Source organism: Streptomyces sp. S063 (assembly GCF_002832675.1).
Classification (GTDB): Bacteria; Actinomycetota; Actinomycetes; order Streptomycetales; family Streptomycetaceae; genus Streptomyces; species Streptomyces sindenensis.
The window spans coordinates 3411672-3469342 of record NZ_CP021707.1; the positions used below are offsets into that span (position 1 = coordinate 3411672).

The window sequence follows — 57671 nt, forward strand, 5'->3', positions numbered from 1 at the left end:
GCAGTCGTCCTGTTCGCCGGCCGTGCAGTCGCCGACCCCACCCCAACACCCTCCCCTTCGCCCAGCAACGACGCGTGCGACCTGATCCGCGGCCCCGCCAAGGACTACTGCGAAGGCGGCGAAGGCGCAGGTTCCCGTACCCAGGACGTCCCCTCCACCGACGCCCTCGACCCCCTCTCCTCCCTGGCCCGAGGCTGCGCCGACGCCGCCTCCTGGATCGTCGGCAAGCTCAGCGAGGCCGTCGACTCCACGGCCAACGTCGACTTCACCAACCCCAAGTTCCTCCAGCAGTACGCCGTCATCTTCGCGGCCTCCACCATCCTCACCCTCGTCCTCTGGCTCCTCGCCGTCGCCAAGCGCGCCATCCGCGGCGTCCCCCTCACCACCGCGATCTCCGAGGCCGTCGGCTACCTCTGGCTCACCGTCCTCGCCTCGGCCTTCACCCCGCTGATCCTCTACACGATCGTCTCCGCCACCGACGGCGTCACCGAGATCATCGCCTCCGCCACCGGCGGCCAGACCGACGTCTTCTTCGGCTCGTTCGCCGAAGCCCTCAAGAAGGGCGAGGACATCGGCGGCGGCCCCATCATGCTGATCGTCGTCTCGCTCGTCTCGATCCTCGCCGCCGGGATCCTCTGGCTGGAGCTCGTCATCCGCGCCGCCCTGCTCTACGTCGGCGCGCTCCTCGGGATCGTCGTCTACGCCGGCCTCGTCGACAAGAACATGTGGGGCCACGTCCGCCGCTGGGCCGGCATCATGATCGCGGTGATCATGGTCAAGCCGGTCATCGTCATCGTCCTCGGCCTCGCCGGCGCACTCTCCTCGGGCGACGGACCCGACGCCTTCTCCGCCGTCGTCTCCGGCCTCTCCATCATCCTGCTGGCCATCTTCGCCTCCGCCATGATCTACCGCTTCGTCCCCGGCTTCGGCGACGAGATCCAGGGCGCCCGCACCAACCGCAAGCAGGCCACCGACGGCTCCCAGGCCGCCGCCCTCATCAGCTCCCCGGCCGCTCTCGTCTCCCAGGGCATCAAGACCCACAGCGGCCGCAACGACCAGAACAGCGGCGGAGGCGGCGCCCGCCCCGCCAACCCGGCCAGCGGCGGCGTCGCCGCCCACAGCTCCCGCACCTCCGGCGGAAGCGGAGGCGGCGGCGGGGCCGGCGGCGGATCTGTCCCCTCCGCCGCACCCTCGCCCCGCAGCGGCTCCGCGCCCACCTCCGCCACCCCCCACAGCAGCCGCTCCTCGCGAGGCGGAGGCGGCTTCGGCACCACAGGTAACTCGAGCACAGGAGGTGGAGGGCGTTGACGACCCAGTCCCACACGATGACGCCCCGCCGCACGTATCTCATCGGCCGTGCCCGGCCGAACGCGATCGTCGGCAAGAACCGCGAGACCGGCGAGATCGCCCTGATCATCGTCGGCGCGTTCCTGGGCATGATGAGCGGACTCCTCGTCCCCGTCCTCTCTCTCCGCATCGTCTGCCTCGTCGGCTTCCCGATGCTGGCACTCGCCGTCGTCTACGTCCCCTACAAGGGCCGCACCTACTACAAGTGGTTCGAGATCAACCGCACCTTCAAGCGCTCCCTGCGCCGCGGCACCACCTACCGCTCCGGGGCCATGGAGGCCGGCGTCAGCGTCGACGGCCGCGAGGTCGAGATCGGCCCGCCCCCCGGCATCGGCCGGATCAGCTGGCTCGCCGCCCCCTTCGGCCCCGACGAGATCGCCGTACTCCTCCACGCCGACCGGCGCACCGTCACCGCCGCCATCGAGATCGAAGGCCCCGGCGTCGGCCTCCGCGACAGCGAGGACCAGGAAGCCCTCGTCGACCGCTTCGGCACCCTCCTCAAGCACGTGGCCAACGGCGACGGCTTCGTCACCCGCCTCCAGATGCTCGCCCGCACCCTCCCCGCCGACCCCGACGCCCACGCCAAGGACGTCGCCCAGCGCGGCGACAAGGCGTCCCCGGCCTGGCTCCAGGACTCCTACGACCAGCTCCAGTCCATGGTCTCCACCTCCAGCGAGCAGCACCGCGCCTACCTCGTCGCCTGCATGCACTACAGCCGTGAACTGGCTGCCGAGGCCAACGCCGTGGCCCGCGCCGCCCGCCCCCACGGCGGCCGCAAGCTCGACCGCGACGCCGGCCTCGCCGCCGTCATGGCCCGCGAGCTCACCGACATCTGCGCCCGCCTCGCCGAGGCCGACATCCGCGTCCGCCAACCGCTCGGCCAGAGCCGCGTCGCCTCCCTCGTGCACTCCATGTACGACCCCGACCACCCCATCGACCACATCCAGGCCATGACCAAGCGCAACGCCTGGCCCGCCGAACTGGACGCGGTCGAGCCCACGTTCCTCCAGGCCAAGACCCGCGAGTCCACCACCCGCGCCCCTTGGTGCCACGCCACGGCCTGGGTGAAGGAGTGGCCGATGACCCCCGTCGGCGTCAACTTCCTCGCCCCGCTCCTCGTCCACACCCCCGACGTCATCCGCACCGTCGCCGTCTGCATGGACCTCGAACCCACCGAGGTCGCCATCGAGCGCATGCTGACCGAGAAGACCAACGACGACGCCGAGGCCAGCCGCCAGGCCAAGATGAACCGCACCGTCGACCCCCGCGACATCGCCGCCCACGGCCGGCTCGACCAGCGGGGTGAAGATCTCGCCAGCGGTGCGGCCGGAGTGAACCTGGTGGGGTACATCACGGTGTCGTCCCGCTCACCCGAAGCGCTCGCCCGCGACAAGCGCACGATCCGCGCCTCGGCCGGCAAGTCGTACCTCAAGCTGGAGTGGTGCGACCGCGAGCACCACCGCGCCTTCGTGAACACGCTCCCGTTCGCCACCGGCATCCGCCGCTGACCCGAGCACCCGCACAGAACACCGAACCCACCCAGCCCCACCCACCCACCCCGCCCAACCCACCGGAAGAGAGGGCACCCACGCCATGCGAGACCCCCTGTCCGCATTGTCGGATGCCTTCACCTCCTTCCTCTTCGGCAAGGTGGAGACGACCCGCCTCCCCGTCCGTACGTCCACGGGCCAGGCCCAGGCCGTCTACCTCCCCACCGCCGCCCCCGGCCTCGGCGACTCCGGCGTGATCATCGGCCGCGAGGTCTACAGCGGCAAGGGCTACATCTACGACCCCTTCCAGCTGTACGGGCAGCAGCTCCCCGCCCCCCACTGGCTGGTCCTCGGCGAGTCCGGCAACGGCAAGTCGGCACTGGAGAAGACCTACGTCCTGCGCCAGCTCCGCTTCCGCGACCGCCAGGTCGTCGTCCTCGACGCCCAGGGCGAGGACGGCGTCGGCGAATGGAACCTCATCGCCCAGGAGCTGGGCATAACCCCCATCCGCCTGGACCCGACCGCAGCCCTCAACGGCGGCATCCGCCTCAACCCCCTCGACCCGTCCATCACCACCACCGGCCAGCTCGCCCTGCTCCGTACGATCATCGAGGTCGCGATGGGCCACGGCCTCGACGAGCGCTCCGGCTTCGCGCTCAAGGTCGCCCACGCCTACGTCACCGCGACCGTCACCGACCGCCAGCCGGTTTTGATGGACATCGTGGAGCAACTGCGCCACCCCGAGCCCGAGTCCGCCGAGGCGATGAACGTCGACATAGACGATGTACGGGCCTGGGGCCTGGACGTCGCCCTCGTCCTGGACCGCCTCGTCGACGGTGACCTGCGCGGCATGTTCGACGGCCCGACCACCGTCGGCATCGACCTCGACGCGCCGCTCATCGTCTTCGACCTCTCGCACATCGACCGCAACTCGATCGCGATGCCGATCCTGATGGCGATCGTCGGCGTCTGGCTGGAACACACCTGGATCAGGCCCGACCGCAAGAAGCGCATCTTCCTGGTTGAGGAGGCGTGGCACATCATCAACTCGCCCTTCGTCGCCCAGCTCTTCCAGCGCCTGCTGAAGTTCGGGCGCCGCCTCGGCCTCTCGTTCGTCGCCGTCGTCCACCACCTCAGCGACGTGGTGGACGGAGCAGCGGCGAAGGAAGCGGCGGCCATCCTCAAGATGGCCTCCACCCGCACGATCTACGCCCAGAAGACCGACGAGGCCAGAGCCACCGGCCGGGTCATCGGCCTGCCCCGCTGGGCCGTCGAGATCATCCCGACGCTCACCCCCGGCATCGCGGTCTGGGACGTCAACGGCAACGTACAGGTCGTCAAGCACCTCATCACCGAGGCCGAACGCCCCCTGGTCTTCACCGACCGTGCCATGACCGAGGGCTCGGCCGCGGACCCGGACGACCTGCTCCCCGACGACATCCGCGCCGCCGAACTGGAGGCGGAGCAACGGGCGGCCCGGATCGAGCACCAGCAACGGATGAACGAGTCGTCAGAGTCAACGGTGGCCTGACATGGCACGCCAGGCACCGCGCGGCCGGAGCAACGGACCCGCCCATCAGGACAGTTACGAAGGACGCTCCCAGGGCGGCGGAGGCATCCCGGACGGCCTGCTGATCGGCCTCCTGGCCCTCCTCCTCGCGGCCACCATGGTCACCTGGACGGCCACCGGCCTGGCCTGCCTCCTCGCCCACGGGGCCTGGCCGGACGGCGTGACGTTCATCCGCGCCCCGCTCGCCCTGCGCGAACTGGTCACCGCGCCCCAGGACCTCCCCGCGGCCTGGCCGGAGACACCTCCGGCCCAGCTCTCCGGATACGGCCTGTTCTGGGGCCTGTTCATCGGCGAACTGATGGTGCTGCTGGTCCTCACGGTGTTCGCGCTCGGGGTCGTGTCCCGGGGCCGTGCCGTACGGGAACGACGCCGCGAGGAACGGTCCCTCAAGGCACACGGGTCACAGCTGCCCCCGGGCTGGCCGGCACCGACCCCGCCTCAAGAGCAAGAACAGGTACACCCCCAGCCCCAGCCCCAGCCCCAGGCGCCAACCCACACGCCGGCCAGAACCCCACCACCAGCACCAGCACCTCCAGCATCAACACCACCTCCGACCGAGAAGACGCCCCCTCCCCCGGAAACGGGCACGGCGCTTCTCCCGTCCCCCGCACCCCCCTCCTCGTCTACGCCCCCGCCTCCGCCCGTCGGCCCACCGTCGTCCAGGCGATCCACGAGGCCGAGGGCCCCGCCCTGGTCGTCACATCGGACCCGACGGTCTGGGCCGAGACGAAGAACGCCCGGGCCAAGCTCGGCCCCGTCCTCGTCCACGACCCGGGCCACCTCTGCGACACCCCCGCCCGCCTCCACTGGTCGCCCACCGCGGGCTGCGAGCTGCCCGACACGGCCGCCGCCCGGGCGGCCGCCCTCCTCGCCCCGGTCCGCCCGCAGGCCAGGATCGACGCGGCGGTGGCCGACACCGCCCAGACGCTCCTCCAGTGCTGGCTGCACGCCGCGGCGGTGGACGGCCGCCCGTTCCGCCAGGTCGCCCGCTGGGCCTCGGGGTCCGCCGCCCACGAACCGGTACGCCTTCTCCGCACGCACCCCAAGGCCGCGTCAGGTCTCGCCGGGCTCCTGGAGTCGGTGCTCACGGCCTACCCGGAACGGCGGGAGGTGGCCCAGGAGTTGACCGTACGGGCCTTCTCGGCGCTCTCCTCGGTGCACATCCGCCAGGCCTGCACGGCCAACCGATCGGATACGGCCGCGCTGGAATCTTTTGCCCGCGAGGGGGGAACGCTCTACCTGGTGGGCGAACCGATCGAGGATCCCCGCTCACACCCCGGCGCGATGCCCCTCCTCACCGCGCTGGCCGCAGACGTGGTCGAGCACGGCCGCCGCATGGCCGCACGGTCAACCGACGGTCGGCTCGACCCACCAATGACCCTCGTCCTGGACGACGTCGCGGCCGTGGCACCGTTCCCCCAACTCCCGGAACTGCTGGCGACCGGCGGAACCCGTGGCATGCCCGCCCTGGTCCTGCTCCGATCCCAGGAACAGGGCCGGGCCCGCTGGCGAGAACCCCTGCACGCCCCTGCCCCGGGCATCGGCTAGCCAAGGCGAGCAACCGGACAGCAAGCAAGCCGTCCACCCGGCTACCCGGCCAGAATCGTTCAGCCAACCGGCTGCCCGGCCTGGAGCGCCCCCTACCCCTCCCGCCCCAGGACGTACTCCACCTCCCGCTCGCCCCGGTCGCCCGGGGCAAGAACCCACCGGCCCGAGGGGACGAAGCCGAACTTCCGGTAGAACGCGGCGGCCCGCGGGTTCTTCTCGTGCACGTAGAGGCGCACCCGCTCCATCCGCGGCGCGGACAGCGACCACGCCCACGCGACGGCCTCCCGGAACAACGCGTCGGTCACGCCGGTCCCCCGCACCTCGGGCCGGACGAACACACCGACCAGGTGAGCCTGGTGCACCGGTGCGGCCTCCCCGAAGCGCACCTCGTCATCCGGGCTCTCGACGAGTACGGTGACCGACCCCACCCACTCCCCCTCGGGCGACTCCGCGACGAACTGGTGGACACGGCCGGGTCCGTCCTCAGCGGCATCGGCAGCACGCTGCTGCCAGAACACATCCGGCTTCGCCGCAGCGTCCTCGTACGACTCCAGGAACGCAACCGGGGCCGCCGGATCCTGCAGAGCCTCCAACCGCAACCGTCTGACCTGCGGCCATTCGTCGGCCCGCACCACCCGCAGCACATAGTCCATACCGCGATCCTCACCCGCGCCCGCCACACGTTCAACCGAGTAGTCCGCCGCACCGGCACCCGTCGTACCCCGGTACTACACCTGCCCCCACGTCCAGCCCTCGGTCGGACGACCGGCCGTCACCGGCTCCGTAGCGTCGACCGCATGATCACGGCACACGGACTCACCAAGCGGTACGGCGACCGAACCGTCGTCCACGACCTCGGCTTCACTGTCCGCCCCGGTACGGTCACCGGCTTCCTCGGCCCCAACGGCGCCGGAAAATCGACGACGATGCGCATGCTCCTCGGCCTCGACGCCCCCACACGGGGCCGTTCCACCGTCAACGGGCGCTCCTACGCCACCCATCCCGCACCCCTCACCCAGGTCGGGGCCCTGTTGGAGGCCCGGTCCGTCCACCCCGGCCGGTCCGCCTTCAACCACCTGATGGCCCTCGCCCTGACCCACGGCATCCCACGCCGCCGCGTCGAGGAGGTCATCGACCTCGCCGGGCTGACCGACGCCGCCCACCGCAGGGTGAAGGGCTTCTCCCTCGGCATGGGGCAACGGCTGGGCATCGCCGCCGCCCTCCTGGGCGATCCCGCGACCGTCATCCTGGACGAACCGGTCAACGGCCTGGACCCCGAAGGCGTCCTGTGGGTCCGTACGCTCCTGACCTCCCTCGCCGCCGAAGGCCGTACGGTCCTCGTCTCCTCCCACCTGATGAGCGAGATGGCCCTCACCGCCGACCACCTGATCGTCATCGGCCGCGGCAGACTCCTCGCCGACACCACGGTGGCCGAACTGATCCGGTCGGCCGGCGGGGCATCCGTCAGGGTCGTCACCCCGCAACCGGAAGACCTGAGAGCCCGGCTCACCGCCCCGAACATCACCGTCACCGCAGCCCCCGCCCCCGGCCCCGCATCGGAAGCACACGAACTCCGGATCCGAGGAGTGGACGCAGTACACATCGGACACGTGGCCGCCACGCACGGGATCACCCTGCACGAGCTCACTCCGCAGACCGTGTCGCTGGAGCAGGCGTTCATGGACCTCACCCAGGAATCGGTCGACCACCGCCCGCAAGGCCGGCATCGGCCGACACCCGCCACCGGAGCAGCAGCATGACCACGACGCACCCCACCGCCTCGCCGCAGTACCGCATCACCCCGCCCCGCATCCTGCACGCGGAATGGCACAAACTCCGTTCTCTGCGCTCCACCTGGATCGCCCTCACCTCGGCGGTCGTCATGGTGCTCGGCGTCGGCCTGATCATGGGCGCGACCTACACCTCGGGCGGCGGGGACTCCGATGTCGACACCGTCGTCCTGTCGCTGTACGGCAGCATGCTCGCCCAGATCTTCCTGGTCGTCCTGGGCATCCTCATGACCGCCGGCGAGTACGCGACCGGCATGATCCGCTCCTCGCTCACCGCCGTACCCGCCCGGCTCCCCGTCCTGGCGGCCAAAGCCGTGGTCTTCGCCGCCACCGTCTTCACGGTCATGCTCACGACGTCGGTGGTGACGTTCGCGGCGGCCCAGGCCTTCCTCCACGACACCGATCAGGCTGCCTCGTTCACCGACCCGGGCGTTCTGCGCGCCCTGGTGGGCAACGCCGGAGCGCTGACCCTGATGGGCCTGCTCGCCCTCGGCCTCGGCGCGCTGCTGCGCTCGGTGCCGGGCGCGATCGGCGCGTTCATCGGCGGGGTCATGATCCTGCCGGAGATCCTCGGAATGCTCCCGTACGACGTCGTCGAGCGCGCCATCATGTACTTTCCCACCCAGGCCGCCGGCGCCCTCGGTTCTGCGACCCCCATCCCGGGCACGATCTCCCCCGGCCCCGCCCTGCTCGCACTGTCCCTGTGGGCGGGGACGACACTGGCCGCGGCAGCGCTGACGCTCAAGCGCCGCGACGTCTGACCCACGAGGAGCGACCAGGTGAGCACCCCACCAAGGGACCGCGACCAGAACCGCGACCGCGGCCGTGACCGGAACGCCGAGGCCACGGTCCCTCCCCTCACCCGGATCATCCGCGACGCCCTGGACCGGCTCCGCGCCTTCGACCGGCGCCGGCCGCGGGTCTGGGACGCGGCGCTCACCGGGTTCTGGACCGTGGCCGCGGTCCTCGACTACACCTCCGGCGGCTGGCGGACCACCGCACACGACAACGTGACAGCCCCCGACCTCCTCGTGCTGCTGATGAGCCTCGGGTTCTCGCTGCCACTGCTGTGGCGCCGCACGCACCCCTTGCCCGTACTTCTCCTGATGGCGCCTATATCCGTCGTCAACATCTGGACGGGGGCCGTGGTGCAGGCCTCTCTCCTCCAGCTGATCCCGGTCTTCCAGATCGTCCTGCGCTGCTCGTTCCGTACGGTCGGGGCAGCGGCCCTCGTGTTCGTGGTCCCGGTCCTGTCGGGCGGCGTCCGCATCCCGGACACCTGGGGTCAGGAAGTGGTCTCGTACGTCTGGGGTCTGGTCTTCGTCATCCTGCTGGGGATCGCGGTACGCACGCGGCGCGAGTACACCGAGGCCCTGGTCGAACGCGCCCACCGGCTGGAACGCGAACGCGACCAGCAGGCCCGGCTCGCGGCCGCCGACGAACGCACCCGTATCGCACGGGAGATGCACGACATCATCGGCCACAACCTGTCCGTCATCACGGGCCTCGCGGACGGCGGAGCGTACGCGGCCGGGAAGAACCCGGAACGCGCGGCCAGGCCCTGGAAGCCATCGGCACGACCAGCAGGCAGGCCCTGTCCGAACTCCGCCGTCTCCTCGGTGTCCTGCGCGACGACCACCCCGACGCCGAACGCACCCCTCAGCCGACGCTCGACGAACTGGCCCCGCTGATCGAACGCGTACGCAGCGCGGGCCTGCCCGTCCACCTGGAACTGACCGGCGGCCCCACCCCGCACGCCCTCACCCCCGGCCGCCAACTCACCGTGTACCGGGTGGTCCAGGAGGCCCTGACCAACACCCTCAAACACGCGACCGCCCCCACGTCCGCGACGGTCACTCTCACCTACTCACGCACGCACCTGGAGGCCCGCATCACCGACACGGGCACCGGAGTCGGCAGGGCCGCGGAAACGGAGGAACCACCGCCGGCAGCCCAGGGCATCATGGGCATGCGCGAACGCGCAGCACTGTACGACGGCTCCCTCGAAGCGGGGCCGCTTCCGGACCACACCGGATGGCAGGTACAGCTCCGCCTTCCCCTGGAGGAATCGCACTCGTGACGACGGTTCTCATCGCCGACGACCAGCCGATGCAGCGCTTCGGGTTTCGCATGCTGCTGGAGAGCCAGGACGACATGACCGTGGTCGGCGAGGCGAGCAACGGCACCGAGGCCGTCCACATGGTCGCCCGCCACCACCCGGACGTCGTGCTGATGGACATCCGCATGCCGGGCCTGGACGGCATCGAGGCGACCCGGCGCATCATCGCGTCGGGAGCCCGCACTCGCATCCTGATCGTCACGACGTTCGACCTCGACGAGTACGCGTACGACGGCCTGCGCGCCGGCGCCAGCGGCTTCCTGGTCAAGGACGCCCTCCCGGAGGAACTCCTCGCCGGAATACGCGCCGTGGCCGCCGGGGACGCGGTGGTCGCCCCGACCCTGACCCGCCGGCTCCTCGACGCGTACGTCCACCATCTCCCGGTCGTCCCCGGCACCCGCGTCACCTCGGATCCACGCATCACCGCGCTGACGGAACGAGAACGCGAGATCCTCACCGTCATAGGGCAGGGCTGGTCCAACACCGAGATCGCCGCCCGCCTCCACCTCGCCGAATCCACCGTGAAGACGCATGTGACCCGCATCCTCGCCAAGACCGGTGCAAGGGACCGCGTCCAGGCAGTCATCCTGGCCTACGACACCCGCCTGGTCACCCCCCTGTGACAGTACGTAAGCGCCCGAAAACGCAGAAAAGCCCCGCACCAGAAGGTGCGGGGCTTTCCCATAATAATTGTTCGGCGGCGTCCTACTCTCCCACAGGGTCCCCCCTGCAGTACCATCGGCGCTGAAAGGCTTAGCTTCCGGGTTCGGAATGTAACCGGGCGTTTCCCTAACGCAATGACCACCGAAACACTATGAAACTATGAACACCGGGCAACAACACAGCTGTTCGTTATTTCAGAACTAACACAGTGGACGCGAGCAACTGAGGACAAGCCCTCGGCCTATTAGTACCAGTCAGCTCCACCCGTTACCGGGCTTCCACATCTGGCCTATCAACCCAGTCGTCTACTGGGAGCCTTAACCCCTCAAGAGGGTGGGAATACTCATCTCGAAGCAGGCTTCCCGCTTAGATGCTTTCAGCGGTTATCCTTTCCGAACGTAGCCAACCAGCCATGCCCTTGGCAGGACAACTGGCACACCAGAGGTTCGTCCGTCCCGGTCCTCTCGTACTAGGGACAGCCCTTCTCAATATTCCTACGCGCACAGCGGATAGGGACCGAACTGTCTCACGACGTTCTAAACCCAGCTCGCGTACCGCTTTAATGGGCGAACAGCCCAACCCTTGGGACCGACTCCAGCCCCAGGATGCGACGAGCCGACATCGAGGTGCCAAACCATCCCGTCGATATGGACTCTTGGGGAAGATCAGCCTGTTATCCCCGGGTACCTTTTATCCGTTGAGCGACAGCGCTTCCACAAGCCACTGCCGGATCACTAGTCCCGACTTTCGTCCCTGCTCGACCCGTCGGTCTCACAGTCAAGCTCCCTTGTGCACTTACACTCAACACCTGATTACCAACCAGGCTGAGGGAACCTTTGGGCGCCTCCGTTACTCTTTAGGAGGCAACCGCCCCAGTTAAACTACCCATCAGACACTGTCCCTGATCCGGATCACGGACCCAGGTTAGACATCCAGCACGACCAGAGTGGTATTTCAACGACGACTCCACAACCACTGGCGTGGCCGCTTCACAGTCTCCCACCTATCCTACACAAGCCGAACCGAACACCAATATCAAACTATAGTAAAGGTCCCGGGGTCTTTCCGTCCTGCTGCGCGAAACGAGCATCTTTACTCGTAGTGCAATTTCACCGGGCCTATGGTTGAGACAGTCGAGAAGTCGTTACGCCATTCGTGCAGGTCGGAACTTACCCGACAAGGAATTTCGCTACCTTAGGATGGTTATAGTTACCACCGCCGTTTACTGGCGCTTAAGTTCTCAGCTTCGCCACCCCGAAGAGCAGCTAACCGGTCCCCTTAACGTTCCAGCACCGGGCAGGCGTCAGTCCGTATACATCGCCTTACGGCTTCGCACGGACCTGTGTTTTTAGTAAACAGTCGCTTCTCGCTGGTCTCTGCGGCCACCCCCAGCTCACCGAGTAAATCGGATCACCAGTGATGGCCCCCCTTCTCCCGAAGTTACGGGGGCATTTTGCCGAGTTCCTTAACCATAGTTCACCCGAACGCCTCGGTATTCTCTACCTGACCACCTGAGTCGGTTTAGGGTACGGGCCGCCATGAAACTCGCTAGAGGCTTTTCTCGACAGCATAGGATCATCCACTTCACCACAATCGGCTCGGCATCAGGTCTCAGACTTATGCACGACGGATTTGCCTACCGTGCGTCCTACACCCTTACCCCGGGACAACCACCGCCCGGGCTGGACTACCTTCCTGCGTCACCCCATCGCTTACCTACTACAAGTCTGGTTCATCGGCTCCACCACTACCCTCAACTCCGAAGAGATCGGGCCGGCTTCACGGACTTAGCATCGCCTGATTCAGTACTGGGCGTTTCAAAGCGGGTACCGGAATATCAACCGGTTGTCCATCGACTACGCCTGTCGGCCTCGCCTTAGGTCCCGACTTACCCTGGGCAGATCAGCTTGACCCAGGAACCCTTAGTCAATCGGCGCACACGTTTCTCACGTGTGTATCGCTACTCATGCCTGCATTCTCACTCGTGAACCGTCCACAACTCGCTTCCGCGGCTGCTTCACCCGGCACACGACGCTCCCCTACCCATCCATACAGGCGTTGGCCCTATGTGTATGAATGACACGACTTCGGCGGTACGCTTGAGCCCCGCTACATTGTCGGCGCGGAATCACTTGACCAGTGAGCTATTACGCACTCTTTCAAGGGTGGCTGCTTCTAAGCCAACCTCCTGGTTGTCTCTGCGACTCCACATCCTTTCCCACTTAGCGTACGCTTAGGGGCCTTAGTCGATGCTCTGGGCTGTTTCCCTCTCGACCATGGAGCTTATCCCCCACAGTCTCACTGCCGCGCTCTCACTTACCGGCATTCGGAGTTTGGCTAAGGTCAGTAACCCGGTAGGGCCCATCGCCTATCCAGTGCTCTACCTCCGGCAAGAAACACACGACGCTGCACCTAAATGCATTTCGGGGAGAACCAGCTATCACGGAGTTTGATTGGCCTTTCACCCCTAACCACAGGTCATCCCCCAGGTTTTCAACCCTGGTGGGTTCGGTCCTCCACGAAGTCTTACCTCCGCTTCAACCTGCCCATGGCTAGATCACTCCGCTTCGGGTCTAGAGCGTGCAACTCAAACGCCCTGTTCGGACTCGCTTTCGCTACGGCTTCCCCACACGGGTTAACCTCGCTACACACCGCTAACTCGCAGGCTCATTCTTCAAAAGGCACGCAGTCACGACGCACCGAGCAAGCTCGATGCGCGACGCTCCCACGGCTTGTAGGCACACGGTTTCAGGTACTATTTCACTCCGCTCCCGCGGTACTTTTCACCATTCCCTCACGGTACTATCCGCTATCGGTCACCAGGGAATATTTAGGCTTAGCGGGTGGTCCCGCCAGATTCACACGGGATTTCTCGGGCCCCGTGCTACTTGGGTGTCTCTCAAACAAGCCGCTGATGTTTCAGCTACGGGGGTCTTACCCTCTACGCCGGACCTTTCGCATGTCCTTCGCCTACATCAACGGTTTCTGACTCGTCTCACAGCCGGCAGACTATGAAAGAGAGATCCCACAACCCCGCATGCGCAACCCCTGCCGGGTATCACACGCATACGGTTTGGCCTCATCCAGTTTCGCTCGCCACTACTCCCGGAATCACGGTTGTTTTCTCTTCCTGAGGGTACTGAGATGTTTCACTTCCCCTCGTTCCCTCCACACTGCCTATGTGTTCAGCAGCGGGTGACAGCCCATGACGACTGCCGGGTTTCCCCATTCGGAAACCCCCGGATCAAAGCTTGGTTGACAGCTCCCCGGGGACTATCGTGGCCTCCCACGTCCTTCATCGGTTCCTGGTGCCAAGGCATCCACCGTGCGCCCTTAAAAACTTGGCCACAGATGCTCGCGTCCACTGTGCAGTTCTCAAACAACGACCAGCCACCCATCACCCCACCCGCAAAGGTGAGTTCACTGGGACCGGATCAGAAGGAACAACCTTACGGCCGCACCCTCAGACACCCAACAACGTGCCCGACACAACCGATCCCTCACCACGTTCCACGCCGAAGCAGTACTAGCAGTAATGAACCTGTCGTGCCGAATAGTCAACGTTCCACCCATGAGCTGACCACCGTCGAACATTTGCCGACGTAGTGGCTCTGGATTCCTTACGGAATCTAGATGCTCCTTAGAAAGGAGGTGATCCAGCCGCACCTTCCGGTACGGCTACCTTGTTACGACTTCGTCCCAATCGCCAGTCCCACCTTCGACAGCTCCCTCCCACAAGGGGTTGGGCCACCGGCTTCGGGTGTTACCGACTTTCGTGACGTGACGGGCGGTGTGTACAAGGCCCGGGAACGTATTCACCGCAGCAATGCTGATCTGCGATTACTAGCAACTCCGACTTCATGGGGTCGAGTTGCAGACCCCAATCCGAACTGAGACCGGCTTTTTGAGATTCGCTCCGCCTCGCGGCATCGCAGCTCATTGTACCGGCCATTGTAGCACGTGTGCAGCCCAAGACATAAGGGGCATGATGACTTGACGTCGTCCCCACCTTCCTCCGAGTTGACCCCGGCAGTCTCCTGTGAGTCCCCATCACCCCGAAGGGCATGCTGGCAACACAGAACAAGGGTTGCGCTCGTTGCGGGACTTAACCCAACATCTCACGACACGAGCTGACGACAGCCATGCACCACCTGTATACCGACCACAAGGGGGGCACCATCTCTGATGCTTTCCGGTATATGTCAAGCCTTGGTAAGGTTCTTCGCGTTGCGTCGAATTAAGCCACATGCTCCGCTGCTTGTGCGGGCCCCCGTCAATTCCTTTGAGTTTTAGCCTTGCGGCCGTACTCCCCAGGCGGGGAACTTAATGCGTTAGCTGCGGCACCGACGACGTGGAATGTCGCCAACACCTAGTTCCCAACGTTTACGGCGTGGACTACCAGGGTATCTAATCCTGTTCGCTCCCCACGCTTTCGCTCCTCAGCGTCAGTAATGGCCCAGAGATCCGCCTTCGCCACCGGTGTTCCTCCTGATATCTGCGCATTTCACCGCTACACCAGGAATTCCGATCTCCCCTACCACACTCTAGCTAGCCCGTATCGAATGCAGACCCGGGGTTAAGCCCCGGGCTTTCACATCCGACGTGACAAGCCGCCTACGAGCTCTTTACGCCCAATAATTCCGGACAACGCTTGCGCCCTACGTATTACCGCGGCTGCTGGCACGTAGTTAGCCGGCGCTTCTTCTGCAGGTACCGTCACTTTCGCTTCTTCCCTGCTGAAAGAGGTTTACAACCCGAAGGCCGTCATCCCTCACGCGGCGTCGCTGCATCAGGCTTTCGCCCATTGTGCAATATTCCCCACTGCTGCCTCCCGTAGGAGTCTGGGCCGTGTCTCAGTCCCAGTGTGGCCGGTCGCCCTCTCAGGCCGGCTACCCGTCGTCGCCTTGGTAGGCCATTACCCCACCAACAAGCTGATAGGCCGCGGGCTCATCCTTCACCGCCGGAGCTTTCAACCCCGTCCCATGCGGGACAGAGTGTTATCCGGTATTAGACCCCGTTTCCAGGGCTTGTCCCAGAGTGAAGGGCAGATTGCCCACGTGTTACTCACCCGTTCGCCACTAATCCACCACCGAAGCGGCTTCATCGTTCGACTTGCATGTGTTAAGCACGCCGCCAGCGTTCGTCCTGAGCCAGGATCAAACTCTCCGTGAATGTTTACCCGTAATCGGGTGCACACACACGAGAGCGGAACAACCGGTCGGAATAAGACCCGTTGTCCACAGCGTCCTCGCTGTGTATTGCCTACCGCCGCACATGGCGACCGTAGGACTTTCAAAGGAACCACCAACCTGCCGAAGCAGGCCGGGGTATCAACATATCTGGCGTTGACTTTTGGCACGCTGTTGAGTTCTCAAGGAACGGACGCTTCCTTCGGTCCCGTATCACCGGGGCCCTCCGGGCGCTTCCCTTCGTTTACTTCTTTGTCCTGCTGTCTTGCGTTTCCGACTCTACCAGACTCTTTCGTGTCCGATTCCCGGTCGAAGCGGGCCATGCAGTTTCGCTTTCCAGGTTCTTCGCTTTCGCGTTTTCCCTTTCCGGCGAGTCCGACTCTATCAGATCCTTTCGGGCCTGATTCCCAGTCAGCGGGGCTTGTCCTCCCGGCTGTTGGGCCGTTCCGACGCTCAAACTCTAGCGGATTCTCCCGGCGGCTCATAATCGGGCCCTCGTCATGAATTCCGGCATGCCGAAATCATCCCGAGTGGGAGATCGTGCTGAAGTTTGGTTGCCGCGTTCGCGGCGGGATCGGCTGCCCCGGAACCGTCCGGCTCCGTGACAACTCGGAGAACTTTACGGATCCATCAGGGGTGTGTCAACCCTCCCCCGACGTCCTCCGCAGGGCCTCTCCCCGGCCCTCAGTCCAGGTCCGTGAGGCGGCCGCCGGCGTCCGGCTGGGCGTGCTCCACCCGGCGCAGGAGGCGGACGAGGAGTTCGCCGAGGACGCCGCGCTCGTCGCCGGACAGGTCCTGGAGGAGGTCCTCCTCGAAGTCGCTCGCCATGCGCATCGCCTCGAGCCACTTCGTACGGCCCTCGTCGGTCAGCTCGACGATGACGCGGACCCGGTTGTTCTCGTCGCGGTCGCGGGTGACCAGGCCCTCGCCCGCCATCCGGTCGATGCGATGGGTCATGGCGGCCGGGGTGAGACCGAGGCGCTTCGCCAGTTCGCCGGGGCCCAGCCGATAGGGGGCGCCCGAGAGGACCAGGGTCTTGAGGACCTCCCACTCGGCGTTGCTGATGCCGAGTGCGGCGACCTGCCTCCCGTACGCGACGTTCATCCTGCGGTTCAGGCGGCCCAGTGCGGAGACGACCTGCTCGACCTGGGGGTCGAGGTCGCGGAACTCGCGTTGGTAGGCGGCGATCTGTTCGTCGAGGCTCGGCTCGCTGGGGCCGGGCTCCTCGGTGCTCTCAGACATGGCGGGCAGTATGGCACGCCTCCACCACCCTTGAAGTCCTTCAGGCTTAAGTTTTCACCTTCTAAGTTTAGTGCTAAAGTCTTCGAGTCTGATTCCTTCAAGATCTTGAGGTAGGTGAGTGTGACCAGGGAGATGGGCGCAGCGCTGCGGCGGATCCAGCTGGGCAGCGCGCTGAGCGCGTTCGGGCTCGGGTTCACCGTTCCGTATCTGTACGTCTACGTGGCGCAGGTGCGGGATCTGGGCGCCGGGACGGCGGGAGTCGTCCTGGCGGTCTTCGCGATGGCAGCGCTGGCCGTTCTGCCGTTCACCGGGCGGGCCATCGACCGGCGGGGCCCGTTGCCCGTGCTGGTGGTGGCCTCCGCGCTGGCTTCCGTGGGCGCCGCCGCCCTGGGGTTCGCGAGCAGTGTTCCTGCCGCGGTGCTGGCCGCCGCGGTCCTGGGTGCGGGCACCGCCGTCATGCAGCCGGCCCTCGCCACGATGCTCGTGTGGTGTTCCAGCACCGCGACCCGTACGCGCGCCTTCGCCATGCAGTTCTTCCTGCAGAACCTGGGGCTCGGCCTCGGGGGGCTCGTCGGCGGGCAGCTCGTGGACGTGGACCGTCCGGCGAGCTTCACGATGCTCTTCCTGATCGAGGCCGCCATGTTCGTGGTGCTCGGTGTCGTCGTCGCCACGGTGCGGATGCCCCGTACGGCTTCCCTCGGCGGGGCCCGGCCCTCGGGCGACGCCGCTGCCAGGGGCGGCGGGCTGCGGGCACTGCTCTCGCACCGGGCCATGGTGCAGCTGTGCGTGCTGGGCTTCGTGCTGTTCTTCGCCTGCTACGGGCAGTTCGAGTCCGGGCTCGCCGCCTATGGCACGGAGGCCGCCGGGATCCAGCCCTCCACCCTGGGCTTCGCGCTGGCCGCCAACACCGCGGTCATCGTCGTCGCGCAGTTCGTCGTGCTGCGGCTCGTGGAGCGGCGGCGGCGCAGCCGGGTCATCGCCGCGGTCGGTCTGATCTGGGCGTTCGCCTGGATCGTGGCCGGGTACGCGGGGCTGGGCCACGGCAGCCAGGCCATGGCGACGGCCGCGTTCATCTCGACGTACGCGCTGTTCGGACTGGGTGAGGCGATGCTGTCGCCGACCGTCGCCCCGCTGGTCGCCGATCTGGCGCCGGCGTCGATGGTCGGGCAGTACAACTCGGCGTTCGCCCTGTGCAAGCAGCTCGCGCTGGCGGTCGGTCCGGCCGTCGGCGGTCCGATGGGGGCGTCACTGCACGGCCCGTACATCGTGACGTTCGTGCTGTTCTCGCTGGGCATCACCGTGCTCGCGCTGCGGCTGGGGCGCCGGCTCACCCCCGTACAGGATCAGCCGTCGCTGGCAGCCGTCCCCTCGCGGGTGGTGGCGGTGTCACTGCCCGAGGGTGCTGATGGCGCGGTGCCCGTCGCGAACGCCGCCTCCGCTCCCGCCCCCGCCGGTCACTGACCGGGCCTGACGCGCAACGTTCGCCCTGCCGCCCTGTTTCACTGCGGCAGGGCGAACTCGCACCAGACCGCCTTGCCGCCGCCCGGTGTGCGCCGGCTGCCCCAGGAGGTGGCGATCGAGGCGATGATCGAGATGCCGCGTCCCGCCTCGTCGGCCGGTTCGGCCTGACGGCGGCGCGGCAGGTGGTCGTCGCCGTCGGTGACCTCGACGATCAGCCGTCGGTCCGTACGCCGCAGTCCCAGGCGCATCGGCGGTGTGCCGTGCTGGAGGGAGTTCGCGACGAGCTCGCTGGTGGCGAGGACGCCGAGGTCGCGGAGCTCGACGGGGAAGCGCCAGGAGGTCAGGACTCCGGTGGCGAAGGCGCGGGCGCGCGGGGCGGCCTCGACGCCGCCGAGGAGATCGAGCGCGGCATTGTGGAACAGCTCCGCGTCCGCCCCCGTACGGGCGGGGTGCTGGACGACCAGGACCGCCACGTCGTCGTCGTGCTCGGCGGTGACGCCGAGGGAGCGGATCAGCCGGTCGCAGACCACCTGGGGTGATCCCTTGGCGCCGGAGAGGGCCCGGGCCAGGGAGGCGACGCCCTCGTCGATGTCCTCGCTGCGCCGTTCGACCAGGCCGTCCGTATAGAGGACCGCGGTGGAGCCGGGCGGCAGAGCGATGGTGCCCGAGGTGTGGACCCAGCCCCCGGTGCCGAGCGGAGGTCCGGTGGGGTCGGCGGCGCGCTCGACGGTGCCGTCCTCGTCGCGGACGAGGATCGGGAGGTGTCCGGCGGAGGCGTAGACGAGCTGTCCCTCGTTCGGATCGTGGACGGCGTAGACGCAGGTCGCGATCTGGCTGGCGTCGATCTCGGCGGCGAGGACGTCCAGCAGCTGGATCACCTCGTGCGGTGGGAGGTCGAGGCGGGCGTAGGCGCGGACGGCGGTGCGGAGCTGGCCCATGACGGCGGCGGCCCGGACCCCGCGGCCCATGACATCGCCGATGACGAGGGCGGTGCGGCCCGCGCCGAGGGTGATGACGTCGTACCAGTCGCCGCCGACCGCGGCGTCGGTGCCGCCGGGCTGGTAGGTGGCGGCGATGCGGAGGTCGTCGGGCTGTTCCAGCTCCTGCGGGAGCAGGGAGCGCTGGAGGGTGACGGCCGTCTCGCGGTGGCGGCGCTCGCTGGTGCGCAGGCGTTCGGCGGCCTCGGCGTGGTCGGTGACGTCGGCGGCGTAGACGAGGACGCCGCCTTCCCCGGCGATCGGGGTGCAGGTCACCGTGTACGAGCCGCCCTCGGTGGTTCTGCGGGACTTGACCGTGCGGGGGGTGCCGCTGCGCAGGACCTGGTCGAGCAGCGGGAGGACGCTGAGCCGGTCGAGCTCGGGCATGGCCTCGGCGGCGGGGACGCCGGCCGGGCGGGGGCCGAACGTGGCTTCGTACGCGTCGTTGACGTACGCGACCCGGTGGTCCGGCCCGTGCAGCAGGGCGACGGGGGCGGGGAGCCGGCCGAGGATCTCGCGGGCGGAGAGGTCGTCGAGGGCGGGTCCGGCCGGGCCCTCCGTCGGCGCGGGGGAGGAAGGCGCCGGGGCGGCGTCGTCCGGCTGGGCGGGCGTGCCCTCCGGGCGGGCGTGCTCGGCTCGGGCGGCCGGCACGGAACTGCGGTCGTCCCGCGCGGCGGCTCGGCGTTGCGTTCCGGGGAGGCGGGCGCTCCAACGCGTGAAGTTCACGGTATTTCTGGCCTCGTGTGTCGGTCTGGTCCGCTCGGGCGGGCTGCTTCTTCTGCCGTTTCCTCGGCCGTGTTCGGGGCTCCGGGGGCCGTACCCCCGGGAAGGCGCAGCCGGGCCTCGTCGTGCTGTCGGTGCGTCGCTGCTGGTCACTGATGGTCACTGCCGACCGGGTCACTCTGTGCAGGTGTGGGCCCACCTATGGTCACACGTCCAGTGTGACCGACCGTACTGACAGTCGCCGCCGGGCCGTCCGGCCGACGGCCCGTCAGCCGGCTCTCCGGCCGGGCCGTCAGCTGTCTCTCCGGCCGTCCCTCGGCGGCTCTCCGGCGTCCCGCGGCGGTTCCCCGGGGCCCTTCGGGCGGCTGGGGCCGGGAAGTCCCGGGGCGCCGGAACCGCCGCCGCCCGCCGCGAGTTCGAATTCGGCTCGGGGGTGCTCCAGGGAGCCGAGGGAGACGATCTCGCGTTTGAAGAGTCCGGACAGGGCCCATTCGGCAAGGACGCGCGCCTTCCGGTTGAACGTGGGTACCCGGCTGAGGTGGTACGTACGGTGCATCAGCCAGGCGGGGTACCCCTTGAGCTTGCGGCCGTAGACGTGGGCGACGCCCTTGTGCAGGCCGAGGGAGGCGACCGAACCGGCGTACGCGTGGCGGTACTCCGTGAGCGACCTGCCGTCGATGGCGGCGAGGACGTTGTCGGCGAGGATCTTCGCCTGGCGCACGGCGTGCTGGGCGTTGGGGGCGGTCTCGCGGCCGGGTTCGGAGGCGGTCAGGTCGGGTACGGCCGCGGCGTCGCCGGCGGCCCAGGCGTGCGGCGTGTCCTGGACGCCGAGGGTGGCGGTGCAGCGGAGCCGGCCGCGTTCGGTGAGGGGCAGGTCGGTGGCGGCGAGCAGGGGGGCCGGTTTGACGCCCGCGGTCCAGACGAGGGTGCGGGTGGGGAAGCGGGAGCCGTCGCTGAGGACGGCGACGCGGTCCTCACAGGTGTCGAGGCGGGTCTCCAGGCGGACGTCGATGTTCCGGCTCCGCAGCTCGCCGATGGCGTAGGTGCCCATGGCCTCGCCGACCTCGGGGAGGATGCGCCCGGACGCCTCGACGAGGATCCATTTCAGGTCGGACGGCTTGATGTTGTGGTAGTACCGCGCCGTGTAGCGGGCCATGTCCTCCAGTTCGGCCAGCGCCTCGACGCCCGCGTAGCCGCCGCCGACGAAGACGAAGGTCAGCGCGGCGTCGCGGATCGCGGGGTCGCGGGTGGCGGAGGCGATGTCCATCTGTTCGATGACGTGGTTGCGCAGTCCGATGGCTTCCTCGACGGTCTTGAAACCGATGCCGAAGTCGGCGAGGCCGGGGATCGGCAGGGTGCGCGATACGGACCCGGGGGCGATGACGATCTCGTCGTACCCGATCTCCAGGGCCCCGGTGCCGTCCTCACCGGTGGCGAGGGTGGTGACGGTCGCGGTCCGTTTGGCGTGGTCGATGCGCTGGGCCTCGCCGATGACGATCGTGCAGTCCCTGAGGACCCGGCGCAGCGGCACGACGACATGGCGAGGCGAGATCGAGCCGGCCGCCGCTTCGGGGAGGAAGGGCTGGTACGTCATGTAGGGCTCGGGCGTGACGACCACGATCTCGGCGTCGCCGCTCTTGAGTCTCTGCTTCAACTTCCGCTGGAGACGCAGCGCTGTGTACATCCCGACGTAGCCGCCGCCGACGACGAGAACGCGCACACCTGGCCGGGTGCCGGGGGTCGTCCCCCGGAAATCTGGAGCCATCACCACCCCATGACGCAACGGAGTCAGTGGTTTGTCCACAGGCCCGGCAAATTGTGTGACCGGAGGGCCGACAGCGTCGCTCGGGGCCCGTCGGCGGCGGGAAGCGACAGCCGTGCAGGTCAGGCGGTACGTGTGGGGTGAGCGGAGGGGCGATGTTCCGGCGCGGATCGGATGGTGGTCCGACCGGGGGGCGCCCCATGCGGAACAACCCCCTTCTGAATTGACGCGGGCTCAACTATGTTCGTAACCCGTCGGGGTGTCGGGTGCGGATTTCGTATGGCTCCGCTCCCCGGCTGAAACGGCGGGAAGTCTCCGGGGGGAGACGTCATAACCGGGGGAGTTATGCATATTCAGGATACTCATGGCCAGGCTGCGCTCTCGCGCGCTTCCGATGACACAGGACGCCTCGGCTCCGTGGGTGCGCTGGGCGTCATGAGCTCGGCCGACGCTGTTCGTTCCGCGGCCGCGGTGAGTGCCGCGGCGCTGAGTTCGGCCGTTGCCGGACAGGCCCCGAACGGGGCGACGACGACCGGAACGGCGACGACGGGGGCCGCGGGCGCGTCGCGCTCGGCTCCCCTGCGGGTCGACGCGCAGCGCAATCTGGAGCATGTGCTGCGGGCGGCCCGCGAGGTGTTCGGGGAGCTGGGTTACGGCGCCCCGATGGAGGACGTGGCCCGTCGGGCACGCGTCGGCGTGGGCACCGTCTACCGGCGTTTTCCCAGCAAGGACGTGCTGGTGCGCCGGATAGCCGAGGAGGAGACCGCCCGGCTGACCGAGCAGGCGCGGACGGCGCTGGGGCAGGAGGAAGAGCCCTGGTCGGCACTCTCCCGCTTCCTGCGTACGTCGGTGGCGTCGGGCGCGGGCCGGCTGCTGCCGCCGCAGGTGCTGCGGGTCGGGGTCGACGGTGAGGAGCAGCCGGGTGTGCCGGCGGCTTCGGAATCCGTGGACGAGGCCCGGGTTCCGCAGCAGCGGCAGGGCGTGGGCCAGGACGAGCTCCGCGGCGCCGGCCGTCGGCCCGCCGGGGGCGGTGACGGGCTGGACGGCCTCGGCGAGGAGACGGGCGCGGTCGAGCTGCTGGAGGTCGTGGGACGGCTGGTGGAGCGGGCGCGGGAGTCCGGAGAGCTGCGCCGGGACGTGACGGTGGCCGATGTGCTGCTGGTCATCGCCACGGCGGCTCCCTCGCTGCCGGACGCCGCTCAGCAGGCCGCGGCCTCGGCCCGGCTGCTGGACATCCTGCTGGAGGGGCTGCGGTCGCGGCCGGCGTGACGGCCGGGGTCGGCGGTCCTGCGTGCCGGTCCGCGCTCGCCCGTATCGCTCGGACGCGTCAACTCGCTCGGACGCGTCAACTCGCCCGGACGCATCGGCATCGCTCGGCCGCGTCAACGGGAGGGCATTCCCCGAAAGAGAGGGCTCCAGTACTCACATTCGGGAAAACGCCCCGGATGAGTGGTTGGCGGGACTGAGAGGCCAACACGATTGAGCCATGTGGCAGTCTTGGCCGGTATTCGGGTCCGAGGGTGTATACGGGGGCTTCCGCGATGAGCGGTAACGAGCAGCAGGAAGAGCCGCTCGGCGAGATCTCTGCGGGCGACGGGGACACGAAGGCGGACGGGCTGTCCGCCGGGCAGGTGCCGGTCCAGGCCGTGCGCGGCCCGTCGGGCGGCGAGGCCGAGGGCGGCACCGTCCTGCCCGGCCCGTGGCCCGCCGTCGCCGAGGAGGACACGCCCGGCGAGGCTGCCGGTGCGGGCTCCGGCCCGCACGCGGTTCCGCAGCAGCGCGCCGGCCGCAGCGGGGCCCCCGAGGCCGGACCCTCGGACGCCCGGCTGATCGAGGACATGCGGGCGGGCGACGACCAGGCCTACGAGGAGCTGTTCCGGCGGCATGCGGGCGCCGTGCTCCGCTACGCCCGCAGCTGCTGCCGGGACGCGCACACCGCCGACGACCTGACAGCCGAGGTGTTCGCCCGCACGCTCCAGGCGGTACGGGGCGGAAAGGGGCCGACGGAAGCGGTCCGGGCCTATCTGATGACCGCCGTCCGCCATGTCGCCGCCGCCTGGACCAAGAGCGCCAAGCGGGAGCATCTGGTCGACGACTTCGCGGTGTTCGCCGCGCAGGCGACCCGTTCCTCGGAGCTCTCCGACGACGACACCCTCGAACTCGGCGCCGATGTCCTCGCGATGCACGAGGCCGAGCAGTCGATGGCGATGCAGGCGTTCCGGAGTCTCCCGGAGCGCTGGCAGGCGGTCCTGTGGCACACGACGGTGGAGGAGGAGTCGCCGAGCGAGATCGCCCCGCTGTTCGGCCTCACCGCCAACGCCACCGCCGTTCTGGCCGGCCGTGCCCGCGAGGGGCTCAAGCAGGCGTACCTCCAGGCCCACGTCAGCCAGGCGCTCACCACCGGCGGGGACTGCGCGCAGTACGCCGACCGGCTCGGCGCCCATGCCCGGGGCGGGCTGCGCACCCGGGCCGAACGCGGGCTGCGCAAGCATCTCGACGAGTGTGCGAAGTGCCGGGTGGCCGCGGGCGAGCTGGACCACGTGAACGCGGGCATTCCGGCGCTGCTGCCCGTCGCGGTCATCGGCTGGTTCGCCGCCGGGTTCTCGCTCAAGGCCGCGGGCGTCGTGGCCGGTGGTGCGGCCGGGGCCGCGGGGGCGGGTGCCGCCGCCGCGGCCACGGGGTCCGGTTCCACCGGCGGGGCCGCCGGTGGAGCCGCGGCCTCCGAGGGGCTCGGGGCACCCGCGAAGGCGGGGATCGCCGCCGCCGTGGCGGTGGCCGCCGCGGCCGGCCTGGTCTGGGCGCTCGTCGGCGACGACCAGCCGAAGCCGGAGCCCAGGCCGGTCGCGAAGCCTCCGGCCGTGGCGCCCGCCGTGCCGACGCCGGAGCCTCCGCCGCCGTCCCCGAAGCCGGCGCCGAAACCACCGGCCGCGCCCGCGCCGCCCGCGCCCCCGGCACCGTCCCCGTCCGAGCCGGCCCCGAAGCCCTCGCCGACGCCGAGTCCCACGCCCTCGCCCCAACCGCCGCCGCAGCCCGCTCCCCCGGCGCCGAGCCCGCCGCCGTCCCCCAAGCCGACGCCTGAACCGCCGAGGCCCACACCGCCGCCGCCCGCCCCGGAGGTGTACCAGGTCAGCGAGTTGGCGTATTCCGTGTTCGGCGACCACACCGAGCCGGAAGTGGCGATGGGCCCGAGCAGTTGGGTCTGGCAGCGGTCGAACGTGTCGATCGCCTCCACCCGTTACGCGCACGGGGTGACCGTGCACGCCCGCTCCTCGGTGACCATCCAGCTGAACCGGTCGTGCACGCGCTACGAGGCCATGGTCGGGGTGGACGACATGACGCTCGGGCTCGGTGCGGTGCGCTTCTCCGTGTTCAACGGGGACGGGGCCCGGCTGTGGCGTTCCCCGGTGATGGAGGGCGGCGCGCCCGCCGTCCCGGTGAGCGTGGGCATCGCGGGCCAGTCCTCGATCCGCCTCGTGGTGGAGCCGGAGGGGCCGATGGGCGGGGTGGCCCTGGCCGACTGGGCGGAGTCCCGGATCAGCTGCGTCTGAGCCGTACGCGCGTCGCGCCTCCCGCGGTCGGGGCAGCCCGAGCCCGGCTGGCCGGTCAGCACAGCCGGGTGGCGGCGCCCTGCCGGCGTTCTCCCCCGGCGGATTCCGGTCAGGGCTGGAGGGTGCGCCGGGCGGGGATCACACCGCCCGCGACCGCGCGCTGGCGCGGGGCGGCCGTCCCCGTCCAGCAGGTGCCTCGACGGGTCACCAGGCGGCGCAGCCACAGTTCGGTGGAGGCCAGGTCCGCCAAGCCGTCCAGGGGCAGCGGCTCCCCTTCGGACGCGGCGCGCAGGGCCTTGCGCACCACCCGGGCCTCGACCAGGCCCGCGTCCGCCAGCAGCGGGGCGTCGAAGAGGGCCATCAGCTCGGGCAGCGCGGTGCGCAGGCCGGTCCGGGTGACGGCGGTGGAGGTGGCCTGGGAGGGCGTGCCCCAGCCGGGTGGCAGATCGTGGATGCCCGCCCCGCCGAGCACCCGGCGCAGGATCGCGGCCCGTGCGCCGGGCTGGACGCGCAGCGACTCGGGCAGGGCGCGGGCCGCCCGGACGACCTGGTTGTCGAGGAACGGGGCGTGCAGTCGCTGGCTGCGGATCTCGGCCGCCTGTTCCAGGATGCGGTGGTCGGCGGCGGCGCGGGCGAGGGTGGCGCGGGCGCGGGCCTCGCCGGGGCGCTGCACGGAGGTGGGCCGGATCGCCGCTTCCTGGAGGCGAACCGATACTTCGGCCAGCGCCTCCCCGGTCAGCCAGCGTGCCGCGGGCCCCGGGCGCGACCAGGCGAGGGCGGCGAGCGAGGCGTCGGCGGGGGTGGCGAGGTCGGGGGCGTGACGGTTGGCGTCGGGGAGGAGTCCGGCGGCGGACTCCAGGCCGGTGCGGTACGACGTACGGGCCAGGCGGCGGGCGGCGCGGTAGACCGTCAGCGGGACGAACAGGGAGTGCGCCGTGGGGCCTTCGGCCTTGGTGAGGGCGGCGACGGGGCGCAGGAGGTGGCGTCTGCGCCGGTCCATCAGGAGGTCGGCGAGGCGGGCCGGGTGGGCGTCCAGCACCTGCCGGGCCCCGGTCCCGACGAGGTGGTCGGCGCTGCCCGCGGAGAGCCGGCGGCGGTGGCGTTCGGCGAGGACGAGGGAGGGAGCCGGTTCGTCGGTGAGCGCGCCGGTCTCCAACGCGGCGTACGGCAGGGCCTCTTCGCCCGCCGCGACGACCACATGGTGCAGGCGCGGGTTGGCGGCGATGGCGCGGGCCCGCTCCATCTCGTCCTCGTTGCCGCGGGTGGTGAGGTCGTTGAAGGTGACGGCGAGCAGCCGCTCACCGGCGCCGGTGCCGTGGCCGAGGAGGGTGCCGGGCAGTCCGGGCAGTCCGGAGGCGAGCAGGGCGAGGGTGGCGGACGCACTGCCTCCGGAGAGGTCGGCGCCGATGCCCGCGACGGGTCCGCCCCGGGCCGCGCGCCGGTCGGCGGGGCCCATGCCGGGCACCGGCCCCGGGTCCTGCGGCATGCTCTCCGGCGCGTGGCGCGGGGCCGTGAGCCGGGCGCGTACGGCTTCGACGAGCGCGTCCCGTACGCCCTCCACCGCGTGCACCGGGTCGGCCTGGGGCGCGGCGACGGCGAGCGAGGCGACGGCCTCGTACCCCGTGATCTCCCGCGAGCCCTCGCGCAGGATCAGGGCGTGGCCCGGCGGGACCCGCCGCACGCCCTCGTAGGGCGTGCCGTCGCCGAGGGCCTCGGGGGTCTCCGGGCAGGCGAGCAGCGCGGCGAGGTGCCCGATGTCGAGCTGGGCCTCGATGAGGTCGGCGAGCGGCAGGGCGGCGGTGGCGTAGGCGGTGCCGCCGGCCCAGGGGGTGTGGAAGACGGGCCGGGCGCCGGCGAGATCGCCCGCGACGGTGATGCGGCGGCCGATCTGGACGACGGCGGTGTAACTGCCGGGCCAGGCGGTGAGATGGCGCATCGCGCCGCCGCGTGCGGCGAGCAGCCCGACGCGGAGCTGTTCGTCGGTGGCGCCGCAGCAGCCGAGGACCGCGAGGCGGACGGTGGGGGCGCCTTCCGGGGTGGCGACGCCGATGACGCGGATCTCGTCGGGGCGCCAGTCGCCGACCGCCCACAGCGGATCCGGGTCGCCCCACAGGAGTTGGGAGCCCACGGGGTGGACCGTGCGCCCCTCTCCGCCGTTTCCGACGGCGCCGACGGTGCCGAAGCTCGCGGCGATACTGCTCCATCCCACCAACCAACGCATCGCCGCCTCCACAGGCTGTGGACAAACGGCGCACGAGATGAGCGAAAACGCCGCTGCGGGACATGCTGCCACGACAACGCCGCAGGAGAGGGTGTACGGGCAGCGCACGCCGGAAGAGCATGCGCCCCTGGCAAAGGCCCGACGCGGTCTTCACCGCGACGACAGCAACGGAATTGCCGGTTCCGGGAGTTGTGAAGGTCGGGCCGTACGGTCGCCGCGCCGCCCCGGCCCGCCCCCCGAGGCAGGGGAGGGGCCGGCGCCGCCCGGAAACAGCGACGATATCCGGCCATAGTCGGACCGTTGGCCAGACCCTCACCGGATCGTCGCTATTCGGCCATTCTCTCGAAGCGCCGCCCTGCGCGCATACCGTGCCGCGCCCCCCTGGCGACCCCTCCACGCACAGTCCGGGAGGTGGGCCTCACCTCCCGGACCGGTCCGCCGCCCGCGGGGAATGGAGCGGCGGTTTCCCCCAGCCCACTGAGTCCAGTGCAGCGGGCCGACCCACGCAGGACTCAGCCAAGCGCCACGCGACAGGGCGGGCCAGAGCGCACGGCCGGGCGCACGGCCACACACCGGGAGCACGCCGCACCCCGGCCGGTACACCCCCGCCCGGGCACCCGGACCGCCCGCGCGAACAACAATCCCGCCATCCGGACGTCTGCCCCTTAACGGTAGGGATAGGGAGAACTACGCTGTGTTTACTGGTGTTCTCGACAGGGGGGCATATTCCTCGGGGCTCAGCCACATGCGTGTGCAGGCGGAGTACGAGGGTTCGAACCTGGGGAGGCATCGGTACGAATGCCGCGCGCCGTCCTCGGTGACGCGGCGGCCGTCTGTGTGTCGAGGGGTGGCGCATGTCCAGGGAGCAACGCGGGCCGAACGAGAAGCTCGGCACGGTTCTCGCCCTCGCGGGAATCAGTAACGCCGGGCTAGCCCGGCGGGTCAACGACCTCGGAGCACAGCGCGGTCTGACACTTCGCTACGACAAGACCTCGGTGGCCCGGTGGGTCGCCAAGGGAATGGTGCCGCAGGGCGCGGCGCCGCATCTCATCGCGGCGGCGATCGGGGCCAAGCTCGGCCGCCCGGTGCCGTTGCACGAGATCGGTCTCGCCGACGCGGACCCGGCCCCGGAGGTCGGTCTCGCCTTCCCCCGGGACGTGGGCGAGGCGGTCCGGTCGGCGACCGAGCTGTACCGGCTGGATCTGGCCGGGCGGCGGGGCGGCGGCGGGATCTGGCAGTCCCTGGCGGGATCCTTCTCGGTGAGCGCCTACGCGACGCCCGCCTCCCGCTGGCTCATAACCCCCGCCGACCCGTCGGTGGCCCGGGACCCGACGGCGGCGCAGGCGGCGATCCTCGGGGCGCGCGGCGGCGCACCCGAAGGCCCCGGCACGGCCGGAGCCCAGGGGCCGGGGAGCGCACCGGACTCCCGGGGAGCACACATCCTCCACACCGGCGGCGCCGCGCCCGGCGCGGCGGGCTCGGTCCCGGTCCAGCCCGGGCCGGAGTCCGTGGCGGACGCCACGCCGTTGCGGGTCGGCCACAGCGATGTGTCGAAGCTGCGCGAGGCGGCCCAGGACGCCCGGCGCTGGGACTCCAAGTACGGCGGCGGCGACTGGCGCTCCTCCATGGTTCCCGAGTGCTTACGCGTCGACGCCGCTCCCCTGCTCCTCGGCTCGTACACCGACGAGGTCGGACGGGCCCTGTTCGGCGCCTCCGCCGAGCTGACCCGGCTGGCCGGCTGGATGGCCTTCGACACCGGCCAGCAGGAGGCCGCCCAGCGCTACTACATCCAGGCCCTGCGCCTGGCCCGGGCCGCCGCCGACGTGCCGCTCGGCGGCTATGTCCTCGCCTCGATGTCCCTCCAGGCGACCTACCGCGGCTTCGCCGACGAGGGCGTCGACCTCGCCCAGGCCGCCGTCGAGCGCAACCGGGGCCTCGCCACCGCCCGCACCATGAGCTTCTTCCGGCTGGTGGAGGCCCGCGCCCATGCGAAGGCCGGCGACGCACCGGCCGCGGGGGCCGCGCTCAAGGGCGCCGAGAGCTGGCTGGAGCGGTCCCGGGCGGGCGACGCCGATCCGTCCTGGCTCGGCTTCTACGGCTACGACCGGTTCGCCGCCGACGCCGCCGAGTGCTACCGGGACCTGAAGGCCCCCCGCCAGGTGCGGCGCTTCACCGAGCAGGCGCTGTCCCGGCCGACCGAGGAGTTCGTCCGCAGCCACGGACTACGGCTCGTCGTCTCCGCCGTCGCCGAGCTGGAGTCGGGCAATCTGGACGCCGCCTGCGCCGCGGGCACCCGGGCGGTGGAGGTCGCGGGCCGGATCTCCTCGGCCCGCACCACGGAGTACGTGCGCGATCTGCTGCACCGCCTGGAGCCGTACGGGGACGAGCCCCGCGTCGCGGAGCTGCGCGAGCGGGCCCGGCCGCTGCTGGTCACCCAGGCCTGACCCGGACGCACACTCCGCCCACCGGGCCGGTGCCGGGCGGAATGTGCGCCACGCCCCGCCCATCTCGGGTTTGAGCCGGTTGTCAGTGGGTCAGTGCACTATCGGGGTGGGAGGTGGCGTGATGATGACGCACGCGGCGTACGACTGCGATGTGCTGGTGATCGGCGGCGGGATCGTCGGTCTGTCGACCGCGTACGCGCTGACCCGGGCGGCTCCGGGCACCCGGGTCACGGTCCTGGAGAAGGAGCGCGGCCCCGCCCGCCACCAGACCGGCCGCAACAGCGGCGTGATCCACAGCGGCATCTACTACCGCCCCGGCTCCCTCAAGGCGCGGTACGCGCTGCGCGGCTCGGCGGAGCTCGCGGACTTCTGCGCGGAGCACTCCATCGCGCACGCCACCACCGGCAAGCTGATCGTCGCCACCGAGCGCTCCGAGCTCCCCCGGCTGCACGCCCTCGTGCAGCGCGGCCGCGAGCACGGGCTGCCCGTGCGGGAGCTGGGCCCGGCCCAGATCGCGGAGCACGAACCGGAGGTCCGGGGCCTGGCGGCGATCCGGGTCGGCACGACGGGCGTCTGCGACTTCACCGCCGTGGCCACCCGCTTCGCGACCGAGGTCACGGCGGCGGGCGGCATCGTGCGGTACGGCGCGGAGGTCACCGCGGTGGACCGGCGCCCCTGGGGCGTCGCGGTGCGCACGGCGGACGGCCCGGTCGTGCGGGCCCGGGTGCTGGTCAACTGCGCGGGGCTCCACAGCGACCGGGTGGCCCGCCTCGCCGGGGACGATCCGGGGGTGCGGATCGTGCCGTTCCGGGGGGAGTACTACGCGCTGGCCCGCCCCGAGCTGGTGCGCGGTCTGGTCTACCCGGTGCCGGACCCGGCCTTCCCCTTCCTCGGCGTCCACCTCACCCGCGGTTTCGACGGTTCCGTCCACGTCGGGCCGAACGCGGTCCCCGCCCTGGCCCGGGAGGGATACACCTGGCCCCGGGTCAGCCCCGCCGAACTGCTGTCCACGCTGAGCTGGCCGGGCACCTGGCAGATCGCCCGCCGCCACTGGCGGTACGGGGCGGGCGAGGTGCACCGCTCGCTGTCCCGGTCCGCGTTCACCCGGGCCGTCCAGCGGCTGCTGCCCGCCGTCACCGAGGACGATCTGCGCCCGTCGCCCGCCGGGGTGCGGGCCCAGGCAGTGCTGAGGGACGGCACGCTGGTCGACGACTTCCTGATCCGCGAGGCCCCGCACACCGTGCATGTGCTCAACGCCCCGTCGCCCGCGGCGACGGCGTGCCTGCCCATCGGACGGGAGGTGGCACGGCTCGCGCTGCGCCGGGCTCGGGGGACGGGGTGGAAGCCGCCCGCCGTAGAATCCGGTCATTGTGTCTGAGCAGCCTCTGAACCCCACCCCCGCCGGATCCCCCGCCGGATCCCCCGACGCGACGCCGACCGACGAGACGCCGGCCGGCCCCGCGCGGACCGGCTCCACGGCGGCCGACGCGCTCGCCGACGCCGCGACCGACCCCACGGCGGCCGACGCCAGGGCCGACGAGGCCCCGGCCACCGACGCCACCTCCGACGAAGCCGCCGCGCTGCGGGCCGCCTCCTTCGAGCGGGCGCGCCGGCTGCGCATGGAGCCGCGCTTCCCCGGCGGCCCCGCCGCCGACCCGGCCGGCTCGCACCACGAGCGCCGGATCCGCAGCTTCCAGCCGCGCCGCAGCCGGGTCACCACCGGCCAGCAGGAATCCCTGGAGCGGCTGTGGCCCAAGTGGGGCCTGGACATCGACGGCAAGCGCGTCCTCGATCTGGCCGAGCTGTTCGACGGGCTGCCCGTGGTCCTGGAGATCGGCTTCGGCATGGGGGAGGCCACCGCGCAGATGGCGGCCGACGACCCGGGCACCGGCATCCTCGCGGTCGACGTCCACACTCCCGGCCAGGGCAATCTGCTGGGCCTCGCGGACAAGGCGGGCTCGACGAACGTCCGGGTGGCCAACGGCGACGCGGTCATCCTGCTGCGCGAGATGCTGGCCCCCGAGTCCCTGGACGGCCTGCGGGTCTACTTCCCCGACCCGTGGCCCAAGGCCCGGCACCACAAGCGGCGGCTCATCCAGCCCGCGTTCCTGGACCTGGTGGCCCCGGTGCTGAAGCCCGGCGCGATCGTCCACTGCGCCACGGACTGGGAGCCGTACGCCGAGCAGATGCTGGAGGTCCTCACCGCGCACCCCCGCTTCGAGAACACCGCGGCCGACGGCGGCTACGCCCCGCGTCCCGCGTTCCGGCCGCTCACCCGCTTCGAGGGTCAGGGCCTGGACAAGGGGCACGTCGTCCACGACCTGCTGTTCGCCCGCGTCTGACGCACCGGCCGGCGGTCGGGCGATGGCCGGATGCGCCGTCGCCGGTTGTCGGTGCTCCTCGTTAGGGTCGAGAGGTGTCCGACCCCTCCGCGCAGCCCCAGCAGGCGCACCCCGCCGTCCCGGTCCTCCTCCACGAGCAGCGGCTCGACGAGGTCCTGGGCTCCGCGCCGGAGCACGGCCGGGCGCGTTACCGGCCGCGCCGCGTCGGCATGGTGTGGCGCAGCAAGGTGTTCCGTGCCGGGGCCGTGATCGTGGCGCTCCTGCTGTGCGGGCTGCTGATCCTCGCCCTCGTCCGTGAACAGACCGGCCCGGAGGGGTTCCTCGTCGGTCTGGGCCTGGCGGTGCTGCCGGTTCCGCTGCTGATGGCGGCGTTCCGCTGGCTGGACCGGGTCGAGCCGGGCCCCTGGCGGAATCTGAGCTTCTCCTTCGCCTGGGGCGCGTGCGCCGCCGCGCTCGTCGCGATCATCGCCAACTCCTTCGCGACGCGCTGGATAGCCACCGCGACGGCCGACCCGGCGAGCGCCGACACCCTGGGGGCGACGGTGATCGCCCCCGTCGTCGAGGAGAGCGCGAAGGCGGTGGCCGTGCTGCTGATCTTCCTGTTCCGCAGACGGGAGTTCAGCGGGGTGGTGGACGGCATCGTCGTCGCCGGCTTCACCGCGACGGGCTTCGCGTTCACCGAGAACATCCTCTATCTGGGCAACGCCTTCGGCGAGGACCAGCAGCTCGGCAGCTCCGGGTTGGCCTCGGTGACGGCGGGGACGTTCTTCGTGCGGATCGTCATGTCGCCGTTCGCGCACCCCCTGTTCACGGTTCTCACCGGTCTCGGCTTCGGCTTCGCGGCCGTCAGCGCCCGCCGCCACCGGGTCCGCCGGATCGCCCTGCCGGTGCTGGGCCTACTGCTGGCGATGGGGCTGCACGCCCTGTGGAACGGCTCGTCGGCCTTCGGCCCGTACGGCTTCTACGCGGTGTACGGGATCGTCATGGTCCCGGCGTTCGCGCTGGTGACCTGGCTGGCGATCTGGTCGCGCCAGCGGGAGCTGCGCACGCTCGCCGCAGAGCTGCCCGCGTACGCCGCGGCCGGCTGGCTCACCCCCGCCGAGCCGACGGCGCTCTCCTCCATGCGGGCCCGGGGCATGGCCCGCGATCTGGCCCGCCACTGGCAGCGGGACCGGGCCCGGGGGCGGGCGGCGGCCCGCGCGGTCGCGGAGTACGAGTCGTTCGCGACGTCGCTCGCGGGGTTGCGCCGGCGGGCCCGCCACGGCGCGGTGGGCCCGGACTTCGGCGCCCGGGAGCGGGAGTTGCTGCACCACCTGTGGCAGCGCCGGGACATCGCGGCCCCGGCCCTGACTCACGCGGCCCGCCTCACCTCCCACCGTGGCCCGCACCACGGCCACCGCGCGCCGATGCCGTACGGCCGGCCCCCCGCGCAAGGGCACGGCCCCGGGTACGGATACGGCCCGGCGTACGGATACGGCCCGGCGTACGGGCAGTCGTACGGTCGGCCCCCCGCGCAGCACCACGGATACGGTTACGGGTACGGCGACCCCGGCTCCGTCAGGCCGACGCCTCGGTGAGCAGCGCGATCTCCCGGTCCGTCAGCCGCAGGCCGGCGACCGCGACGAGGGCGGGGAGCTGTTCGACCGTGCGGGCGGAGGCGATCGGGGCGGCGACGGTCGGCCGGGCGGCGAGCCAGGCGAGGGCCACGGTCGCGATCTCGGCGTTCCGTTCCCCGGCCACCTGGTCGAGGGCGGCCAGCACCTTGCGGCCCTGCTCCGACTCCAGATGTCCGCCCGCCTTCGCGGAGCGCGCGCTCTCCACCGTCGTACCGGGGCGGTACTTGCCGGTGAGGAATCCGGAGGCGAGCGCGTAGTACGGGACGGCCGCGAGGCCCGCGGCGGCCGCGGTGTCCTGGAGGGCGCCCTCGTAGGTGGAGCGGGAGACCAGGTTGTAGTGCGGCTGAAGCGCGACGTACCGGGCGAGGCCTTCTCGCTCGGAGAAGGCGAGGGAGGCGGCGAGGCGCTCGGGGCTGATGTTGGAGGCGGCGATGTGGCGCACCTTGCCGTCCTTCACCAACTGGTCGAGGGCGGTGATGATCTCCTCGACCGGAACGGTCTCGTCGTCGAAGTGTGTGTAGTAGAGGTCGATGTGGTCGGTGCCCAGCCGGCGCAGCGACGCCTCGGCCGCGCCCTTGATGGTGCCGGCGGACAGGCCCCGGAAGTCGGGGTGGGCGCCGGCCTTGGTGGCGACGACGATGTCGGACCGGTTGCCACGGGAGGCGAGCCACTTGCCGATGACGGTCTCCGACTCGCCGCCCCGGTTGCCGTCGGCCCAGGCGGAGTACGCGTCGGCGGTGTCGATGAAGTTGCCGCCGGCCTCGACGTACGCGTCAAGGACGGCGAAGGACTGGTCCTCGTCCGCCGTCCAGCCGAAGACGTTGCCGCCGAGGGCGAGGGGGAAGACCTGGAGGCCGGAGGTGCCGAGGGGGGTGCGCGCGGAAGTCATGTGAGGGTTCAACGGGCCGGGCGGGGGCCGGTATTCCTCACCGTGCTCCATCCGGGCATGCCCGTCCCTTCCCCGGACAGACCGGCAGCCCTGACGTCGGGGGGTGTGCGTCAGGGCTGCCGGGGTTTCGGGGGCGGGCCGCCGGGCAAGGGCGGCCCGGGGGCTCAGACCGAGAGGCCCTTGCTGTTCAGCCAGGCCATCGGGTCCATCGCCGAGCCGCCGGCGGTGCGGACCTCCAGGTGGAGGTGGACGCCGGTCACGTTGCCGCTGTCGCCCATGCGGCCGATGGTCTGGCCGGTGGTGACCTTCTGGCCGACCGAGACCTCGATCGAGGACTGGTGGGCGTACCAGATCTCCGTGCCGTCATCGAGCTGGAGCACCGTGCGGTAACCGTACGAACCGGACCAGCCGGCCGACGTGATCGTGCCGCTGTGCACGGCCTTGAGCGGCGCGCCGGCCGACCCGGCGAAGTCGAGACCGGTGTGCTGGCCCGAGGACCAGAGCGCACCGGACTGACCGTAGGTCGAGGTGATCGTGTACGAGGAGGTCGGCAGCGAGAAGCTGGCGGCGAGCTTGGCGAGACGCTCCTCCTCCGCCTTCTTCTTCGCCGCTTCCTCTTCGGCCTTCTTCTTCGCGGCGGCTTCGGCCTCGGCCTCGTCCTGCTGCTTCTTGGCCTCCGCCGCCGCCTTCTCGGCCGCGGCCTTCTCGGCAGCCGCCTTGGCCTCGGCGTCGGCGCTGGCCTGCTGCTGCTCGGCCTGCTGGAGGATCCGGGCGCGCAGTGCCTCGCCGGCGTCGGTGCCCTGCTCGGCCTCGGCGCTGGTGAGCCCGGCGGTGGTGAGCGGCGCGGCCGCGGCGACCGGGACGGCCTCCGCGTCGTCGGACATGAAGGACCCGACGCCGGGAAGGGACTTGGCGTCGGGGAGGTTGTCCGCGATGGAATCGGGAAGAGAGATGGAGACGGGTGCCTTGTCCTGAGCGGTGGCCATGCCACCCGCTCCGACGGCCGCTATGACGCCGACCCCGAGGACGGTGGAGCTACGGGCCAGACCACGCTGCTTGGCCACGCGGTGCCTGCCGCGTACGGGCCGGATGGAGTCCTCGGTGGGATTCCACTCCCCCACGGACCGTTCGGCGCCACCGTAGCTGTCGGGGCTGAAGGGTGACGGGACCTCAGGGGCAGGCTTGTTGGACGCCACGTGGGCGCACTCCTTTCCTTCCTTCTCGCCTACCGGGTTAGCTGACGGGTTCGGAGCAGGAAGGTCTCCTACGGGCCCCTCCGCCTCTCACGAGACGCAGGCGTCCGATTCACCCCATGGAGGTGGTTCCCCGGTTTCCTTGCGGAATTCGGCGCTCGCGCGCGGCGCCGTCCCTGACGACGACTGTGACGACCGCGCTGCGTTATCGAACGTTAATAGACACCCGGGCCCGATTCCAAGCTGTTCCTGTTGATCATTAACGAACAGGGGCGGGAGGTACGGGTCATAAGCGGGTGGAATCGGACGGCCTGACCGTGACTCAGCCACATGCCTTTTTCTGACGGTGTATCAAATGTTATGCGGAGCGGTGCGCTTCGATTACGTACCGTGTCACCCCGGCCGTCTCAGCGGGCCGCGTCCTCGTCGCGCCGCCCCACGATCTTCACCGTCGTCCGGCGCACGGGCTGCCCCTCCGCCGGCCGGCCGACCGCGATCAGCGCCATGTCGTCCGTGGCCCGCCCGCCGGTGTGCAGCCGTACGTCGTCGGTCAGCGCCGACAGCAGCTCCTCCGGCCCCGGGAAGATCCGGCCGCGCAGCCGGGCCGCCGGATCGTAGAAGACCCCGTTCGCGTCCCGGGCCTCGGACAGACCGTCCGTGAAGGCGAGGAGCGTCGCCCCCGGAGGCATCGCCCACTCGTCGGCGCGGTCCGGCCACACCCCGAGGTCCATCCCCAGCGGCAGGGCGGGCACGGAGGGCGCCAGCACCTCCAGGGCCCCGTCCGCGTGGAGCAGGATCGGCTCGGGGTGACCGCGGTTGACCAGGCGGACCGTGGCCGCCCCGGGCGGGATCTCGGCCAGTACGGCGGTGATGAAGCCCTCCATGGCGTCGAGCCCGTACCGCCGCGTCTCCTCGCGGGCCAGCGCCCGCTCCAGCCGCTGGGCCACGCCCTCCAGAGACCGCTCCTGCTCGGCGGCCTCCCGGAACGCCCCGATGATCACCGCCACCGCCTCGACCGCGTCCAGTCCCTTGCCGCGGACGTCGCCGACCACGGCCCGTACGCCGTACGGGGTGTCCGCGACGGCGTACAGGTCGCCGCCCACGAACTCGTCCGCCTGGGCCGCCTCGTACCGCGCGGCCACCTGGAGCCCGCCGATCCGCTCGGCCGGTGTCGGCAGCACGGCCCGCATGGCCGTCTCCGCGATGACCCGGGCCGAGGCCAGCTGCTCGTTGCCGCGCCGCACGACGCCGTTGATGACGAGGGCCAGCGCGGCGGCGGTGAGCACGGTGACCATCTCGATCACGGGGACGACCTGGGTGGACGTCCCGTCGGAGATCCGCATGACGGTGACGGAGACGACCGCGGCGATCCCCGTGCGGACGGTCCGGGACCGCGAGAAGAAGGGGGCGGCGATCAGAGGTGCCGCGACGAAGAGGGGGACGGCGCTGAAGTTGGGCGGGGACAGCGCGTCGAACACCAGCCCGCCGATGATCAGCAGGGCGGGCAGCAGCCGGACGAACCGTCCGGTGCCCCGTCCGCCGGACGTCAGCTCCCCCTCCCGGGATCCGAACACCGCACGGCCCACGGCGTCCACACCCCCCGCCGCTCCGCTGCGCCGTCCCTCGGCCATCCCCACCTGTGCACTCCTGCCCGGTCCACCCACGGCTGCGGACGGTACCGCGCCCCGTCCAGGCTTCCCGGAGCCGCGCCGAGCGGCGACCGGGCATCGGCCGAATAGGGGGAAATCGCGGTGGCGGCCCGGCCCGCCGTGGTCAGTCGGAGAGCCGGTGCCGCGCGTAGACCGTCAGTGCGTCACGTACGAAGGCGGCGGTGCCGTCCCCGTGGCGATCGTAGTTCCTTCCGAAGCGAGGGTCGGCGACATACATCTCCCCGAGCCCGATCACGTACGAACGGCTGGGCTCCTTGGCCGAGGACAGCCAGGCGCAGTGCCGCCGCGCGAGCTCCTGCGCCTCGGGCCCGTCGGCGGCGAGCCCGGCCTCCCTGGCCCGGCCCCAGTCGCGGGCGATGGCCTCGTGCTCGTCCTGGAACGCCTTCTTCTCCCCCTCCCCGAGCGAACGCCACCAGCGGTCACCCTCCTCGTACGCGTCCCGGCCCCAGCGCTCGGTGACCTCCTGCTCGTGGGCGGTGTGGTCGAATCCGTCGAACACCTCAGCGGCCATGAGTTCCATCCCCTCCTGGGTCTTGTGGAGCGTGGTCCGCACCGAGGCGATCTGCCGTCCGATGCGCGCCTGCTCCTGTTCGAGCAGGCGCAGATGTGCCCGCAGCGCCACCGCCGTGTCCCGCTGCCCCTCCAGTACGTCCTTGATGGCGGGCAGCGACAGCCCGAGCTCCCGCAGCAGCAGGATGCGCTGCAGCCGGACGAGGGCGTCCTGGTCGTAGTAGCGGTAGCCGTTGCTTCCGATCCGGCTCGGCGCGAGGAGACCGAGGTCCCCGTAGTGCCGGAGCGTGCGGCTCGTGGTGCCGGCCTGGCGGGCGATTTCCTGAATGGACCACTCCATGCCGGAAACGCTAGATCTTTACGTTGCGTCAAGGTCAAGGCGTCCTCGGCCGGACCCGGAGAACGACTCGGACCCGGGAAACGACTCGGGCCCGGCACGCTGTCTGCGTGCCGGGCCCGGATCTTCAGTAGCGGGGACAGGATTTGAACCTGCGACCTCTGGGTTATGAGCCCAGCGAGCTACCGAGCTGCTCCACCCCGCGTCGATGAACACAACTGTACGGCATTCCGGGAGTGCCGTTGACCAATCGCTCGGGGCGCCCCTGCTCGGGATGCCCCTGCTCGGTGCACCCCGGCCAGGTCGTCGTCCGCGTCTTCGGGCTGCCGTATCCGGGCGGGCCGGCCATCGACCGGGCCGCGCGCGAGGGCGACCCCCGCGCCGTCGGCTTTCCCCGGCCACCTCTTCCCGAAATATACCCCCGGGGGTAATAGTGTTAGAGTCCATGACATACCCCGGGGGTAATTTCTGCACGGAAGGAGTATCGCGGTGTTCTTCGTTGACGTGATCGAACTGGAGGGCCTGGGCAACCGCAGCTACCTCGCCGGCGGCGAGACCGCGGCGGTGGCGGTCGACCCGCCCCGGGACATCGATCAGGTGCTGGCCGCGGCCGCGCGGCGCGGGGTGCGCGTCTCCCACGTGGTGGAGACCCACATACACAACGACTACGTCACCGGCGGGCTGGAGCTCGCCCGGATCACGGGCGCCGCCTACCTGGTGCCGGCGGGGGCGAACGTGTCCTTCGCCCGGACCCCGGTCTCCGACGGCGACACGGTGGACGTCGACTCCGCGGCAGGACTGACCCTCAGCGCCGTCGCCACTCCCGGACACACGCCGCATCACACCGCGTACGTACTGGCGGAGGCGGGCCGCCCCGTGGCCGCGTTCACGGGAGGATCGCTGCTCATCGGTACGGTCGGCAGGCCCGATCTCGTCGAGCCGCGGCTGACCGAGCAGCTGGCCCGCGCCCAGTACGCCTCGGCCAACCGGCTCGCCGACGCCCTGCCCGACGACACGGCCGTGCTGCCCACCCATGGGTTCGGCAGCTTCTGCTCGTCCGCGCAGGCGGACGGCGACGCGACGACGATCGGCAGGGAGAAGACCGCGAACACGGCACTGACCGTGGACGTGGACACCTTCGTCGCCGAGCTGCTCGCCGGACTGGAGGACGTTCCCGCCTACTACGCGCACATGGGCCCCGCCAACGCGACCGGCCCCGACCCGGTCGACCTGACCCCGCCCGCCGTAGCCGATCCGCAGGAGATCACCGCACGGCTCGCGGCCGGGGAGTGGGTCGTCGATCTCCGCAACCGCGTCGCCTTCGCCGAGGGGCATGTGGCGGGTTCGTTCAACTTCGAGGCGGACGGCAAGCTCGCCACGTACCTCGCCTGGATGATCCCGTGGGGCAGGCCCGTCACCCTGCTCGCCAAAAGTCCCGAACAACTGGCCTCGGCTCAGAGGGAGTTGGTCCGAGTCGGTATCGACCGGCCGGCCGCCGCCGCGACCGGAGGCCCCGAGGCGTGGCTGCGCGACGGTGAGCGTCCGGCCTCGTTCCCGCGAGCCACGTTCGCGCGGCTCGCGGCCGAGCGCACGGAAGAGACCGTGGTGCTGGACGTGCGCCGGGACTCCGAGAGGGCGGAGGGCTGGATCGAGGGCTCGGTCCACATCCCGGTCCACGAGGTGCACCGCAGGCTCGGCGAGGTGCCGGACGGCACGGTCTGGGTGCACTGCGCGGGCGGCATGCGCGCGGGCATCGCCGCCTCCCTGCTGGACGCCGCCGGACGGCAGGTCGTGGCCGTCGACGACGGCTTCGACGCCGCCGCCGAGGCCGGGCTGACCGTCGTCACCGGCTGAACCCACCCCGAGCGCAAGGCGAAAGAGAAAGACGAGAGCGACGATGTTCCTCTTCAGCAGCAAGGCGCCGCGCCTGTCCGTGCGCGAAGCGCGCGACCGTACCAGCGGTGAACGGCCCGAGTCCGTCCTGCTGGATGTGCGCGAGAAGCCCGAGTGGAGGGCCGGGCACGCCCCGCACGCCCTGCACGCCCCGTTGACGGAGCTGGCCGCGGGCGGTGCCCTGCCCGCCTCGGCACGGGGACGGGCACTGGTGGTGATCTGCCGTAGCGGGCACCGCTCGCGGCAGGCCGCGAAGCTCCTGGCCGAACGGGGCGCGGACGCGGTGGACGTGGAGGGCGGCATGAACGCGTGGGCCGCCGCCGGATATCCGGTCGTCGACGAACGCGGGAACAGCGGCTCGACGGCGTGAGCACCCTCGTCCTCGCCCTGATCACCGGGGCCGTCGTCGGTCTGGCCCTCGGCGCCCTGGGCGGCGGTGGCAGCGTGCTCGCGGTCCCCGCCCTGATCTACCTGCTCGGCTTCTCACCGGCGTCGGCGTCCACGGCCGCCCTGATCATCGTCACCGCGACCTCCGCCACCGCCCTGTACGCCCATGCCCGCGACGGCGACGTCGCCTGGAGGACCGGTGCCCTGTTCGCCCTCGCGGGCGTCGGGCCCGCCTTCCTCGTCGGAGCCGCCGCCGGACACCTCCCGGCCGCCGCGCTCACCGGGGCCTTCGCCGTCGTCGCGTCCCTGGCCGCCCTGCGGATGCTCCGCCCGGCCGCCACCGGGACGCCCGAGCGGGTGCGTCCCGCCAAGGCGGCCGGTGCCGGCGCCGGACTCGGCGCCGTGACCGGGCTCCTCGGCGTGGGCGGCGGGTTCCTCGCGGTCCCGGCGCTGGTGGGAGTCCTCGGCCTGCGGATGAAGCGGGCGGTGGGCACCAGTCTTCTGGTCATCACCGTCAATTCCCTGGCCGCGCTCACCTCGCGGACGGGGACGGGCGGTGAGCTGCGCTGGGAGGTGATCGCCCCGTTCGCCGGGGCCGCGATCCTCGGAGCCTGGGACGGCAAGCGGCTCGCGTCGAGGATCACCGGACGGACCCTGCAGCGCGTCTTCGCGTTCGTGCTGCTGGCGGTGGCGGCCGTCATGCTCGTCGACGTGGTCGTCTGAGCCGGCCGCCCGTCGGCTCAGGCCAGCGACAGGAACAGCTTCTCCAGCCGACCGCGCATCGCGTCCCGGTCCTCGACGGTGCGGCTCCCGTCCTCCACCTCGGTCAGGCACTGCTGGAGCCCGGTGGCGATGATCGCGAAACCGGCCCGGTCCAGCGCCCGGGAAGCCGCCGCCAACTGCGTCACGACCTCCTCGCAGTCCCGCCCCTCCTCAATCATCCGGATCACTCCGGAGATCTGTCCCTGTGCCCGGCGAAGGCGGTTCAGCACCGCCTTCAACTCCGCACCCGCCAGATCAAGCTCCATCATCACTCCTCACCGGATACCCCCAGGGGTAAATATACTCCGCGCGAGCGGGGCCCCGCCGACAGCAAAGGATGACACCTGCCATGACCCGGCCCACCACTCTCGGCACCGGCGAAGCCCGCACCCGGCTGCACGAACTCACCGTGATCGATGTCCGCACCCCCGGCGAGTACGCGAGCGGGCACCTGCCCGGCGCCCTCAATATCCCCCTCGACCGGCTCCAGCAGGCCCTGCCCGACATCCGGTACGCCGCCGAGCGCGGGGACATCCTGGTCGTCTGCGCTTCCGGCGCACGGTCCGAGAACGCCTGCCGCATGCTCGCCGAGCACCACATCGCCGCGGCCACCCTTTCCGGGGGCACCGGCGCCTGGGCGTCCAACGGCCACGACCTGCACCGCCCCCAGGCCACGGCCCGCGCGACCTGGGGCCTGGAACGCCAGGTCCGCTTCACGGCGGGAACCGCCGTCCTGACCGGCCTCCTCCTGGGCGTCCTCGTCCACCCGGCGTTCCAGTTCCTGTCGGCCGGCATCGCCGCCGGGCTGGTCTTCTCCGCCCTCACCAACACCTGCGGCATGGCGGCCCTGCTGGCCAAGCTGCCCCACAACCGTCCCCGCGCCACCGAGCTCGCCGCGACCCTGGCTGAACTCCGCAACCGCTGAGCAGACGGCGAAGCGTCTCCACCCGGACCGGGTGGAGACGCTTCAGTGAGCCCTTTTCCAACCTGCCGGTGGAGTTCCGGTGTTGGTCGGTGCGGGCTGTACGGAACGACGCTCTGTAGCGGAACTGTTCTCCAAGCCCTGCCTCGTCCGCTTCAAGACGGGTGAAGGTCTCCGCCGGTGCGCGGCCGGCCGTATCGCTCGACGAGGGCGTTGCCGATCGAGGCCAGGTGGTCCCGGACCCCAGGAGGGCCGGTCACCTCGACCCATTCGACCAGCCCGGAGAGCTCGCCGGCGAGGATGTACTCGTTGGGGCCGCGGATCACGACCTCGACGCGGCCGTCGGTCGTGGGACCTCCCACGTCGAGCCGGTCGCCGAGCGCCATCCGGAGCATGCCTGTCCCGTCGGGTGTGCATACCGCCTGGACCTCCAGCGGCGTTCGTTTGCGATCGACCTCTTCGGCGATCTCCTTCCAGCTCTCGGCAAGGTCGAAGTCCCCGGGCCGGTGCACGGGGTCGCCGGTCGGGTCGGCGGACGACACGCGGTCGATCCGGAAGACCCGTCGGCCGGTCTCGGTGTCGGAGATGAGGTACCACACGGGGCCTTTGGCGACGATGCCCAGCGAGTGAACGGTTCTCCGGGTTTCGACGCCTTTGCTGTCGACGTAGCCGAGCGACACCTGGACGCCGCTGATCACCGCGTCCTGGAGTTCGTCGAGGAAGCGAGGCGGCCGGCGCTCGATCCGGGTCGCCCCCCATCGCTGCGGGTCTACGATCAGCGACGCCGCCGCTGCCTCGGCCCGCACCTGGAAGGGCTTCGGCAGAGCATGGACGAGCTTGCGCAGAGCCGTCTTCATCGCCGGCGTCGTATCCGAGGCCGAGCCGACAGCCAGGAACAGGGCGCGTGCCTCACTGGCGGTCAACCCGGACAGGTCGGTACGAGCACCGCCCACCAGGCGCCAGCCGCCCCCTCGGCCCTGGACGGAGTACACGGGCACCCCGGCCATGGCCAGGGCGTCGAGGTCACGGCGGGCGGTGCGCTCGGAGACACCCAGCTCTCGGGAGACCTCTGCGGCCGTCACCTGCTCACGCCGTTGGAGCAGGAGGAGCAGGGCCACCAGCCGCTCGGATCGCATACCGACAAAACTCTCATAAAAACCGGTCATGGGGTGACCGGTTTGGGAAGCAGGGTGGCGGCATGCCCTCATCGAGAAGGTCGACCGCCGGCGAGCGCCCCCAGAGAGGAAATGCGGTGTTCCATCAAGCGGAATTTCCCGAGCCCACCTTCATCCAGGTCAACGGTGTGCAGCTCGAAGTCTTCGAGGCAGGCCGAGAAAACAAGGGCAAGCCCATCGTTCTCTGCCACGGCTGGCCGGAGCACGCCTTCTCCTGGCGTCACCTGATGCCCGTCCTCGCAGCGGCCGGCTACCACGTCATCGCACCGAACCAGCGGGGTTATGGCAACTCGTCCCGCCCGACCGAGGTGACGGACTACGACATCGAACACCTGACGGGCGACCTCGTCGCGCTCCTGGACCACTACGGCTACGAGGACGCCGCCTTCGTCGGCCACGACTGGGGCGCGTTCGTCGTCTGGGGACTGACCCTGTTGCACCCCGACCGGGTGAACAAGCTGATCAACCTGAGCCTGCCTTACCAGGAGCGCGGAGAAACGCCGTGGATCGAGGTCATGGAAACCTTCCTCGGCGGCGACTTCTACTTCGTCCACTTCAACCGGCAGCCGGGCGTCGCGGCCGCCGTATTCGATGCCCGTACCTCCCCATTCCTGCGCAACCTCTACCGGAAGAACGTGCCCCCCGCACCGCCTGAGCCGGGCATGGCATTCATCAACCTCGCCAAGGCGGAAACACCACTCGGTGAGCCCGTCATGAGCGACAGTGATCTGGCCGTCTACGTCTCCGCGTTCGAGACGTCCGGCTTCACGGGCGGCATCAACTGGTACAGGAACCTCGACCGCAACTGGCACCAACTGGCGGACGTGGACCCGATCATCAAGCAGCCCGCCCTCATGATCTACGGCGACCAGGACTTCGCGATGCCGAGGTTCGAAAGACTGGCCGAGTTCGTCCCCAACGTGGAAGTGGTCGGCCTGGACTGCGGTCACTGGATCCAGGAGGAACTGCCAGAAGAAACCAACCAGGTGATTTCTCAGTGGCTGGAACGGCAGGGCTGACGACCTCGTGCGTGGTGTGCGGTGGGACGCCGAAGGGGCCGGCGAGACTCGACCGCATCACGGAGGAGCTCGGCCGAACTCCTCGCGGCAGCCCCCTGCGCCCGCCGCGTACGCCAGCGGCGTACGGAGCGGTGGCCGCCGTCACCCGCGGAACGATCCCCCGGAGCCCAGGACGACGACTCGCCGCCCGTTACCGCCCTAGCGGGATGAACAACGGTCATCGACCCGCTGGAAGCTCTCCCCGCTGAGAGATCGGGGCAGGAACCGCATGCCGAAGCGCCTCCACCCGGACGGGACCGGATGGAGGCGCTTTTTCGCAGGTGGCGGGCTTGCACCCCGACCTGCTGTCGGTAGGCCGTGTGGGACTCGAACCCACAACCAACGGATTAAAAGTCCGCTGCTCTGACCAATTGAGCTAACGGCCCCTGCGACATCACCCCCCGAGCATAGCCCGCCCGGTCCCGGCAGCCGATCCGGTATCGGTCTCGGGCCCGTCGCGCCCGTTCCGGGAGTCCGGCGCGCGGGCCCGCGCGAGCGGGACGCGGGGGTCGGGAACAGCAACAGGGCCCGTACGTCACCGAGTCGGTTCGGTGGCGTACGAGCCCTGCCGGTCTGTCAGGCGGACCTGCTCGGCCGGTCATCGGCCGGGCTGGGGTCAGCCGTTGCGCTTCCAGCGCGGCTTGTCGTCGCGGCGGCCGAACGAGCCGGTGTTGGTGCCGGTGTTGGCGCCACGGTGGTCGTCACGGCGGCCGGTCGGGCGGTCGCCGCCACCGGAGCGGAAGCCGCCCGAGGGACGGTCGTCACGACGGTCACGGTTGAAGGGGCGGTCGCTGCCACCGGAGCGGAAGCCGCCCGAGGGACGGTCGTCACGACGGTCACGGTTGAACGAGGGGCGGTCGTTGTCACGACGCTCGAAGGAACGGCCACCACGGTCGTCCCGGCGGTCGTTGCCGCCGGAGCGGAAACCACCGGAGGGGCGGTCGTCACGACGGTCACGGAACGACGGACGGTCGTTGTCACGACGCTCGAAGGAACGGCCACCACGGTCGTCCCGGCGGTCGTTGCCGCCGGAGCGGAAACCACCGGAGGGGCGGTCGTCACGACGGTCACGGAACGACGGACGGTCGTTGTCACGACGCTCGAAGGAACGGCCACCACGGTCATCGCGACGGTCGTTGCCGCCGGAGCGGAAACCACCCGACGGGCGGTCGTCACGACGGTCGTTGCCTCGGTAGCCGCCACGGTCGCCACCGCGGTTGTCGCGGCGCTCGTAGTTGCCCCGCTCGTCGCGGCGCTGCTCGTCGCGGGCGGCCGGCTGCTCGGGCACGGAGACGGCGGCCACGAGGGCGGCCTCCGCCTCGGCGGCCACCTCGGCCACCGCAGCCTCGGGGTCGTCGCCCCGCTCGCGGGCGGCACGGGCGACCAGGCGGTCGGCCTCCTCGCGGAGCTCGACGGCGCGGCGCTGGACGCGCTCCAGCTGCTTCGTCAGGTCGGCGGCCTCGCGCTCGGCCTGCTTGGCGGCGTTGTTCGCGGAGTCGGCCTGGACCTCGGTGAGCGAACGGGCGCCGGTGATCTCGGCGACCTCCGGCTCGAAGACGCCCGCGCCCTGGACGATGTGGCGCGAGGCGTCGACGCCCGCGTCCTCCATCAGGCGGAAGATCTGGCGGCGCTGGTGCGGGAGCGCCAGCGAGACGACGACACCGGACTTGCCTGCGCGGGCGGTACGGCCCGAGCGGTGGAGGTAGTCCTTGTGGTCGCCGGCCGGGTCCACGTTCAGGACCAGGTCGATGCCGTCGACGTGGATACCGCGGGCGGCGACGTCGGTCGCGACGAGCGCGTTGACGTAACCCTTCTTGAAGTCCTCCAGGACCCGCGTACGGGCGCCCTGGGTCATGCCGCCGTGCAGTGCGTCGGCCTTCACGCCGGACTCGATGAGCTGCTCGGCGATGCGGTCGGCGCCCAGCTGGGTGCGGACGAAGATGATGGTGCGGCCCTTGCGGGCGGCGATGGCGGCCGTGACCGGCGCCTTGTCCTTCGGCTTCACGACGAGGACGTGGTGCGACATGGTCGTGACGTTGCCCTGGGCGCTGTCGACCTCGTGCGTGACCGGGTTGGAGAGGTAGCGCTTGACCAGCGTGCCGATCTCGTTCTCCATGGTGGCGGAGAAGAGCATCCGCTGACCGCCGGCCGGAACCTGGTCGAGCAGCTCGGTGACCTCGGGCAGGAAGCCCAGGTCCGACATCTGGTCGGCCTCGTCGAGGACGGCGACCTGGACGTCCTCCAGGGAGCAGGCGCCGCGGTTGATGATGTCGCGCAGCCGGCCCGGGGTGGCGACGAGGACGTCGACACCGCGCTCCAGGGCGTAGATCTGGTTGCCCATCGACGTACCGCCGCAGACGACCTTCATCTTCAGGCCGAGCACGTCGCCGTACGGCTGGAGCGCGTCCGCGACCTGCATCGCGAGCTCACGGGTCGGGGTGAGGATGACGGCGCGGGGCTTCTTCTTCTCGGTGCGGCCACCGGCCAGGGCGGCCAGGGTGGGCAGACCGAAGGAGAGGGTCTTGCCGGAGCCCGTACGGCCACGGCCGAGGATGTCCTTGCCGGCCAGGGCGTCCGGGATGGTCGCCGCCTGGATCGGGAAGGGGGTGGTGACGCCGTTCTGCGCGAGCTTGCGGACGATGCCCTCGGGCAGGCCCAGCTCGCCGAAGGTGACGGTCGGCTCGGCGGAGGTCTCGGACGCCTCGGCCTCGGACGCCTCGGCCTCGGGGGCCTCGGCAGCCACGGGGGCCTCAGCGGCCTCTTCGGTCTTCTCGGCGGCCGGGGCGCTCGCACCGGCGGGGGCCTCGGTCACGGCGGACTCGACCAGCTCGGCGAGCTCGGCGTTGTCGACGTTCTCGGGCATGACGGTGCGGTCAGAACTGGAAATTGACATGCGAAATGCGAAACCTTCCGGAGTCTCGGCACGCGCCCATAACTCCGTGATTCGCAATTTCGACCGCCTCAATGCGGTCCAGCCACGGCAAGGGAGAGTACGCGCCACACGGCGCTCTTCTGTGTCGGCGCCGGGCAATGGGATCAAACGATCTACCACCATACGCACTCTCACCCACCTTGCGCAAATCACCCTCCTTGTGGCCCCGGCTACACCGGCCCCACCTGCGGCGATGCCTCCGGCGTCCGCAGCGGCCCGCCCCTCTCCGGCCCGCCCAGCCCCTGGGCCCGGAACTGCGCGGCGGGCGAGGCCGACGGGGGCGGCTCCGGCGGATCGGTGGGCTCCGGATCGGGGTCGGGGTCCGGGTCCGGGGCGGGCGACGGCGGGGCCGGCGGCTCCGGGGTGACCGGCGGCGGCTCCCCCGGCCCCGGCGTCGAGGGCGTCGGCGTGGGCTGCGTCCCGGAGCCGCCACGGGTGGGCTGCCCGGGAGCGGCCGGTTCGGGGCGGGCGTCCTCGGGGGTGGCCGACGGCGCGGCACCGGAGGCGTCCGGTCGCGGGCTGCCGCCGGGAACACCCCGGTCCGAGTGAGGGTGGGCGCCCCCGCCACGCCCCCCGGACCGCCCGGAGCCGGGAACCGTGTCCCCGGCCGGATCGGCGGCGGAGCCCTTCGGACCGGCGGACCGCGAGGGCCCCGGGCCTCCGGCGCCGTCCTCGCCGACGCTCATACAGCCGGTGGACGCGGCGATCGTCAGCGCGGTGACGGCCGCCCAGCGGACAGGGGCGGGGAACTGGCGCACGAGGGGCACCTCCGGGGCGAGGGAGCGGGAGCGCGGCGAGGGGTGGAGCCCGCGACGCCGGAGCGAGGCTTCGCACCGTGCCCAACTCCCCCGACCCCGCCGGAGACACGCCCGAGACCCCAACGCCCCGTCACGCCACGCCGGACTCCCGGAGTCCGCGTCCCCGCGCCGGCCACCCAGGCGGACGCCCCGGACCGCACGGGCCGCACGGCCCCCACCGCGCGACGCCCCGCTACACCCCGAACCCGCCCGCCAGTTCCGCTCCCAGGAACACCGCGCCCAGCCCTGCCAGCAGGGACGCCAGCACCTGGGCCGCGGCCAGGAAGGCACGGCCCGTCTCGGCCAGGCGGAGCGTCTCGTACGAGAACGTCGAGTACGTCGTCAGCGCCCCGCACAGGCCCGTCGCCAGCAGGGCGTGCGCCGGGGAGGAGACCGCGGCGCCGGTCAGCACGCCGAGCAGCAGGCTGCCCGCGATGTTCGCCGTGAAGGTGCCCCACGGGAAGACGTACGGGACGCCCGGCCCCTGGTGCGCCTGCACCGCACGGTCCGTCAGATAGCGCAGGGGCGCGCCCACCGCGCCGCCGATCGCCACCAGCAGCCAGGTCACGCGGTCCGCCCCTCGTCCCGCGCGCCCCAGGGGTCCCGCAGGCCCTGGGAGTCCCGGCCGCCCCCGGGACCCCCCGCGCCCCGCGGACCCGGGCGCTCGCGCCGGTCCAGCCAGGTCCGCGTGGCCACGGCCGCCGCCCACACCGCTCCGAGCGCGGCCACCGCGGTCGCCACGGTGTACGCCATCGCCACCGCGACCTCCTGACGGACCAACAGGCCCGAGACGTCCGCCGCGTACGTCGAGAAGGTCGTGTAGCCGCCGAGCACCCCGACGCCGAGGAAGGGCCGCACCAGCGGGTGGGCCACCCGGCCCCGCTCGACGGTCAGCACCATCAGGACGCCGATGAGGGCGCAGCCGGTCACGTTGACGACGAACACCGTCCAGGGGAAGCCGCGGCCGGGCGTCGGCCACAGCACCAGCGCGCCGTACCGGGCGAGGGCTCCGAGCGCGCCGCCGGCCGCGGCCGCCGCCAGCACCCGGCCCTGCGGCGCGGACGGCGGGCCGGGCTCCGGCAGCTCCCGCGGTTCCCGCTCGCTCATCCGTACCCCAGTGCGTGCAGCCGCTCGTCGTCGATGCCGAAGTGGTGGGCGATCTCGTGGACCACGGTGATCTCGGTCTCCGCGACGACGTCCTCCTGCGTCTCGCACATCCGCAGCGTCGGGCCCCGGTAGATGGTGATCCGGTCCGGCAGCACCCCGGCGTACCACTCGCCGCGGTCGGTGAGCGGGGTGCCCTCGTAGAGCCCGAGGAGGTCGGGATCGCCGGGGTCCGGTTCGTCCTCGACGAACACCGCCACGTTGTCCATCAGCCGCGTCAGCTCCGGCGGAATCCGGTCCAGAGCCTGGCTCACCAGCTCCTCGAACTGTTCGCGCGTCATCTCCAGCACCCGGCCATTGTCCCGTACGGGGACGGGAACGGGCAGATGGCGACCGCGCGGCATCGCGGCGACCGGGTCCGTACGGACGCATGACCGGTGGAGCCGCCCGGCATGGCCGAGGCCGTACCGGGGCATACGGGCCCAATGGTCCGCGTCCCGTTCCGTGCCGCAGCCGACCGCGTCCGGCACCGCCTCAGCCAGCCCTTCCGCCCGGCGTCCCGGAGCCGTACCGCCGCCCCCGGGGCGCCCCGCGCGGCGGCCGCCGACGCCCCGCGGGCATCCCGCCCGACGGCCCCCGGCGACCTGACGGCCCCCGCCCGCAGTCCCTGGCTCCGCGCCCTCGGCATGCTCGCCGTCGTCGTGCTGGGGGCCTGGTTGGGGCTGCTCGCCGTGGGCTCCGTCCGTACGCCGGTCGGCCCCATGGACACCAACATGACGCTCCGCCCCTCCCTCACCGGCGGCAGCAAGATCAACGTGGCCCCGCTCGGCGCCCTGGAGCTGGACTCGCACATCGCGCCACTGCGGCTGGACGTGGACGTGGACCGCCTCGACCCCGAACGCTCCCAGGCCCTGGTCGACCAGCCGGAACGGTTCTCCGGCCTCCAGGACGAGGTCACCCGGGACGTCGCCGCCGGGACCAAGGAGCTGGCCGTGCGCTCCTGTGTCGCCGTGATCTCCGGCGCGACCGCCCTCGGCCTCGTCGTCTACCGCCGCCCCCGCCGCGCCCTGGCCGCCGGTGGGCTCGCCCTCACCCTGCTGGCCGCGTCCGGCGTCAGCGCGTACGCCACCTGGAACCCGAAGTCCGTCCTGGAGCCGAAGTTCTCCGGGCTGCTCTCCAGCGCCCCGTCCCTGGTCGGCGACGCCCGCTCGATCGTCACCGAGTTCGACATCTACCAGCAGGAACTGGCCCGCCTGGTCACCAACGTCACCAAGCTGTACGACGCGACCTCCACGCTCCCCGTCTACCAGCCCGACCCCGGGACCATCCGGGCCCTGCACGTCTCCGACATCCACCTCAACCCGGCGGCCTGGCACATCATCGCCTCGCTCGTCGAGCAGTACGAGATCGACGTGATCATCGACTCCGGCGACACGATGGACCACGGCTCCGCCGCCGAGAACGGCTTCCTCGACCCGATCCGCGACCTCGGCGCGCCCTACGTCTGGGTGCGCGGCAACCACGACTCGACCGTCACCCAGGACTACCTGAAGAAGTTCCGGAACGTCCGCGTCCTCGACGACGGCAAGGCCGTGAACGTCGGCGGTCTGCGGATCGCGGGCACCGGCGACGCCTCCTTCACCCCGGACCGGACCGCCCCGGTCGGCGGCAAGGCAGCCGCCCAGCTCGAAGGCGCGCGCCTGGCCTCCGCGCTGCGCGACCAGGAGCGCGCGGGCACACCGGTCGACATCGCCGTCGCGCACGACCCGAACACCGCCCGGGAGACCGACGGCACGGTCCCGCTGGTGCTCTCCGGCCACCTCCACCGCCGGATCAACGAACAGCTGAAGCTCGGCACCCGGCTGAAGGTCGAGGGCTCCACGGGCGGCGGCGGACTGCGCGCCGTGCAGAACGAGAAGCCTGAGAAGGTGCACGCCTCGGTGCTCTACCTGGACCGTTCCACCCGCCGCCTCCAGGCCTGGGACGAGATCACGCTCGGCGGTCTGGGACTGACGACCGCCGAGGTCAGCCGCCACCTCCCGGAGGAGAACCTGAAGAAGGACTCCTCCGTCCCGCCCTCCCCGTCGCCGTCGTCCGCGTCCTCCCCGCCCTCCGCGACCCGCTCCCCGGGCCGCCCGACCCCATCGCCGTAAACCGTTTTGGCGATAGCTCCACCCATCCCATATGCTTCTCACGTCCCCGACGCGCTGCAAAGCGAACCGGCGGGCCAATAGCCCTCATCGTCTAGTGGCCCAGGACGCCGCCCTTTCAAGGCGGTAGCACGGGTTCGAATCCCGTTGGGGGCACGTTTCACCGTGTGCGAGACTTGTTTCGCGCATTGCTTGGTCCTGTGGAGCAGTTTGGAGTGCTCGCCACCCTGTCAAGGTGGAGGCCGCGGGTTCAAATCCCGTCAGGACCGCTTGCAGCCCCAGCGGCTGCGTGGCTGGGTAGCTCAGTTGGTACGAGCGATCGCCTGAAAAGCGATAGGTCGCCGGTTCGATCCCGGCCCCAGCCACTTCTCGAAGGCCCCGTCCCCTGGACGGGGCCTTCGCCGTGTCACACCTTCTCGGTCTCCGCCGGCTCCTTCTGCTCCACCGGTACGTCGGTGTCGCGCCGCCGCCAGGTCCGTACGCCCAGGACCAGCAGCGCCACGAGCACCACCGCGACCAGCGCCACCCCGTCCGGCACCCGCTCGCCGAGCTTCTGCGCCCACTGCTCGACCGCGAACGAGTCGTCGACCCCGAGCAGGCCCGGCAGCGCGGTCGTCCCGTCGTAGACGAGGAACAGCGCGCCGAGGCCGATGAAGAACAGCCCCGACAGCAGCGACGTGGTGTGCAGCTCGAACCGGCCGAGCCGGACGGCCCGGCCGCGCAGCCAGGTGCGGCGGCCGAGGTCGAAGCGTTCCCAGAGCAGGGCGAGGAGGAAGAGGGGAACGGCCATGCCGAGCGCGTACACCGCCAGCAGCAGGCCGCCGTAGACCGGGCTGCCGCTCACCGCCGCGACGGTCAGGACGCTGCCGAGGATGGGGCCCGCGCAGAATCCGGCCAGGCCGTAGACCGCGCCCAGCGCGTAGACGGAGAACGCGGTGGTGGGGCGGATCCGGCCGCTGAGCTCGGCCATCCGCCGGGAGGCGAAGCCCAGGCCGACGATCTGCGCGAGACCGAGCACGATGATCAGCCAGCCCGCGCCGGTGACGAGGGCGTCGCGGTGGCCGTAGAACAGCCGCCCGGCGTACGAACCGGCCGCGCCGAGCGGCACGAGGGTGGTGGCGAGCCCGGCGTAGAAGATCCCGGTACGGGCCAGCAGCCGGGAGGCGGAGTCGATGGAGTACGCGAAGAACGCCGGCAGCAGCAGCGCGCTGCACGGGCTGACCAGGGCGAGCAGCCCGCCGAGGAAGGCGGCGAAGTAGCCGATGTCCGCCGTCACTTGGCGGGCTCCCCGGCCTGGCCCGCCGCCCCCGTGGTCTTCGCCTGCTCGGCGGCGGCCTCGATGGCCCGGGTGAACGTCTCGTCCGGCTGGGCGCCCGCGATCGGGCGGCCGTTGATCAGGAACGACGGGGTGGACGTGGCGCCGATCCCGTACCCCTGCTCCTGGTCCTTCTTGACCGACGCCCGGGCCGCGTCGCCGTCGAGGTCCTTCATGAACCGGTCCAGGTCCTTCACCCCGGCCTGCTCGGCGAGCGCCTTCACCCGGTCCTTGCCGAAGCCCTGCTCCTTCGCCCCCTCGGCGTACGCGGCGCGGTGGAACTCCCAGAAGCGGTTCTGCTGCCCGGCGGCCCAGGCTCCCCGGGCGGCGTTCTCGGACTCCTCGCCGAAGATCGGGAAGTTGCGCCACTCGATGCGCAGCGTGCCGTCCTTCACGTACTTCTCGATCAGCTCCGGCTCGGTGTCCCGGGCGAACTTGCCGCAGTAGCCGCACTTGAAGTCGGCGTACTCGATCAGGACGACCGGGGCGTCCGCGGGTCCGATGGCCAGCTTGTCGTCGGCGTCCCGGCGGGCGAGCTTCGCCAGCTCCGGGTAGACGCCCTCGTTCGGGTCGGTGGAGACCTCGGCGGCGGGGCCGGTGGCAGTGGTGTCCTTCGAGGCGGTGTCGGGGGAGGTGGCCTTGTACGAGGCGAAGCCGAGGAGACCGGCCGCGACGACGACCACCGCGCCGTAGACGAGGGGCTTGCGCCTGCTCGCGGACGGCGAGGAGGGCGAGGACTTCGGGTTCTTGGGCGTGGGCATGCGGCACTCCGTGCTGGTGATGCGGGAGGAAGGGCGGACGGTGCGGGGCGGGCCGGGGCCCGCCGGACGCGTCTACACCCGCAGCACGGAGAGTTCGACCGGGGTCGGGGTGTACGGGACCGGGGCGCGGGCCCGTATCCCCGGCGGCGGCTCGGTCGGCAGCGCGCCCGTCGCGGCGGGCAGCCCCCACGGCGCGAGCCCCGGCGCGTGGTCGTGGACGGACCGGGCGCGGGAGGGGACGGCGGGCTCACCGCCGTGATCACGGAGCTTCCCGCAGCCGGGCACCGGGGCGCGCTCGCCGTGGGCCTCGGCCACGGGGGCGTGGATCTCGGCCTCGGCCGCGAGGGTTTGCGCCTGCGTCACGTGCGCCACCGGCACGGAGAAGGCCCCCGCCCCGGCGGCCGCGGAGGCCGTGGGCCCGCACAGCAGCCCCAGCACCACCGCGAGCAGCGCCGTCAGGCTCCACCACTGGGTACGGGACACGTGACCGGGCCTTTCTCGCGTGATCGGCGGTGACGAGGCGTTCGACTGCCCGAAATGGTACGTGCCGCGTGACGCAGCCCGCGCGAAATGAGGTCGCCACTGGCCGGGCCCGGGTGAGATCCTGGGATCCGTATGTCTACTTCCTTCGCCGATCTCCAGTCCCAGCTCGGTCAGCTCTCGCTCCGCGACGCGAACCGGCTCGGCCGGCGCCTCGAAGGAGCGCGCCGCATCCGCAAGCCCGAGGCCCGCCAGTCCGTGCTGGACGAGATCGCGGCCGAGGCGGGAAAGGCGGCCGACCGGCTCGCGGCGCGCGCGGCCCGGCTGCCCGCCCTGTCGTACCCGGAAGAGCTGCCGGTCAGCCAGAAGAAGGACGAGATCCTGGAGGCGATACGCGACCACCAGGTCGTGATCGTCGCCGGGGAGACCGGGTCCGGGAAGACCACACAGCTCCCGAAGATCTGCATGGAGCTGGGGCGCGGTGTCCGGGGCATGATCGGGCACACCCAGCCCCGCCGGATCGCCGCCCGTACGGTCGCGGAGCGCGTCGCGGACGAGCTGAAGACGCCGCTGGGCGAGACCGTCGGCTGGAAGGTCCGTTTCACCGATCAGGTGAACCCGGAGTCGACGTACCTGAAGCTGATGACGGACGGCATCCTGCTCGCCGAGATCCAGACGGACCGCGAGCTGCTGGCGTACGACACGATCATCATCGACGAGGCCCACGAGCGGTCCCTCAACATCGACTTCCTGCTCGGCTATCTGGCCCGGCTGCTGCCCCGCCGCCCCGATCTGAAGGTCGTCATCACCTCGGCGACCATCGACCCCGAGCGGTTCGCGCGCCACTTCGGGGACGCCCCGATCGTGGAGGTCAGCGGTCGGACGTATCCGGTGGAGGTCAGGTACCGCCCCCTCCTCGAAGAGGACAGCGACGACTCCGACCGGGACCAGATCACCGCGATCTGCGACGCCGTCGACGAGCTGGGCCGCGAGGCCCCCGGCGACGTCCTGGTCTTCCTCTCCGGTGAGCGGGAGATCCGGGACACGGCGGACGCGCTGAACAAGCGGAACCTCAGACACACCGAGGTGCTCCCCCTCTACGCGCGCCTCTCGCACGCCGAACAGCACCGCGTGTTCCAGCGCCACACCGGACGCCGCATCGTGCTCGCGACCAACGTCGCCGAGACCTCGCTGACCGTCCCCGGCATCAAGTACGTGATCGACCCCGGCAACGCCCGTATCTCCCGCTACAGCCACCGCACCAAGGTCCAGCGGCTGCCGATCGAGCGGATCTCCCAGGCCAGCGCCAATCAGCGCAAGGGCCGCTGCGGCCGTACGTCGGACGGCATCTGCATCCGGCTCTACTCCGAGGACGACTTCGTCACCCGGCCGGAGTTCACCGACCCGGAGATCCTGCGGACCAACCTGGCCTCCGTCATCCTCCAGATGACCGCCGCCGGGCTCGGCGACATCGAGAAGTTCCCCTTCATCGATCCGCCGGACCACCGCAACATCCGCGACGGCGTCCAGCTCCTCCAGGAGCTGGGGGCGCTGGACCCGGCGGAGAAGGATCCGAAGAAGCGGCTCACCCCGCTCGGGCGCAAGCTCTCCCAGCTCCCCGTCGACCCGCGCCTGGCCCGCATGGTCATCGAGGCCGACAGGAACGGCTGCGCCCGCGAGGTCATGGTCATCGCCGCCGCGCTCTCCATCCAGGACCCGCGTGAGCGGCCGGCGGAGAAGCAGACGCAGGCGGATCAGAACCACGCCCGGTTCAAGGACGAGACGTCCGACTTCCTGGCGTACCTGAATCTCTGGGCGTACATCCGCGAGCAGCAGAAGGAGCGCGGCTCGTCCTCGTTCCGCCGGATGTGCAAGCAGGAGTACCTGAACTTCCTGCGCATCCGGGAATGGCAGGACATCTACGCGCAGCTGCGGACGGTCGCCAAGCAGATGGGCATCACCGTCGAGGAGCCCAAGGCGGAGGCGTCCGTCCCCGAGCAGGCGGTGCACACCTCGTTGCTGGCCGGGCTGCTGTCGCACATCGGGCTGAAGGACACCGAGAAGAACGAGTATCTGGGCGCGCGGAGCGCCAAGTTCGCGATCTTCCCCGGCTCGGCGCTGTTCAAGAAGCAGCCCCGGTTCCTGATGTCGGCGGAGCTGGTGGAGACCTCCCGGCTCTGGGCGCGGGTCAACGCCAAGGTCGAGCCCGAGTGGATCGAGCCGCTCGCCCAGCACCTGGTGAAGCGCACCTACAGCGAACCGCACTGGGAGAAGGACCAGGCGGCGGTGATGGCGTACGAGCGGGTCACCCTCTACGGTGTGCCGATCGTCGCCCAGCGCAAGGTCAATTTCGGACGTATCGACCAGGAGGCCTCGCGGGATCTGTTCATCCGCAACGCCCTGGTCGAGGGCGACTGGCGCACCCACCACCAGTTCTTCCACGACAACCGCAAACTCCTCGGCGAGGTCGAGGAGTTGGAGCACCGGGCCCGTCGCCGCGACATCCTCGTGGACGACGAGACGCTCTTCGACTTCTACGACCGGCGCATCCCCGAGCACATCGTGTCCGGGGCGCACTTCGACTCCTGGTGGAAGCACAAGCGGCGTGAGGAGCCGGACGCGCTCGACTTCGAGCGCTCCATGCTCATCAACGAGAAGGCCGGGGCCGTCACCAAGGACGACTACCCGGACTCCTGGCGGCAGGGGAAGCTCAAGTTCAAGGTGACGTACCAGTTCGAGCCCGGCGCGGACGCGGACGGTGTGACCGTGCACGTGCCGCTCCAGGTGCTCAACCAGGTCACCGCCGAGGGCTTCGACTGGCAGATCCCGGGGCTGCGCGAGGAGGTCGTCACCGAGCTGATCCGCTCGCTGCCGAAGCCGATCCGCCGGCACTACGTCCCCGCGCCGAACTACGCGGAGAAGTTCCTCGACCGGGCGGTCCCGCTCCAGGAGCCGCTGCCGGTCACCCTGGCGCGCGAGCTCCAGCGGATGGTCGGCGTCCCGGTCACGGCGGACGACTTCGACCTCTCCCGCGTCCCGGACCACCTCAAGATCACGTTCCGGATCGTCGACGAGCGGCGGCGGAAGGTCGCCGAGGACAAGGATCTGGAGGCGCTGAAGCTCAAGCTGCGCCCGAAGGCCCGCCAGGCGCTCTCCAAGGCGGCCGCGGCGACCGCGGGGCCCACCGGGGAGTCCATCGAGCGTTCGGGCCTCACGGACTGGACCATCGGCACGCTGAACAAGGTCTTCGAGACCCGTCGGGCCGGTCAGCCGGTGAAGGCGTA

The 57671-nt window shown here is 70.8% G+C and carries 39 protein-coding genes, 5 tRNA genes, 3 rRNA genes, 2 pseudogenes and 1 riboswitch (2 of these 50 cut by a window edge); of the genes and pseudogenes, 25 read left to right on the forward strand and 24 right to left on the reverse strand.

The window, feature by feature from the left end; all coding sequences use genetic code 11:
* The 4 genes and pseudogenes from CCZ36_RS15555 to CCZ36_RS36515 all read left to right on the forward strand — a co-directional run.
* Nucleotides 1-1308, forward strand: partial view of a hypothetical protein gene (locus CCZ36_RS15555; RefSeq protein ID WP_128817891.1) — the 3' portion only. It extends 63 nt beyond the left edge of the window; only the last 1308 of its 1371 coding nucleotides appear in the window; its start codon lies beyond the left edge, outside the window; its stop codon occupies nucleotides 1306-1308.
* Nucleotides 1305-2855 carry an SCO6880 family protein gene (locus CCZ36_RS15560; RefSeq protein ID WP_069740169.1) on the forward strand — a complete coding sequence of 517 codons (1551 nt, stop codon included), beginning with the start codon at nucleotides 1305-1307 and terminating at the stop codon, nucleotides 2853-2855. Before CCZ36_RS15555 ends, CCZ36_RS15560 begins: the two co-directional genes overlap by 4 nt.
* An 85-nt stretch (nucleotides 2856-2940) precedes the next feature.
* Complete coding sequence (locus CCZ36_RS15565) at nucleotides 2941-4368, forward strand: ATP-binding protein (RefSeq protein ID WP_069740170.1); 1428 nt, start codon at nucleotides 2941-2943, stop codon at nucleotides 4366-4368.
* Nucleotide 4369: 1 nt separating this feature from the next.
* A pseudogene (locus tag CCZ36_RS36515) lies at nucleotides 4370-5955 on the forward strand (TraM recognition domain-containing protein).
* A 92-nt stretch (nucleotides 5956-6047) separates the two neighbouring features.
* Here CCZ36_RS36515 and CCZ36_RS15575 read toward each other — a convergent pair.
* The gene (locus CCZ36_RS15575) at nucleotides 6048-6608 is read right to left on the reverse strand and encodes a GNAT family N-acetyltransferase (RefSeq protein ID WP_069740172.1); all 561 of its coding nucleotides are present in this window, start codon (nucleotides 6606-6608) and stop codon (nucleotides 6048-6050) included.
* A 144-nt stretch (nucleotides 6609-6752) separates the two neighbouring features.
* Between CCZ36_RS15575 and CCZ36_RS15580 the strand changes: the two genes are divergently transcribed.
* The 4 genes and pseudogenes from CCZ36_RS15580 (at nucleotide 6753) to CCZ36_RS15595 (ending at nucleotide 10487) form a co-directional block, all read left to right on the forward strand.
* Nucleotides 6753-7715, forward strand: a complete 963-nt coding sequence (locus tag CCZ36_RS15580; protein ID WP_128817892.1) for an ABC transporter ATP-binding protein — start codon at nucleotides 6753-6755, stop codon at nucleotides 7713-7715.
* A complete protein-coding gene (locus CCZ36_RS15585) occupies nucleotides 7712-8506 on the forward strand; it encodes an ABC transporter permease (protein WP_128817893.1) in 795 nt (264 codons plus the stop codon). The genes CCZ36_RS15580 and CCZ36_RS15585 overlap by 4 nt, the downstream gene beginning before the upstream one ends.
* Nucleotides 8507-8524: 18 nt before the next feature.
* Nucleotides 8525-9825 (forward strand): annotated as a pseudogene (locus tag CCZ36_RS15590) (sensor histidine kinase).
* Nucleotides 9822-10487, forward strand: a complete 666-nt coding sequence (locus CCZ36_RS15595; protein ID WP_069740175.1) for a response regulator — start codon at nucleotides 9822-9824, stop codon at nucleotides 10485-10487. Before CCZ36_RS15590 ends, CCZ36_RS15595 begins: the two are co-directional and overlap by 4 nt.
* Nucleotides 10488-10556: 69 nt before the next feature.
* Here the strand turns inward: CCZ36_RS15595 and rrf are convergent.
* The 4 genes from rrf to CCZ36_RS15620 all read right to left on the reverse strand — a co-directional run bounded on the left by rrf (nucleotide 10557) and on the right by CCZ36_RS15620 (nucleotide 16958).
* Nucleotides 10557-10673, reverse strand: a 5S ribosomal RNA gene (rrf, locus tag CCZ36_RS15600).
* Nucleotides 10674-10751: 78 nt separating this feature from the next.
* A 23S ribosomal RNA gene (locus tag CCZ36_RS15605) occupies nucleotides 10752-13874 on the reverse strand.
* 297 nt (nucleotides 13875-14171) lie between these two features.
* Nucleotides 14172-15699 (reverse strand): 16S ribosomal RNA (locus CCZ36_RS15610).
* Together the 16S, 23S and 5S rRNA genes form the textbook arrangement of a ribosomal RNA operon.
* Nucleotides 15700-16400: 701 nt before the next feature.
* Nucleotides 16401-16958, reverse strand: coding sequence for a MarR family winged helix-turn-helix transcriptional regulator (locus CCZ36_RS15620; protein ID WP_006125761.1), 558 nt, complete (start codon nucleotides 16956-16958; stop codon nucleotides 16401-16403).
* A 132-nt stretch (nucleotides 16959-17090) separates the two neighbouring features.
* Between CCZ36_RS15620 and CCZ36_RS15625 the strand changes: the two genes are divergently transcribed.
* Nucleotides 17091-18419 carry an MFS transporter gene (locus CCZ36_RS15625; RefSeq protein ID WP_128819525.1) on the forward strand — a complete coding sequence of 443 codons (1329 nt, stop codon included), beginning with the start codon at nucleotides 17091-17093 and terminating at the stop codon, nucleotides 18417-18419.
* Nucleotides 18420-18457: 38 nt separating this feature from the next.
* On the opposite strand, the gene CCZ36_RS15630 is transcribed toward CCZ36_RS15625, so the two are convergent.
* Nucleotides 18458-20122, reverse strand: coding sequence for an ATP-binding SpoIIE family protein phosphatase (locus CCZ36_RS15630; protein ID WP_069740636.1), 1665 nt, complete (start codon nucleotides 20120-20122; stop codon nucleotides 18458-18460).
* Between the two features lie 289 nt (nucleotides 20123-20411).
* Nucleotides 20412-21839, reverse strand: a complete 1428-nt coding sequence (locus CCZ36_RS15635) for an NAD(P)/FAD-dependent oxidoreductase (protein WP_079149776.1) — start codon at nucleotides 21837-21839, stop codon at nucleotides 20412-20414.
* Nucleotides 21840-22226: 387 nt separating this feature from the next.
* Here CCZ36_RS15635 and CCZ36_RS15640 point away from each other — a divergent pair, with 387 nt between their 5' ends.
* Nucleotides 22227-23150, forward strand: a complete 924-nt coding sequence (locus CCZ36_RS15640) for a TetR/AcrR family transcriptional regulator (RefSeq protein WP_370738602.1) — start codon at nucleotides 22227-22229, stop codon at nucleotides 23148-23150.
* A gap of 272 nt (nucleotides 23151-23422) precedes the next feature.
* Nucleotides 23423-25429 (forward strand): sigma-70 family RNA polymerase sigma factor, encoded by a 2007-nt coding sequence (locus CCZ36_RS15645; protein WP_128817894.1) that lies wholly within the window; start codon nucleotides 23423-23425, stop codon nucleotides 25427-25429.
* A gap of 109 nt (nucleotides 25430-25538) precedes the next feature.
* Here CCZ36_RS15645 and CCZ36_RS15650 read toward each other — a convergent pair whose 3' ends face one another.
* Nucleotides 25539-27650 carry an asparagine synthase-related protein gene (locus CCZ36_RS15650; protein WP_107474875.1) on the reverse strand — a complete coding sequence of 704 codons (2112 nt, stop codon included), beginning with the start codon at nucleotides 27648-27650 and terminating at the stop codon, nucleotides 25539-25541.
* A gap of 854 nt (nucleotides 27651-28504) precedes the next feature.
* On the opposite strand from CCZ36_RS15650, the gene CCZ36_RS15655 reads away from it, so the two are divergent.
* The 4 genes from CCZ36_RS15655 to CCZ36_RS15670 all read left to right on the forward strand — a co-directional run bounded on the left by CCZ36_RS15655 (nucleotide 28505) and on the right by CCZ36_RS15670 (nucleotide 34013).
* Nucleotides 28505-30094 (forward strand): sporulation protein, encoded by a 1590-nt coding sequence (locus tag CCZ36_RS15655; RefSeq protein WP_069740491.1) that lies wholly within the window; start codon nucleotides 28505-28507, stop codon nucleotides 30092-30094.
* 121 nt (nucleotides 30095-30215) lie between these two features.
* Complete coding sequence (gene lhgO / locus CCZ36_RS15660) at nucleotides 30216-31472, forward strand: L-2-hydroxyglutarate oxidase (RefSeq protein ID WP_069744672.1); 1257 nt, start codon at nucleotides 30216-30218, stop codon at nucleotides 31470-31472.
* The gene (gene trmB, locus CCZ36_RS15665) at nucleotides 31465-32436 is read left to right on the forward strand and encodes a tRNA (guanosine(46)-N7)-methyltransferase TrmB (protein ID WP_128817895.1); all 972 of its coding nucleotides are present in this window, start codon (nucleotides 31465-31467) and stop codon (nucleotides 32434-32436) included. Before lhgO ends, trmB begins: the two co-directional genes overlap by 8 nt.
* Nucleotides 32437-32510: 74 nt before the next feature.
* Nucleotides 32511-34013 (forward strand): PrsW family intramembrane metalloprotease, encoded by a 1503-nt coding sequence (locus CCZ36_RS15670; protein ID WP_069744670.1) that lies wholly within the window; start codon nucleotides 32511-32513, stop codon nucleotides 34011-34013.
* Here CCZ36_RS15670 and CCZ36_RS15675 read toward each other — a convergent pair.
* The 5 genes from CCZ36_RS15675 to CCZ36_RS15695 form a co-directional block, all read right to left on the reverse strand.
* Nucleotides 33994-34941 carry an aldo/keto reductase gene (locus tag CCZ36_RS15675; protein ID WP_069740487.1) on the reverse strand — a complete coding sequence of 316 codons (948 nt, stop codon included), beginning with the start codon at nucleotides 34939-34941 and terminating at the stop codon, nucleotides 33994-33996. The genes CCZ36_RS15670 and CCZ36_RS15675 overlap by 20 nt on opposite strands.
* 164 nt (nucleotides 34942-35105) lie before the next feature.
* A complete protein-coding gene (locus CCZ36_RS15680; protein WP_069740486.1) occupies nucleotides 35106-36137 on the reverse strand; it encodes a M23 family metallopeptidase in 1032 nt (343 codons plus the stop codon).
* An 11-nt stretch (nucleotides 36138-36148) separates the two neighbouring features.
* Nucleotides 36149-36301, reverse strand: a riboswitch (cyclic di-AMP (ydaO/yuaA leader).
* Nucleotides 36302-36541: 240 nt separating this feature from the next.
* On the reverse strand, nucleotides 36542-37765 hold the full coding sequence (locus tag CCZ36_RS15685; protein ID WP_069740485.1) for a PP2C family protein-serine/threonine phosphatase: 1224 nt from the start codon (nucleotides 37763-37765) through the stop codon (nucleotides 36542-36544).
* 142 nt (nucleotides 37766-37907) lie between these two features.
* Nucleotides 37908-38654 carry a MerR family transcriptional regulator gene (locus CCZ36_RS15690; protein ID WP_128817896.1) on the reverse strand — a complete coding sequence of 249 codons (747 nt, stop codon included), beginning with the start codon at nucleotides 38652-38654 and terminating at the stop codon, nucleotides 37908-37910.
* A 128-nt stretch (nucleotides 38655-38782) separates the two neighbouring features.
* A tRNA-Met gene (locus CCZ36_RS15695) sits at nucleotides 38783-38856 on the reverse strand.
* A 284-nt stretch (nucleotides 38857-39140) separates the two neighbouring features.
* Between CCZ36_RS15695 and CCZ36_RS15700 the strand changes: the two genes are divergently transcribed.
* The 3 genes from CCZ36_RS15700 to CCZ36_RS15710 are packed head-to-tail and all read left to right on the forward strand — an operon-like array spanning nucleotide 39141 to nucleotide 41654.
* Nucleotides 39141-40505: an MBL fold metallo-hydrolase gene (locus CCZ36_RS15700; protein WP_128817897.1), complete on the forward strand. Its 1365-nt coding sequence runs from the start codon at nucleotides 39141-39143 to the stop codon at nucleotides 40503-40505.
* 43 nt (nucleotides 40506-40548) lie between these two features.
* Nucleotides 40549-40914, forward strand: a complete 366-nt coding sequence (locus tag CCZ36_RS15705; RefSeq protein ID WP_128817898.1) for a rhodanese-like domain-containing protein — start codon at nucleotides 40549-40551, stop codon at nucleotides 40912-40914.
* Nucleotides 40911-41654 carry a sulfite exporter TauE/SafE family protein gene (locus CCZ36_RS15710; protein ID WP_069740481.1) on the forward strand — a complete coding sequence of 248 codons (744 nt, stop codon included), beginning with the start codon at nucleotides 40911-40913 and terminating at the stop codon, nucleotides 41652-41654. The genes CCZ36_RS15705 and CCZ36_RS15710 overlap by 4 nt, the downstream gene beginning before the upstream one ends.
* 17 nt (nucleotides 41655-41671) lie before the next feature.
* On the opposite strand, the gene CCZ36_RS15715 is transcribed toward CCZ36_RS15710, so the two are convergent.
* Complete coding sequence (locus CCZ36_RS15715; protein ID WP_069740494.1) at nucleotides 41672-41959, reverse strand: metal-sensitive transcriptional regulator; 288 nt, start codon at nucleotides 41957-41959, stop codon at nucleotides 41672-41674.
* A gap of 83 nt (nucleotides 41960-42042) precedes the next feature.
* On the opposite strand from CCZ36_RS15715, the gene CCZ36_RS15720 reads away from it, so the two are divergent.
* A complete protein-coding gene (locus CCZ36_RS15720) occupies nucleotides 42043-42618 on the forward strand; it encodes a rhodanese-like domain-containing protein (protein ID WP_128817899.1) in 576 nt (191 codons plus the stop codon).
* Nucleotides 42619-42770: 152 nt separating this feature from the next.
* On the opposite strand, the gene CCZ36_RS15725 is transcribed toward CCZ36_RS15720, so the two are convergent.
* Complete coding sequence (locus tag CCZ36_RS15725; RefSeq protein WP_128817900.1) at nucleotides 42771-43751, reverse strand: helix-turn-helix transcriptional regulator; 981 nt, start codon at nucleotides 43749-43751, stop codon at nucleotides 42771-42773.
* Nucleotides 43752-43867: 116 nt separating this feature from the next.
* On the opposite strand from CCZ36_RS15725, the gene CCZ36_RS15730 reads away from it, so the two are divergent.
* Nucleotides 43868-44809, forward strand: a complete 942-nt coding sequence (locus tag CCZ36_RS15730; protein ID WP_128817901.1) for an alpha/beta fold hydrolase — start codon at nucleotides 43868-43870, stop codon at nucleotides 44807-44809.
* A gap of 351 nt (nucleotides 44810-45160) precedes the next feature.
* Here the strand turns inward: CCZ36_RS15730 and CCZ36_RS15735 are convergent.
* The 6 genes from CCZ36_RS15735 to CCZ36_RS15760 all read right to left on the reverse strand — a co-directional run bounded on the left by CCZ36_RS15735 (nucleotide 45161) and on the right by CCZ36_RS15760 (nucleotide 50031).
* Nucleotides 45161-45234 (reverse strand) — tRNA-Lys (locus CCZ36_RS15735).
* Between the two features lie 230 nt (nucleotides 45235-45464).
* Nucleotides 45465-47711 (reverse strand): DEAD/DEAH box helicase, encoded by a 2247-nt coding sequence (locus tag CCZ36_RS15740; protein ID WP_128817902.1) that lies wholly within the window; start codon nucleotides 47709-47711, stop codon nucleotides 45465-45467.
* Between the two features lie 239 nt (nucleotides 47712-47950).
* Nucleotides 47951-48538, reverse strand: a complete 588-nt coding sequence (locus CCZ36_RS15745) for a hypothetical protein (protein WP_128817903.1) — start codon at nucleotides 48536-48538, stop codon at nucleotides 47951-47953.
* 232 nt (nucleotides 48539-48770) lie between these two features.
* Complete coding sequence (crcB, locus tag CCZ36_RS15750) at nucleotides 48771-49145, reverse strand: fluoride efflux transporter CrcB (protein WP_069740101.1); 375 nt, start codon at nucleotides 49143-49145, stop codon at nucleotides 48771-48773.
* Nucleotides 49142-49684, reverse strand: coding sequence for a FluC/FEX family fluoride channel (locus CCZ36_RS15755; RefSeq protein ID WP_128817904.1), 543 nt, complete (start codon nucleotides 49682-49684; stop codon nucleotides 49142-49144). Before CCZ36_RS15755 ends, crcB begins: the two co-directional genes overlap by 4 nt.
* Complete coding sequence (locus CCZ36_RS15760; RefSeq protein WP_006125792.1) at nucleotides 49681-50031, reverse strand: metallopeptidase family protein; 351 nt, start codon at nucleotides 50029-50031, stop codon at nucleotides 49681-49683. Before CCZ36_RS15760 ends, CCZ36_RS15755 begins: the two co-directional genes overlap by 4 nt.
* Before the next feature lie 135 nt (nucleotides 50032-50166).
* Here CCZ36_RS15760 and CCZ36_RS15765 point away from each other — a divergent pair, with 135 nt between their 5' ends.
* The 4 genes from CCZ36_RS15765 to CCZ36_RS15780 all read left to right on the forward strand — a co-directional run bounded on the left by CCZ36_RS15765 (nucleotide 50167) and on the right by CCZ36_RS15780 (nucleotide 52196).
* Nucleotides 50167-51834: a metallophosphoesterase family protein gene (locus CCZ36_RS15765; RefSeq protein WP_128817905.1), complete on the forward strand. Its 1668-nt coding sequence runs from the start codon at nucleotides 50167-50169 to the stop codon at nucleotides 51832-51834.
* A gap of 80 nt (nucleotides 51835-51914) precedes the next feature.
* A tRNA-Glu gene (locus tag CCZ36_RS15770) sits at nucleotides 51915-51987 on the forward strand.
* A 38-nt stretch (nucleotides 51988-52025) separates the two neighbouring features.
* Nucleotides 52026-52100: transfer RNA gene (locus CCZ36_RS15775), tRNA-Asp, on the forward strand.
* A 22-nt stretch (nucleotides 52101-52122) separates the two neighbouring features.
* Nucleotides 52123-52196: transfer RNA gene (locus CCZ36_RS15780), tRNA-Phe, on the forward strand.
* 41 nt (nucleotides 52197-52237) lie between these two features.
* Here CCZ36_RS15780 and CCZ36_RS15785 read toward each other — a convergent pair.
* The 3 genes from CCZ36_RS15785 to CCZ36_RS15795 form a co-directional block, all read right to left on the reverse strand.
* Entirely contained in the window at nucleotides 52238-53107 is an 870-nt protein-coding gene (locus CCZ36_RS15785; protein ID WP_069740104.1) for a cytochrome c biogenesis CcdA family protein, read from the reverse strand.
* On the reverse strand, nucleotides 53104-53907 hold the full coding sequence (locus CCZ36_RS15790) for a DsbA family protein (protein ID WP_069740105.1): 804 nt from the start codon (nucleotides 53905-53907) through the stop codon (nucleotides 53104-53106). Before CCZ36_RS15790 ends, CCZ36_RS15785 begins: the two co-directional genes overlap by 4 nt.
* A 72-nt stretch (nucleotides 53908-53979) precedes the next feature.
* Nucleotides 53980-54390 carry a hypothetical protein gene (locus CCZ36_RS15795; RefSeq protein ID WP_128817906.1) on the reverse strand — a complete coding sequence of 137 codons (411 nt, stop codon included), beginning with the start codon at nucleotides 54388-54390 and terminating at the stop codon, nucleotides 53980-53982.
* 132 nt (nucleotides 54391-54522) lie between these two features.
* Between CCZ36_RS15795 and hrpA the strand changes: the two genes are divergently transcribed.
* Nucleotides 54523-57671: the 5' portion of an ATP-dependent RNA helicase HrpA gene (gene hrpA, locus CCZ36_RS15800; protein WP_128817907.1), read on the forward strand. Its footprint extends 784 nt past the window's final position; only the first 3149 of its 3933 coding nucleotides appear in the window; its start codon is at nucleotides 54523-54525; its stop codon lies off the right edge, out of view.

Excerpts from the sequence above, each read along its gene's own strand:
- CCZ36_RS15565 (WP_069740170.1), top strand. The coding sequence starts at position 2,941 with ATGCGAGACCCCCTGTCCGCATTGTCGGATGCCTTCACCTCCTTCCTC.
- CCZ36_RS15575 (WP_069740172.1), bottom strand. The coding sequence starts at position 6,608 with ATGGACTATGTGCTGCGGGTGGTGCGGGCCGACGAATGGCCGCAGGTC.
- CCZ36_RS15580 (WP_128817892.1), top strand. The coding sequence starts at position 6,753 with ATGATCACGGCACACGGACTCACCAAGCGGTACGGCGACCGAACCGTC.
- CCZ36_RS15585 (WP_128817893.1), top strand. The coding sequence starts at position 7,712 with ATGACCACGACGCACCCCACCGCCTCGCCGCAGTACCGCATCACCCCG.
- CCZ36_RS15620 (WP_006125761.1), bottom strand. The coding sequence starts at position 16,958 with ATGTCTGAGAGCACCGAGGAGCCCGGCCCCAGCGAGCCGAGCCTCGAC.
- CCZ36_RS15625 (WP_128819525.1), top strand. The coding sequence starts at position 17,091 with ATGGGCGCAGCGCTGCGGCGGATCCAGCTGGGCAGCGCGCTGAGCGCG.
- CCZ36_RS15640 (WP_370738602.1), top strand. The coding sequence starts at position 22,227 with ATGCATATTCAGGATACTCATGGCCAGGCTGCGCTCTCGCGCGCTTCC.
- CCZ36_RS15645 (WP_128817894.1), top strand. The coding sequence starts at position 23,423 with ATGAGCGGTAACGAGCAGCAGGAAGAGCCGCTCGGCGAGATCTCTGCG.
- CCZ36_RS15650 (WP_107474875.1), bottom strand. The coding sequence starts at position 27,650 with ATGCGTTGGTTGGTGGGATGGAGCAGTATCGCCGCGAGCTTCGGCACC.
- CCZ36_RS15655 (WP_069740491.1), top strand. The coding sequence starts at position 28,505 with ATGTCCAGGGAGCAACGCGGGCCGAACGAGAAGCTCGGCACGGTTCTC.
- lhgO (WP_069744672.1), top strand. The coding sequence starts at position 30,216 with ATGATGACGCACGCGGCGTACGACTGCGATGTGCTGGTGATCGGCGGC.
- CCZ36_RS15675 (WP_069740487.1), bottom strand. The coding sequence starts at position 34,941 with ATGACTTCCGCGCGCACCCCCCTCGGCACCTCCGGCCTCCAGGTCTTC.
- CCZ36_RS15685 (WP_069740485.1), bottom strand. The coding sequence starts at position 37,765 with ATGGCCGAGGGACGGCGCAGCGGAGCGGCGGGGGGTGTGGACGCCGTG.
- CCZ36_RS15690 (WP_128817896.1), bottom strand. The coding sequence starts at position 38,654 with ATGGAGTGGTCCATTCAGGAAATCGCCCGCCAGGCCGGCACCACGAGC.
- CCZ36_RS15705 (WP_128817898.1), top strand. The coding sequence starts at position 40,549 with ATGTTCCTCTTCAGCAGCAAGGCGCCGCGCCTGTCCGTGCGCGAAGCG.
- CCZ36_RS15715 (WP_069740494.1), bottom strand. The coding sequence starts at position 41,959 with ATGGAGCTTGATCTGGCGGGTGCGGAGTTGAAGGCGGTGCTGAACCGC.
- CCZ36_RS15720 (WP_128817899.1), top strand. The coding sequence starts at position 42,043 with ATGACCCGGCCCACCACTCTCGGCACCGGCGAAGCCCGCACCCGGCTG.
- CCZ36_RS15725 (WP_128817900.1), bottom strand. The coding sequence starts at position 43,751 with ATGCGATCCGAGCGGCTGGTGGCCCTGCTCCTCCTGCTCCAACGGCGT.
- CCZ36_RS15740 (WP_128817902.1), bottom strand. The coding sequence starts at position 47,711 with ATGCCCGAGAACGTCGACAACGCCGAGCTCGCCGAGCTGGTCGAGTCC.
- CCZ36_RS15755 (WP_128817904.1), bottom strand. The coding sequence starts at position 49,684 with ATGAGCGAGCGGGAACCGCGGGAGCTGCCGGAGCCCGGCCCGCCGTCC.
- CCZ36_RS15765 (WP_128817905.1), top strand. The coding sequence starts at position 50,167 with ATGGTCCGCGTCCCGTTCCGTGCCGCAGCCGACCGCGTCCGGCACCGC.
- CCZ36_RS15790 (WP_069740105.1), bottom strand. The coding sequence starts at position 53,907 with ATGCCCACGCCCAAGAACCCGAAGTCCTCGCCCTCCTCGCCGTCCGCG.